Consider the following 56,090-nt stretch of genomic DNA (forward strand, 5'->3'; position numbering starts at 1 on the left):
ACTTTTGGCACGCTGTTGAGTTCTCAAGGAACGGACGCTTCCTTCGGACCGCCTTCCAGCGGACCCTCCGGGCTTCGTTCTTTCGTGTTTCCAGCCTAGCAGATGTTTTCCGCTCCGTTTACCGGGGCTTTTCACATCTGCAATCTGGCGTTAACCGCGGAGTCGCGGCGACTCGACCAACCATAGCGGGTGGCCGACCGGAGCGCGAATCGGGGCGCACCGGGAGTCCCCCGGACGGCGGCATGATTTGTTGCTCTCGCGAGCATATACAGCAATGGTCCCGTTTCGCCAAGATGCCTGTAGAGTGCGGCGCATCGGCCAAGAGGACTAGACCACTCGCGGGCCGGTGAGCCGCCGGCCGACTGGGCAGGCGCGGGCGGTTCTTCGCCCGGGAATGTCAGCAGATGTCCCTAGTTGACATCATTTAGGCTTCAGTTGATCGTCGTGCCGCTCCTCGCGGCCGCTCGCTGTACTGCGTACTTGGGAGGCACAACCATGACCACTGTGACGTCGCCGCTGACCGGCAAGATCGTGGGGCTCGCGGGCGTGCCCGACCCGGTGTTCTCGGGTGCGATGGTCGGCCCGGGCACCGCGATCGACCCGGTGCGTGAGCAGACCACGGCGCTCGCCCCGGTGGACGGTGTCGTCGTCTCCATGCACCCGCACGCGTTCGTCGTGGTGGACGCCGAGGGCCACGGTGTGCTGACCCACCTCGGGATCGACACCGTCCAGCTGAACGGCGAGGGCTTCGAGCTGCTCGTCGCCAAGGGCGACACGGTGACCCGCGGTCAGGCCGTCATCAAGTGGGACCCGGCCGCCGTCGAGGCCGCCGGCAAGTCGCCGATCTCGCCGATCGTGGCCCTGGAGGCCACCGCCGAGTCGCTCGGCGACCTGCGGGAGGACGGCGAGGCCAAGGCGGGCGACCAGCTGTTCAGCTGGAGCTGATCTCTTCCTTCCGACACCCGCCCCGAACGAGATGACGGGGCGGCCCCCACACAGCGGTTCCCGGCGGGGCCGCTCATCTCAGCGGAGACAGGTGACATGGAGAAGACGCTGCGCGGCGTGGGCGTGAGCCACGGGGTCGCGATCGGCCAGGTGCGGCACATGGGGACGGCGGTACTGGAGCCCCCGGCCACCCAGATCCCGACCGAGGACGCCCCGCGGGAGCAGGCCCGGGCCCAGGCCGCCGTCGAGGCGGTCGCCGCCGACCTCATCGCGCGCGGCAACCTCGCGGGGGGCGAGGCGCAGGCCGTACTGGAGGCCCAGGCGCTGATGGCGCAGGATCCTGAGCTGATGGCCGACGTGTCCCGCCGGATCGCCGTCGGCAGCAGCGCCGAGCGTGGCGTCTACGACGCGTTCGCGGCCTACCGGGCACTGCTCGCCTCCGCCGGGGAGTACCTGGCCGGGCGGGTCGCCGACCTGGACGACGTGCGCAACCGGATCGTGGCCCGGCTGCTCGGTGTGCCGATGCCGGGCGTGCCGGACAGCGACGAGCCGTACGTGCTGTTCGCGCGGGACCTGGCGCCGGCCGACACCGCGCTGCTCGACCCGACGCTGGTGCTCGGCTTCGTGACCGAGGAGGGCGGGCCGACCAGCCACAGCGCCATCCTGGCCCGGGCGATGGGTGTGCCGGCCGTCGTGGCACTGCCGGGTGCGATCGAGGTCGCCGAGGGCACCGTCGTCGCGGTGGACGGCAGCTCCGGCGACGTGCTGGTGGAGCCGTCCCGGGAGAAGCAGGACGAGCTGCGGGCGGTCGCCGCCGAGCGCAAGGCCGCGCTGGCCTCCTCCTCCGGCCCGGGGCAGACCTCGGACGGTCACCGGGTACCGCTGCTGGCGAACGTGGGCGGTCCGGCCGACGTGCCGGCCGCGCTGGAGAACGGCGCCGAGGGCGTCGGCCTGTTCCGCACCGAGTTCCTCTTCCTGGACGACTCGGCGAAGGCGCCCAGTGCCGAGAAGCAGGTCGAGGCGTACCGCAAGGTGCTGGAGGCCTTCCCCGAGGGCCGGGTCGTGGTCCGGGTGCTGGACGCCGGCGCCGACAAGCCGCTGGACTTCCTGACCCCCGCCGACGAGCCGAACCCGGCGCTGGGCGTGCGCGGGCTGCGCACCCTGCTCGAGCACCCCGACGTGCTGCGCACCCAGCTCGAGGCGCTGGCCAAGGCGGCCGAGGGGCTGCCGGTGCATCTTGAGGTGATGGCCCCGATGGTGGCCGACCGCAAGGACGCCAAGGACTTCGCGGCCGCGTGCCGGGAGGCCGGGCTGGACGCCAAGTTCGGTGCGATGGTGGAGATCCCGTCGGCCGCGCTGCGCGCCAGGGCGATCCTCCAGGAGGTCGAGTTCCTGTCGCTGGGGACCAACGACCTCGCCCAGTACACCTTCGCGGCCGACCGTCAGGTCGGTGCGCTGGCCCGGCTCCAGGACCCGTGGCAGCCGGCCCTGCTGGACCTGGTCGCCGCGGCGGCCGACGCGGCGCGGGTGAGCGGCAAGAGCTGCGGCGTCTGCGGCGAGGCGGCCTCCGACCCGCTGCTGGCCGTGGTGCTGACCGGTCTGGGCGTCACCAGCCTGTCGATGGGCGCGGCTTCGATCCCCTACGTGCGGACCACGCTCGCCAAGTACACGCTGGCGCAGTGCCGCCGGGCGGCCGAGGCGGCCCGGGCCGCGGACAGCGCCGAGGAGGCGCGGGCCGCGGCGCAGCAGGTGCTCTCCGGCGAGTGACGGCATAAGAGACGAGAAGGGGGCGCTCCCACCATCGCGGTGGGGGCGCCCCTTTCGTTCGCGCCGGGCCGGTCAGGCCTGGCGGTCGAGGCGGAGCCGCTCGAAGAAGCGCAGGTGCTCGAGGTGGTCGACGGAGCCGGGGTTGACGGCCTGCTCCAGCGGGGTGCCGGAGAGGATGCGCTTGACCGGGACCTCGATCCGCTTGCCGGTGAGGGTGTGCGGGAGGCCGCGGACGGCGATGACCTCGTCGGGCACGTGGCGCGGGGAGAGCTCGGTGCGCAGCGAGGTGCGGATGCGCCCGATCACGTCGTCGGTCAGCTCCGCGCCGGGGGCGAGGACGACGAACAGCGGCATCCAGTAGCCGCCGTCGGGCTCCTCCAGGCCGATGACCAGGGACTCGGCGATCTCGGGGAGGCGCTCGACGACCTCGTAGATGTCCGAGGAGCCCATCCGGACGCCCTGGCGGTTGAGGGTGGAGTCGGAGCGGCCGTGGATGACGACGGTGCCGCGGGAGGTGACGGTGATCCAGTCGCCGTGGCGCCAGATGCCGGGGTAGGTGTCGAAGTAGCTGTCGTGGTAGCGGGTGCCCTCGGGGTCGTTCCAGAAGCCGGTGGGCATCGACGGGATGGGCTTGGTGACGACGAGTTCGCCGACGGCGTCGGTGTGGGGGTGGCCCTGGGCGTCCCAGGACTCGACGGCCGCGCCGAGGCAGGGGGCCTGGATCTCGCCGAGGTGCACGGGGAGGGTGGGGACACCGCCGACGAAGCAGGAGCAGACGTCGGTGCCGCCGCTGACGGAGGCGAGCCAGACGTCCTGCTTGACCTCGTCGTAGATCCAGCGGAAGCCGTCGGGCGGGAGCGGGGAGCCGGTGGTGCCGATGCAGCGGACGGCGGAGAGGTCGAGGTCGCGGCCGGGGTGGAGTTCGGCCTTGCGGCTGGCGATCACGTAGGCGGCGGAGGTGCCGAGGACGGTGGCGCCGGTGCGGGCGGCGACCGACCAGAGGGCGCCGGTGTCGGGGTGTCCGGGGCTGCCGTCGTAGGTGACGATCGTGGACCCGACGAGGAGGCCGGCCAGCAGGAAGTTCCACATCATCCAGCCGGTGGAGGTGTACCAGAGGAAGCGGTCCCGCGGGCCGAGGTCGAGGTGGAGGCCGGCCTGCTTGAGGTGTTCGAGCAGGATGCCGCCCTGGCTCTGGACGATGGCCTTGGGCAGGCCGGTGGTGCCGGAGGAGTAGAGCACCCAGAGCGGGTGGTCGAAGGGGACGGCCTCGAAGACCGGCTCCACGTCGTCGGCGACCAGGTCGTCCCAGTTCAGGGCGCCCTCGGGGGCGGGGGCGCCGAGCAGCGGGACGTGGACGACGGTGTGCAGGCTGGGCAGTTCGCGGCGCAGTTCGGCGACGACCTCGGTGCGGTCGTGGTCCTTGCCGCCGTAGTGGTAGCCGTCGATGGCGAACAGGACGGCGGGCTCGATCTGCTGGAGGCGGTCGAGGACGCTGCGGGCGCCGAAGTCGGGGGCGCAGCTGGTCCAGACCGCGCCGACGGCAGCGGTGGCGAGGAGGGCGACGGCGGCCTGCGGGACGTTGGGCAGATAGGCGCTGACCCGGTCGCCGGGGCCGATGCCGCGGGCGCGCAGGGCCGCGGCCAGCGAGCCGACCTGGCGGCGGAGTTCGGACCAGGTGAGGACGGCCGGCTGCTCGGTGATCTCGTCGAGGTGGAGGATCGCGGGGTGGTCGGCGTTGGCGGGGTTCTCCGCCGCGCGCAGGGCGTGCTCGGCGTAGTTGAGGCGGGCGCCGGGGAACCAGCGGGCGCCGGGCATGGTGGCGTCGGCGAGGACGGCTTCGGGGGCCTGCCGGAAGCGGACGTCGAACCACTGGGTGATCGCGGTCCAGAACCGGTCGAGGTCCTCGGTGGACCAGGCGTGCAGGGCGGCGTAGCGCTCGGCGGCCTGCTGGTCGTCGGTGGCCGGGGCGAGGGGGGCGGCCGGGGCGCCGTGGTGTTCGGCGGCCCAGGCCTGGAAGGCCACCAGGGTGGTGTCGGCGGCGCGAGCGGGGGTGGGGCGCCAGAGCGGCTGGTCCTGTGGTGGGGTGCTCACGGTGGTGGTCTCCCGGCCGGTGGTGGGGACGGGAGGGCTCGTGGCAGACCCGTCCGGTTGGGCTGTCGGTGCAGACCATGCCACGTGATCGCCCGCCGCGCCAGGGTCGGCCGATGGGTGGACGGGAGGTCGGCGGGAGGTCAGCGCCGGGTGAACTCGCCGCCGAACCAGCGGCGCAGGACGCCGTTGTGGAAGTCCCAGACGAGTGGGGTCTCGGCGGTGGCGAGCAGCCAGCCGTCGGTCTCGTCGGTGGGGCGCGAGGGCGGGAGGTCGGCGAGCGGTCTGGTCGGGAGCAGTCCGCAGAGCATCACGAAGCGGCCGTTGGGGTCGGAGGCGGTGTGGATCAGGGTGATCTCGGCCGCGTCGGCGGTGATGCCGGTCTCCTCGTGCAGTTCGCGCACGCAGGCCTGCTGCCAGCTCTCGCCGTAGTCCATGTAGCCGCCGGGGAAGGCGAGTTCGCCGTAGCCGGGCTCGATGGTGCGGCGGATGACGACCAGGGCGGGGTCGGCGTCGGGGCGGGTGACGGGGAGGACGGTGACCGCGACGGGCAGCGGGTTGCGGTAGCTGATCTCGGCGCAGCCGGGGCAGGTGCGCGGCCAGGCGAGGGTGCCGGGCGGGTAGGGCGTGCCGCAGAAGTGGCAGTGCGAGAACGGCCGGTGGGCGCTCTGGATCGCTTCGTCAGTCGTCATGGCCGGATGGTAGCCCGGCCGTCGACGGTGGTGCCCCGGGCCGGGGAGGCTCAGGGCGCCCCGGTGTCCTCGGTGCTCTCCTCCCGGGCGGGGCGGAGCAGCGCGGGGTGCAGCAGCCGGGCGTCGCCGGCGTGGTACGTGCGGGCACGGGGGCCGCCGCGGGCGCCGCCGCGCTCGGTGGTGGTGCCGGTGCTCTCGACGAAGCCGGGCACCGACAGCACCTTGCGGTGGAAGTTGCCGGGGTGGAGCTTCTCGTCCCAGACCGCCTCGTAGACGGCGCGGAGGTCGGGGATGGTGAAGTCGTACGGCAGGAAGGCGGTGGCCAGCGGGCTGTACTCGAGTTTGGCGCGCACCCGGTCGAGGCCGTCGGCGAGGATGCGGGCGTGGTCGAAGGCCAGCGTGAGCGGGCCGGGGCCGGTGCGCCCGTCGACGCCACCCCCGTGGGTGTCGGCGGGCACACCGGCGGCTCGGGACCGGCCACGGGGCCGGAGGTCCAGGTCGGAGACGGGGTGCCAGGCGGCGGCCGCGGCGTCCGTCCCGGCCTGGGGGTCGGGCAGGTCGGGGGCGAAGGCGAGGTAGGCGACGGAGACGACGTGCATCCGAGGGTCCCGCTCGGGGGCGCCGTAGCTGCCGAGCTGTTCGAGGTGGAGCCGGCAGAGCGTCTCGGTCGCGGAGGCGCCCCGCAGGCCCGTCTCCTCCGCGAGCTCGCGGGCCGCGGCCTCGTCCAGGCTCTCCTCGCCGGCCCGCAGGAAGCCGCCGGGCAGCGCCCAGCAGCCCTGGTGGGGCGGGGCGCCGCGCTCGACGAGCAGCACGTGCAGGCTGCCGTGGCGCAACGTCAGGGCGACCACGTCCACGGTGACGGCGACCGGGGCGTAGGCGCGCGGATCGTACGCGGCGAGCCACTCCTGTTCGGCTCGGGGCCCGGTGGAGGGCGGTTGGTCGTCCACTGCCATCGCCGGGCTCCCTTCCGTGCGTTCCGGTGCCGCCGGCCTGGCCGCCGGTGCTGTTCTTCTCGGGCTGAGCACAACGTAACGAGCGCTTTCCCCGGCGGCAAACGGTTTTCCTCCACGGCCGGGGCACTCGGCCGGAGTGCCCCGGCCTAGGCTGTGACCAGGAACTCTGCCAGAGGAGACCGACATGCCCATTCTCCCCCCGCCCGACTTCGTCGCCGCGCTGGCCGCCGGTCCGCTGGTGCTCGACGGAGGGATGTCGAACCAGTTGGCGGCGGACGGGCACGACCTCTCGGACGAGCTGTGGTCCGCGCGGCTGCTGGCGGACGACCCGCAGGCGGTGCTGGCGGCGCACCGGGCGTACTTCGCGGCGGGCGCGGACGTCGCGATATCCGCGAGCTACCAGGCGAGTTTCGAGGGCTTCGCGCGCCGCGGGGTCGGCCGGGCGCAGGCCGCCCGGCTGCTGGCGAGCAGTGTGGAGCTGGCCCGGGAGGCGGCGCGCCCGGAGCCGGGCGGGCGGCGGCGCTGGGTGGCGGCCTCGGTGGGCCCGTACGGGGCGGTGCTGGCGGACGGCTCGGAGTACCGGGGCCGGTACGGGCTGAGCGTCGCGGAGCTGGCGGACTTCCACCGGCCGCGGCTGGAGGTGCTGGCGGCGGCCCGGCCTGACGTGCTGGCGCTGGAGACGGTGCCGGACGTGGACGAGGCGCGGGCGCTGCTGGGGCTGGTGCGCGGGCTGGGGGTGCCGGCCTGGCTGTCGTACAGCATCGAGGGTGACCGGACCAGGGCCGGGCAGCCGCTGGCGGAGGCCTTCGCGGTGGCCGCCGGGGTGGACGAGGTGGTCGCGGTGGGCGTCAACTGCTGCACGCCGCGGGACGCGGACCGGGCGGTGGCGGTGGCCGCCGAGGTGACCGGGAAGCCGGTGGTGGTCTACCCGAACAGCGGGGAGCGCTGGGACGCCGCCCGCCGGGGCTGGCGCGGCGAGCCGACCTTCCGCTCGGCCCGGGTGGATGGCTGGCTCGCGGACGGCGCGCGGCTGGTGGGCGGCTGCTGCCGGGTCGGGACGGACGGGATCGCCGCGCTGGCGGCGGAGGTGACGGTGCAGCGGACGCAGCGGGCGGGAGCGTCGGACTGACGGTGCGGACGGGGTGCCGGCGCGGCGGGCGGGAGCGCACGCGACGGCCCGGACCGCGGGTCGACGCCGCTGGTCGACAGGGGTCGGGGGCGGTTACCCGGGGGGAAGGTGCACGGAGCCTCGGCGGCCTGGCAGACTCGTCCCGTCACCCCTGCGGTCGACAATGTCGACCGCCTGTCAGCGCGGAGGTTCCCATGCCCGGCCCGATCCAGTCGCTTTCCCGGGCCGCCGCGATCCTGCGGCTGCTGGCCGGCGGCGAGCGCCGGCTGGGCCTGTCCGAGGTCGCGACGGCGCTGGACCTGGCCAAGGGCACCGCGCACGGCATCCTGCGCACGCTGCAGCAGGAGGGGTTCGTCGAGCAGGACCCGGAGAGCGGCAAGTACCAGCTGGGCGCCGAACTGCTGCGGCTGGGGCAGAGCTACCTGGACGTGCACGAGCTGCGGGCGCGGGCGCTGGTGTGGGCAGACGACCTGGCCCGGGCGGCCGGGGAGACGGTCTACCTGGGGGTGCTGCACCAGCAGGGCGTGCTGATCGTGCACCACGTGTTCCGGCCGGACGACACCCGGCAGGTGCTGGAGGTGGGCTCGATGCAGCCGCTGCACAGCACCGCGCTGGGCAAGGTGCTGGTGGCCTACGACCCGGTCGCGCGTGGGGAGTTGGGCGACGGACCGTACGAGTCGTACACCATGCGGACGCTGACCGGGGCGGCCGACGTGGACGCCGAGTGCGCGCTGATCCGGGAGCGCGGCTGGGCGGACTCGATCGAGGAGACCTGGGAGGGCGTGGCCTCGATCGGCGCGCTGATCCAGGACCGGCGGCGCAACCCGGTGGGCGCGGTGTGCATCAGCGGGGCGGTGGAGCGGGTCTGCGAGGACGGCTTCGTGAAGCCCTCGCTGGTGGCCTCGGTGCGCAGCGCGGCGCGGGCGATCTCCCGCGACCTGGGCGCCGGACGGTTCTGAGCGCACCCCCACGGACCCACCCTCCGAGCGCACCCCCGGGTACGTCTCGGAGCACACCTCGGAGTACGTCTCCGAACACACCCACGGACGGCTCGCCCAGAGCCGCCGATTCGTCACGCCGAGGCGCGGACGGCCGGTAGGCCTGTCCGCGCCTCGGGCGTTTTGTCCGGTTTCGGGACGCTCCCCTCGGTAGCCTCGACGGACCCGTCGAGGCGCGGGTCACAGCTGCGTAACCCCGCCTTGACGTGGGGGCGACCTGGGGAGGAAGCTTCCGCATGACGGTCGACATTGTCGAACGATGGCCGGAGAGATCACTCCCACAGTGAGCTCACCCGCACAGCGATCGACCGACCGCCTGCCCCCACCACCCTCCGGGCCATATGGACAAGGGAGTCTTTGTGTCCGCGTTCTCCAACGGCGACGTCTTCGTCGGCGAAACCCTCGGCACCGCCGCCCTGATACTTCTCGGCGGTGGCGTCTGCGCCGCCGTGACCCTCAAGAAGTCGAAGGCCGTCAACGCCGGTTGGCTGGCGATCACCTTCGGCTGGGGATTCGCGGTCCTCATCGCCGCCTACATGTCGGCTCCGAAGTCCGGCGCCCACCTCAACCCGGCCGTCACCATCGCCCTCGCGGTCAAGAGCGGCGACTGGAGCCAGGTGCCGCTCTACCTCGGCTCCCAGCTGCTCGGCGCGATCATCGGCGCCGTGCTGGTCTGGGCCACCTACCTGGGCCAGTTCAACGCGAACGAGGAGCCCACCCTCGGCATCTTCTCGACCGGCCCCGAGATCCGGAACCCGATCCAGAACGTGATCACCGAGGTCATCGGCACCTTCGTGCTCTGCTTCGCGATCCTCACCATCGGCACCAACTCCGGACTCTCCCAGTCCGGCACCGGCACCCTGATGGTCGCCTTCACCGTCGTCGGCATCGGCCTCTCGCTGGGCGGCCCGACCGGCTACGCGATCAACCCGGCCCGTGACCTCGGCCCGCGCATCGCCCACGCCCTGCTGCCGATCCCGAACAAGGGCGGCTCCGACTGGTCGTACGCCTGGATCCCGGTCGTCGGCCCGATCCTGGGCGGCCTGGCGGCCGGCGGCGTCTACAACGCCATCTTCTAGAGACCCCTCTCGAAATGAGCGGTGTCGACCCCGCCGCACACGGGGACTGACCGAGCAGGCTCGTCAGGCCCACCCACCCCGTATCCCCCGAACCAGAGCCGAGGACCCTCCCCATGACCTCCACCGGTAACTACATCGCCGCGATCGACCAGGGCACCACCTCCAGCCGCTGCATCATCTTCGGCGCCGACGGCCGCATCGTCGCCGTCGACCAGCAGGAGCACCGGCAGATCTTCCCCCAGCCCGGCTACGTCGAGCACGACGCCGCCGAGATCTGGACCCGGGTGCAGTCGGTCGTCCGCGGCGCGCTGGAGAAGGCCGGCCTGACCAAGGACGACATCCGCGCGATCGGCATCACCAACCAGCGCGAGACCACCGTCCTGTGGGACAAGAACACCGGCGAGCCGGTGCACAACGCGCTGGTGTGGCAGGACACCCGCACCGAGGGGCTCTGCCGCGAGCTGGGCCGCAACGTCGGCCAGGACCGCTTCCGCCGCGAGACCGGCCTCCCCCTGGCCAGCTACTTCGCCGGCCCGAAGATCCGCTGGCTGCTGGACAACGTCGAGGGCCTGCGCGAGCGCGCCGAGGCCGGCGACATCCTCTTCGGCACCATGGACACCTGGGTGATCTGGAACCTCACCGGCGGTGTCAACGGCGGCAAGCACGTCACGGACGTCACCAACGCCAGCCGCACCATGCTGATGAACCTGCACACCCTGCAGTGGGACGACAAGATCGCCGAGTCGATGGACGTCCCGATGTCCGTCCTGCCGGAGATCCGCTCCTCCGCCGAGGTGTACGGCGAGGCCGTCGGCGACCTGGCCGGCGTCCCCGTCGCCTCCGCGCTCGGCGACCAGCAGGCCGCGCTGTTCGGCCAGACCTGCTTCGACGAGGGCGAGGCCAAGTCCACCTACGGCACCGGCACCTTCCTGCTGCTGAACACCGGCGAGAAGGTCGTCAACTCGTACCACGGCCTGCTGACCACCGTCGGCTACCGGATCGGCGACCAGGCCCCGGTGTACGCCCTGGAAGGCTCGATCGCCGTCACCGGCTCGCTCGTCCAGTGGCTGCGCGACCAGCTCGGCATCATCTCCACCGCCGCCGAGATCGAGACCCTCGCCAACACCGTCGAGGACAACGGCGGCGCCTACTTCGTCCCGGCCTTCTCCGGCCTGTTCGCCCCGTACTGGCGCTCCGACGCCCGCGGTGTGATCGCCGGCCTGACCCGGTACGTCACCAAGGGCCACCTGGCCCGGGCCGTCCTGGAGGCCACCGCCTGGCAGACCCGCGAGGTCGTCGACGCCATGCAGAAGGACTCCGGGGTCGAGCTCACCGCCCTCAAGGTCGACGGCGGCATGACCAGCAACAACCTGCTCATGCAGAACATCGCCGACGTCCTGGACGCCCCGGTCGAGCGCCCGTACGTGGCCGAGACCACCGCCCTCGGCGCCGCCTACGCGGCCGGTCTCGCCGTCGGCTTCTGGAACGACCTCGACACCCTGCGGGCCAACTGGCACCGCGCCGCCGAGTGGACCCCGCGCATGGACGAGGCCACCCGGGAGCGCGAGTACAAGAAGTGGCTCAAGGCCGTGGAGCGCACCATGGACTGGGTGGAGGAGGAAGAGAACAACTGACCGACGAGCCGGTCGGGGCTCCGCGCCCCGGCCGGCCGCCCGCTGTTCCGACAACGGGCGTCACTGGTTTCACGGCCCGCCGCACCGGGCCGACCGGCCTCTCCCGCAGGGGCCGCACCGCACACGAGAGGAGTAACGGCGCCGCCCGACCCGCGCGCCGTACACAACCACCATGGCAACCATCCCGACCCTGGGCGCCGAGCGCACCGCCGGCCGCACCGCTTCCCGCGCCGAGACCCGCGAGCTGCTCGGCAAGGCCACCTACGACCTGCTGGTGATCGGGGGCGGCATCCTCGGCACGGCCGTCGCCTGGACCGCGTCCCAGGCCGGCCTGAAGGTCGCCATGGTCGACGCCGGCGACTTCGCCGGCGCCACCTCCAGCGCCTCCTCCAAGCTCGTCCACGGCGGTCTGCGCTACCTGCAGACCGGCGCGGTCAAGCTGGTCGCGGAGAACCACAAGGAGCGCCGCGCGCTCTCCACCGACGTGGCCCCGCACCTGGTCAACCCGCTGACCTTCTTCGTGCCGGTCTACAAGGGCGGCCCGCACGGCGCCGCCAAGCTCGGCGCCGGCGTCTTCCTCTACTCGGCGCTGTCCGCCTTCCGCGACGGCATGGGCCGGGTCTCCACCGCCGCGCACGCCGCCCAGCAGGTGCCCGCGCTGCGCACCGAGGGCCTGCGCTCGGTGGCCGTCTACGGCGACCACCAGATGAACGACTCGCGCGTCGCCGTGATGACCGTGCGCGCCGCGGTCGACGCCGGCGCCGTGGTGCTCAACCACGCCGAGGTCACCGGTCTGCGCTTCACCGGCGGCCGGGTCACCGGCGCCGAGCTGCGCGACCGCCTGGACGGCAGCGAGTTCGGCATCGACGCCCGCCTGGTGCTGAACGCCACCGGCCCGTGGGTCGACCACCTGCGCAAGATGGAGGACGCCGGCGCCGCGCCGTCGATCCGCCTCTCCAAGGGCGCCCACGTGGTCGTCAAGCGCCGCTCGCCGTGGCGCGCCGCGCTGACCATCCCGATCGACAAGTACCGCGTCTCCTTCGCCATCCCGTGGGAGGACCACGTCCTGCTCGGCACCACCGACGAGGAGTACACCGGCGACCCGAAGGACGTCCGGGCCACCGACGCGGACATCGACCAGATCATGGGCGAGGCCGCGCACGCCATCCGCGACGAGCACCTCGACCGCGACCTGATCACCTACTCCTTCGCCGGCCTGCGCGTGCTGCCGGGCGGCCCGGGCGACACCGCCGCCGCCAAGCGCGAGACGGTCGTCACCGAGGGCCGCGGCGGCATGCTGTCGGTCTCCGGCGGCAAGTGGACCACCTACCGGCACATCGGCCGCGCGGTGCTGGAGAAGCTGGCCCACGTGCCCGGCACCAGCCTCGGCGAGGACATGTCCCCGATCGCCCCGACCGTCCCGCTGCCGGGCGTCGGCGCGCCGAACGCGGTGGCGCACCGCCTGCTGATCGACCGCGAGCCCGGCTCGCGGATGGAGCCGCTGGTGGCCAAGCACCTGGCCAGCCACTACGGCACCCTGTCCTTCGACATCGCCCGCATGATCGACGAGAACCCGGAGCTCGGCCGCCCGATCCACGAGGACGGCCCGGACGTCTGGGCGCAGGTCGCGTACGCGGCGGACAACGAGTGGGCGTACACCGCGGACGACGTGCTGCGCCGCCGCACCACGATGACGGTGCGCGGGCTGGACACGCCGGAGATCAAGGCCGAGGTCGAGGCCTTCCTCGCGAAGCGTGGGAACAAGTAGGCACAGCCTCGCGAAGCGCGGGAACAGGTAAGCGCAGCCTCGCGAAGCGCGGGAACAGGTAGGCACATCGCTTTCGACGGGCGGGCGTTCGGGGTTTCCCCGGGCGCCCGCCCGCCGTTTCGCCGTACCCTCCGGCCGTCAGACCGGGACGCCGGCCTTGACCACCCGCTTCGGGTGCAGGTCGGGGCGGGTGAGCACGGTGAGGTCGGCGATCGGGTCGCCGTCGAGTACGAGCAGGTCGGCGTGGGCGCCCGGGGCGAGGGTGCCGATCTCCCCCGCCATGCCGAGCAGCCGGGCCGCCGTGGTGGTCGCCGAGCGCAGCACGTCCGCGACCGGCTGGACCTGGGCGCGCAGGGTGAACTCCTCCAGCTGGGCCGGGAGCATCGGGCCGAGCAAGTCGCTGCCGTAGACCAGGTCGACGCCCGCGCGGTGGGCGCGCTCCAGCGCCTCCAGGCCCCGGTCGCGGACCTCGGCGAGCTTGCCCAGGGAGGCGGCCGGCAGGCCGGAGGCGGCGCCGAGCCTGGCGGTCTGCTCGTAGGCGACCAGGGTCGGCACCAGGAAGGCCTCCTTCTCCAGCAGCAGGGCGACGGTGGTGTCGTCCAGCAGGTTGCCGTGCTCGACGCAGCGCACACCGGCCCGCAGGGCGCGGTCGATCGCCCGCGGGTGGTAGGCGTGCACGGTGACGTAGCGGTTGTGGTTGTCGGCCTCCTCGACGGCCGCGCGGATCTCCTCCTCGCTGTACTGGACGGCGGCGATCTCGTCGTGCGGGGAGGCGACGCCACCGGAGAGCAGCACCTTGAGGTGGCGGGCGCCCTTGCGGAACTCGTCCCGGGCGGCGGCCCGCACCGCGTCCACGCCGTCGGCGATCCGGCCGAAGTGCGGGCGGGCCTCGCAGCAGGGCAGGGCGTCGTCGCCGAGCGGGCGCAGGTCGCCGTGGCCGCCGGTCTGGGAGAGCGCCTTGCCGCCGTGCAGCAGCCGCGGACCGGGCACCAGGCCCTCGGCCAGCGCGCGGGCCATCCCGTGGTCGGCGCCGCCGACGTCGCGGACGGTGGTGAAGCCGCGGCGCAGCATGCGCTCGGCCTCGGCGAGGGCCCGCACGGTGGCGTAGCCCGGGGTCCAGTCGGCCAGGTCACGCAGGTCGAGCGAGGTGACCAGCAGGTGGACGTGGGCGTCGATCAGGCCGGGCAGGACGGTGCCGCCGGCGGCGTCGAGGACCCGGACGCCCTCGGTGGCGGTGGGCGGGCGGCCGGTCCCGGTGGCGGCGATCCGGCCGTCGGCGGCCTCCAGCCAGCCGAGGTCGGTACGGGTTCCGTCCTCGGGGTGGAGGAGGTGGGCGTTGGTGATCAGCAGTCGATTCACGATGGTGGCCCTCGTTTCAGTACGGCACGTATTGAATACGACCCGTACTGAATACACCATGTATCGTTCTGCTGTGAACCCGCCCCCCGCCGAAACCGCTCCCCGACCACCCCGACGCCGCGTCCACACCCGGGCCCGGCTGCTCGCCGCGGCCGGCGAACTGTTCCTCTCCGTCGGCTTCGCCCGGACGAGCATCGAGGACATCTGCGCCGCCGCCGGCTACACCCGCGGCGCCTTCTACTCGAACTTCGGCAGCAAGGAGGAGCTGCTGCTGGCCCTCTTCGACGACCAGGCCGCGCGGCGGATGGCCGAGCTGGCGGAACTGGCCGCCGCCTGCGAGGGGCTGGCGCCCCGGGAGCGGGCGGAGCGGCTGGTCGAGGCGCTGCTGCGGGTCGATCCCGCGGACACCGGGTGGATCCTGCTGTTCCTGGAGTTCCGGCTGGTCGCGGCCCGCACGGAGGCGCTGGCCGAGCAGGTCGCCGCGCACGACCGGGCGGTCGCGCGGGCGCTGGCCGAGGTGCTGGAGCGGGCCCTGCCGGCGCTGGTGCCCCCGGGGGCGAGCGCCACGCAGGCCGCGTCGGTGATCCTGGCCGCGCGGGAGGGGCTGCTGGCCCGGACGGCGGCGGGCGGTGCGGTCGCGGAGGACCTGCTGGCGGCGACGGCGGCGGTGCTGTCGGGGCTGCTGGACTGACCACTCGGCGACTCGACGACTTCACGACTTCGCGGCTTTACGGCTTCGCGACTTCACGGCCTGGTGGAAACGCCGAGGGGCGGCACCCGTACGTCACGGGTGCCGCCCCTCGGCGCGCTGCGGTCGAGGCCGCTAGATGATCAGGCTGAGCGGCATGATCAGGGCGATGGCGACCACCGAGATCACCGTCTCCATCACCGACCAGGACTTCAGCGTCTGCCCGACGCTCATCCCGAAGTACTCCTTCACCAGCCAGAAGCCGGCGTCGTTGACGTGCGAGAAGAACAGCGAGCCGGCACCGATCGCGAGCACCAGCAGGGCCGCGTGGGTCGAGGACATGTTCGCGGCGAGCGGGGAGACGATGCCGGCCGCGGTGATGGTGGCGACCGTCGCCGAGCCGGTGGCCAGGCGGATCAGCACCGCGATCAGCCAGCCCAGCAGCAGCGCCGAGATGTGCCACTTGCCGGACCACTCGCTCACCGCGTTGCCGACGCCGACGTCGATCAGGGTCTGCTTGAAGCCGCCGCCCGCGCCGACGATGAACACGATGCCGGCGATCGGGCCGAGCGACTTGCCGACGGTGTCGGAGATCCGGGCCTTGTCGAAGCCGGCCGCCTTGCCGAGGGTCACCATGCCGAGCAGGGTCGCGGCGAGCAGCGCGATCAGCGGGGAGCCTATGAAGTCGAACACCCGCTGGACCAGGGCCTTCGGGTCGTCGATCACCACGTCGGCCAGCGCCTTGCCGAGCATCAGCACGACGGGCAGCAGGATGGTGGCCAGCACCGCGGCGAACGACGGGGTGCGGTCGCGCTTGGCCGTCTCCTCGGGGGCGGTGGCGGCCGGGATCTCCAGCGGGCCGACCCAGCGCTCGGCCAGCCGCGCGAACAGCGGACCGGCGATGATCAGGGTCGGGACGGCGATCAGCAGGCCGAGCGCCAGGGTGATGCCGAGGTCGGCCTTCAGGGCGTCGACGGCGACCAGCGGGCCCGGGTGCGGCGGCACCAGGCCGTGCAGCACCGAGAGGCCGGCCAGGGCGGGGATGCCGATCCGCATCAGCGGCACGTTGCCGCGGCGCGCGACCAGCAGCACGATCGGGATCAGCAGGACGACGCCGACCTCGAAGAACAGCGGCAGGCCGAGCACGGCCGCGATCAGCGCCATCGCCCAGGGCAGCGCCTTGTTGCCGGTGCGGGAGAGCACGGTGTCCGCGATGATGTTGGCGCCACCGGAGTCGGCGAGCAGCTTGCCGAGCATCGCGCCGAGGCCGATCAGCAGGCCGACGCTGGCGACGGTGGAGCCGAAGCCCGTCGAGAAGCTGCTGAGCAGCTTGTCGAAGGGGGCACCCGCGACGGCGGCCAGCAGACCGGAGCCGAGCGTGAGGGCGAGGAACGGGTGCAGCTTCAGCTTGGTGATCAGTACGACGATCGCACCGATGCTGAGCAGCACCGCGATCAGCAGCTGGGAGTCGCTGCTGGTGTGCGGCAGGGCCGGTGGGGCGGCCGCCAGCAGGGTGGGGGCAATACTCACGCGAGGTCTCCATTGACGGGCCGCAGCAGCGCCACGGCCATCTCGACGAGTTCTTCGGGGGACGGGCCGACGTCCAGGACGCCGCCGCGCTCGTCCGCCGCCAGGGGTTCCAGGGCGGCGTACTGCGAGTCGAGCAGCGAGGACGGCATGAAGTGGCCGGTGCGGTGGCTGAGCCGGTCCTCGACCAGCTCGTGACCACCGCTGAGGTGCAGGAAGAAGGCGCCCGGGCAGGCCGCGCGCAGGGTGTCGCGATAGCGGTGCTTCAGCGCCGAGCAGGTCACCACACCGCCGGTGCCGGCCTCGGTCCGCTCCTTGAGCCAGGCGCCGATGGCGCGCAGCCAGGGGGCGCGGTCCTGGTCGTCCAGCGGGATGCCGGCCGACATCTTGGCGATGTTGGCCGCGGGGTGGAAGTCGTCCGCCTCGGCGAAGGGGAGGGCGAGGCGGTCCGCCAGCAGGCGGGCCAGGGTGGTCTTGCCGACGCCCGAGACGCCCATCACCACCACGGTGAGAGGGGTCTTCGGAAGGTCGTGGTTCTCGACGCTGAGACCCATGGGGTGGTGCTCCTTCGTTGCCTGGCCGCCACTATCGCCTCAAAGATATGACGTATTCAAGTGACAGAAACCAAATCGTCATACTTTTGCGGTGTGGTCTGGATCGCAGGGCGCCGTGGGCGCGCACACGGCGAGGTGAGCGCGCGCAGGGCGGCGTGAAAGCGCCCGGGGCGGGCGTCTACGCTGGGCGGATGGAGATCCAGGGGCTGCCCGGGCGGCTGCTTGACGAGCTCGGACCGGCGATCGCGTCGGGGGAGATCCCCGAGGGAGCGGTGCTGCGCGGCGAGGAGCTGGAGGACCGGTTCGGGGTGTCCCGGACGGTGGTCCGCGAGGCCGTGCGGGTCCTGGAGGGGATGCGGATGGTCGCCTCCCGGCGCCGGGTCGGGATCACCGTGCAGCCGAAGTCGCTCTGGGACGTCTTCGACCCGATGGTGATCCGCTGGCGCCTGGCCGGCTCGGACCGCCCCGCCCAGCTGCGCTCGCTCGGCTCGCTGCGGATGGCCGTCGAACCGGCCGCGGCCGCGCTCGCCGCCACCCACGCGAGCGACGACGACCGGCGCGAACTCAGTTCACTGGCCGTGGATCTGACGGTCACCGCACGGGCCGCCGACCTGACCGCCTTCCTCGGGCACGACATCGCCTTCCACTCCCTGGTGCTGCGCGCCTCCGGCAACGAGATGTTCGCCCACCTCGGGGACACCGTCGCGGCTGTGCTCACCGGCCGGACCGAGTACCATCTGATGCCCCATCAGCCGGAGCCGTACGCGATCCGGCTGCACCGCGAGGTCGCGGAGGCGATCTGCGCCCAGGACGCCGCCCACGCCGAGCGGGCGATGCGGACGATCGTCACCGGCGCGCTGGAGGAGCTCAACCTCCAGCTGGACTGAGCCGGGGGCGCGGGGCCGCCGGGATGACACGATTTGGCGGCAGTTCGGCGGTTTCGGACGCATAGTCCTGGTTCGGCGGGGCAGAGTGTGCCGAGGGGGCACGTTTCGTGTGCGCCCGTTCCGTATCCGTCACCGAACACCGAACGCGCGCCACGCGCCTGGGGGTCGCTCGATGTCCGTGCCACGCCGCCGCCGTCGCCGTCGCCTGCCCGACGAGGTGCGCGCCGCCGCAGTCCGGGCGGTGCTCTGCCTCTCCTTCACCCTGGTGGGCGTCGTGGTGGCCACGCTGGCCTCGTACGCGGGCAGTTGGCTGCTGACGCCGGCGCTGCTGGCGATGGGGCTCGGGGTGTTCGGCACCATGTGGTGCCTGCTGGAGATCCTGATCTCCCGCCAGATCGCGGCCCAGCGGATGCGCGCACCGGGCTCCGCGTACCCGATGGCGGGCAGCCGGCCGCCGTCCGGACTGCCGGCCCCGCGGCCGGTCCCCCGGGGCGACTCCTCCTCGGTCTACCGGCAGCCGTACGAGTCGCCGCAGCCGTACGGGCCCGGGCAGCAGCGGCCGCAGCAGGCGCCGTACCAACAGCCGTACCAACAGCCGTACCAACAGCCGCACCAACCGCAGCCGTACCAACCGCCGCGCCAGTCACCGCAACAGCCGCCGCGCCAGGCCAGGGTGCGGACCAACCACCCGTAGCGTCGGGCGAACCGGTCAGCGCCGGACCGGCAGCGCCCGGTAGTGGGTGGTGGTTGCCGGGGCAGGTGAGCACCGGGTGCCGGGAGGCGAGCACCTCGACGGCCTCCCGGCACTCCCCCGGGAGGCCGTGGTCGGCGAGGTCGCCGGTGACCAGCACCGCGTCCAGCGGGCCGGGCAGGGCGTCGAGGTACGCCATCACCTGCTCGGCCCGCCGCCTGGCACGCTTGCCGCCGTCCCGGCCGTGGACCTGGCCGGTGGGGGCACCTCCCGGCCGAAGGCCGGGGGAGGATGTCACTGAGGTGCGCGATCGTCAGCATGCCCGTCACGCTGGTCAGTTCACCGCCGTACGGGAACCGCCCGCCCCCGCACGGCGATCGCCCGCCCGTACGGGATCCGTCACGGCTGGGCGGGAACCTCCGCGGGGCGCTTGAACATCCGGGTGGCGGTGATCTCGCCGTGGATGGCCGGGCCGTCCGGGTCCGGTGCGGCCGGCAGGCCCGGGCGCAGGTGCTCCTCCACCGAGATGTACTTGAGGCCGGCGCGCAGGTCGGCGTCGTTGCGCAGGCGGATCACCAGCGGGAACTCGGCGAGCGCGGTGGTGTCGAACAGGCCGGTGGTGTAGATGAGCTGGACGCCGAGCGCGTCCGCCACGGCCCGCTGGAGCTCCAGCAGGTAGGTGGCGTTGGCGCGGCCGATCGGGTTGTCCAGGAACAGCGTGCCGGCGTGCCGCAGCTGGGACTGGCCGCGGTCGTTGGCGCGCAGCGCGGCCATCGTGCAGTAGAGCGCGATGGCCGCGGTGAGCAGCTGGCCGCCGGAGAAGACGTCGGACATCTGGCCGACGCCGACCCGCTCGGCGCGCAGCACCGCGTCGGGCTTGAGGATCTCGACGCTGACACCCTTGGGCCCGATCGCCGCGGCGACCCCGCGCAGCAGCAGGGACATGCCGTCGCGGCGCAGGTCGCTGTTCTTCTTGACGGCGGCCCGGGTGGCCTCGTCGATGACCTCGCCCAGGCGCTCGACCAGGGTGGCGTGGTCCGGGTCCTCGAAGCGGATCCGGAGGAACTCCTGGCCGGACCACTCCCCCAGGCCCTCGGGCAGCCGGGACAGCCGCTGGGCGGCGCGCAGGGTGGTGAGCGAGGACTCGACCAGGCCGCGCAGCCGGTCCACGATCGAGCCGCGGTTCTTCTCCAGCTGGGCGAGCTCGTCGGTGAGCACCCGCAGCCGGGGCGCGAAGGCGGCGGCCCAGGCGGCGGCGTGCTCGGGCAGCGCGGAGGCGGGCAGTTCGCGGATCTGCTGGCGGGCGGGGGTGCGGACGGCCTCGTAGCGGGCCGCGTTGGCGTGCCGGACCAGGGCGTCGGAGGCGTCGCGGACGGCGAGTTCGGCGGAGGACAGCTCGCCGGCGGCGGTGCGCAGGGAGCGGCGGGCCTCGGTGGCGCCGTTGCGGGCCTCGGCCAGCGAGCCCAGGTACGGCTCGACCGGGTCGTCCGGGTCCTCCTGGTGGTCGCGCAGGCCGTCGCGCAGCTGGCCGGCCAGCTCGTCGAAGTCGGCGGCGGCGGCCTGGGCGGTGTCGAAGGTGCGCTGGAGGTCGGCGTGGGCGGTGCGGGCGGCGTCCAGGGCCTCGCGGCGCTCGGCGAGGCGGCTGGTGGCGGTGCGCAGCAGGGCCTGGGCGTGCTCCGGGTCGGTGGGGACGAGGTCCTCGGGCAGCTCAGTGTGCGCCTCGCCGTCGGCGGGGGCGGAGCGCTCGGCCTCGCCGCGCAGGCGGCCGAGCTGCTCGCTGGCGGTGGCGGAGCGGGCCTCGATGGTGGCGACCAGTTCCTCGGCGCGGGCGGCGGCGGCCTGGCGGGCCGGGCCGTCGGCGCCGTCGGGGCTGCCGAGGAGTTCCTCGGCGCGGGTGCGCACCTTGTTGGTGAGGCGGTCGAGTTCGGCCGCGGCGGCGGCCTCGTCGCCCTCGGCGCGGGCCTGTTCGGCGCGCAGGTCGGCGCCGACGCCGACCTTCTCGTACAGCTGGGAGGCGGCGCGGTAGGCCTCGCGCAGGGCGGGAAGCGCGACGGGGGTGGTCTCGGCGGGCTCGTCGGCCTGCTCGGCGGCGGGGATCTCGGCGCGTTCGGCGCGCAGCGCGCGGGCCGTGCGGCGGGCGTCGTCGGCGGCGCGCTGGGCGGCGCGGCGGTCCTCGTCGCAGGTGCGGGCGCGTTCGGCGCACAGCGCCTGGCGGCGGTCGCACTCGGTGGCGTCCTCGGCGAGTTCGCGCTGGCGGCGGGCCCAGTTGCCGCGCTCGCGCAGCCGGAACGCGAGGCCGGAGAGGGCGTCGGCGCGGCGGCGGGCGCGCTGGGCGGCCTCGCGGTGCTCCTCGTGGGCGGAGGCGGCCGCGGCGTGGTCGGTCTCGGCCTCGTCGTGGTCGGCGCGCAGGGTGGCCAGGGCGGCGGCGGCCTGCTCGGCGTGCTCGCGGGCGGCCTCGGCGGCGGCGGCGAGTTCGGCGAGGGTGCCGGGCGGGCAGCTGGCGTGCCAGGAGGCGAGGCGGGCGGCGAGGGCTCGGTCGGCGCCGAGGCGGCCGGCCAGTTCGCGGATGTGCTCCTCGCGGGCGCTCGCCCGGGCGCGCAGTTCGCGGCGCTCGCCGTCGGCGGCGGACTCGTCGTGCATGGCCGGGTTCGGAGGCACCAGGAAGAACGCGGGCTGGTCGGTGATCGGGGCGATCAGCGAGGCGGCGGCGCCGACGGCCACGGTGGAGCGCGGCAGCAGGGCGGCGGCCTGCAGGGCCTCGCGGGCGCGCTCCAGCGAGGACGGGTCGGTGACGACGACGCCGTCGACCAGTTCCGGGCGGGCGGCGAGGATCGCCTCGTGGTCGGCCGGGTCGACGGACTGGGCGAGGTAGCGCCAGCCGGGCAGGGCCGGGATGCCGTGCTCGGCGAGGTACTCGACGGTGGCGAGCACGTCCGGGCCGGGCGGCAGCAGGCCGCCGTCGCCGAGGGCGGCGAGGATGCGGGAGTCGTCGGCGGCGGCCGTACGGAGGTCGAACAGGGTGCGTTCGGCGGTGGCGATGGACTCGTCGAGCAGTTCGCGCAGGTACTCGGCGTTGCGGTCGAGCAGGGCGGGGGTGAGGAAGCCGGCGTCCTCCTCGGCGCCCTCCTGGTAGGGGGTGAGGGAGAGCAGGTCGGCGAGGCGCTCCTCGGTGGCGAGCAGGGCGGCGGTGCGCTGCTCGGCGGCGAGGGCGCGGGCGGCGTCCTTGCGGGCGTCGCCGGCCCGCTCGGCGGCGAGTTCGGCGCGCGAGGTGGCGGCCGCGGCCTCGCGCAGCCGGGCGGCGGCGGCCTCGGCGGCGGTGCGGGCCTGGGCGAGTCCGGCGGCGGCGGCCTTCTCGACGTCGGCGGCGTGCAGCGCGGCGCGGGCCGGGTCCACGTCGCCGTCGGCGTCGATGAAGCCGGCCGAGACGGCGGCCTCGGTCTCCTGCTCGACCTCGGCGAGGCGCTGGCGCAGGTGCTCGGCCTCGCTGCGGGCCTTCTGGGCGGCGGTGGCGGCCTCGGTGGCGTCGGACTGCGCCTTGCCGCCCTCCTCCTGGAGTTCGCCGGCGCGTTCCTCCTCGGTGTCGGCGCGGGACTCGGCGGCCGCGGCGGCGGTCTCCAGGGCGCGGGCCAGGGCGGTGGCGGCGCGGGCCCGGGCGGCGAGCGCGGGGGCGGCGTCCAGCTCGGCCTCGCGGATGGCGGCGGCGACCCGGGCGACCCGGTCGGCGGCGGTGCGCTGGCGCAGCACCGCCTCGGCGGCCTGCCAGGCGGAGTGCAGGGTGCGGGCGTCGATGAGTTCGCGGCGCAGCGCGGCGGCCTCGGCGGTGGCCGCGGTGAGGCTCAACGTGGCGTGCCGGTGGGTGAGTTCGTCGGTGATCAGGCTGTGCCGGGTGCGGTCGGCCTCGGCCGCGGTGACGGCGCTCACGGCGGCGGCGACCTCGATGGCGAGGTCCTGGGCGCGGTCGCGTTCGGCGGTGGCGCGGGAGGCGAGGGCGTGGGCGAGGCGGCGGGTGCGGCGCTCGGCGGTGCGGTGGGCCTCGCGGACGGTCTCGCGGGCGGTGGTGGCCTCGGCGATGCGCTCCAGCAGGTCCAACGACCCTGCGGTGAAGTCGCGTTCGGCGGTGAGTTCGGCGCGGCGGCCGAGCTTGGCGGCGAAGCCGTGCACGAGGTCGGCGAGGCCGTCGGTGTCCCGGGTGTCGGTGACGGCGCGCAGCAGGAGGTCGGTGAAGTCGCTGTCGTGCTTGACCGCGAAGAGGCCGGCCGCCTCGCCCTCGTCGGCGTTCATCTCGCGCTGGTAGCGGAAGAGTTCGGGGTCGAGGCCGAGTTCGCCGAGGTGCTCGGTCCAGCGGTCGTGGCCGTCCTCGAAGACCAGGTCGAGGTGGGGGTGGGCCTTGCCTGCCTCGGTGAGGGCGTCGCGGAAGCCCTTCATGGTGCGGCGGCGGCCGCGGGCCTTCTGGTCGCCGGCCAGGCTGACCCGTTCGGCGACCGGCAGCGCGTCGAGGGTGAGGCCGGGGCCGGGGCGGAAGGAGTACCAGGTCTCGGCGAACTTGCGCGGGTCGGAGGAGACCTGGCGGCCGCGCCACTCGCTGACCTTGCCGACCACGATCAGCTCGCCGGTGACGGTGTGCTGCCACTCCAGGGCGACGTGGCCGCAGTCGTCGGCGAGCAGGAACTTGCGCAGCACGCCGGAGCTGGCGCCGCCGAGGGTGTTGCGGTGGCCGGGGAGCATGACCGAGAAGATCAGCTTGAGCAGGACGGACTTGCCGCCGCCGTTCTCCAGGAAGAGCACACCGGCCGGGGCGGGGCGGCGGACCGGGCCGTCGATGTCCTCGCCGAACAGGCCGATCTGCTGCGGGGCCGGGTCGGCGACCGGCTCGCCGACGCCGCGCAGGTCGAGCACCGTGTCGGCGTAGCGGGCGCCGGCCGGTCCGATCGAGTACAGGCGGACCCGGTTGAGCTCGTACATGTGCGGCGGTTCTCCGTGGCTTGCGTGGCGTGAGGGATGGGCGGCGGGCCGGATCGGGGCGGGTGGGCCGCGGCCGGCGCGGTGGGCTCGGAGCGGGTGGACTCGGAGCGCCGGGGCTCAGAGCGCGTGGAACGGCAGCCCCGCGTCGGCGACCAGTTCGTCGCCGGTGTCCGGCGGCAGCAGGCTGGCGGTGCCGTCGGAGACCGCGACGATGCCGAGGTCGAGCAGTTCGGCCATGGCCGCGCTGCCCGCCAGGTCGCGCACCTGGAGCTGATAGCGGGCGGTGGTGCGGTAGGTGCCGCCGGAGTCGTCGGACACCTTCTGGAGGAAGCCGGAGTCGACCAGGAACAGCACGGCCTTGGCGACGATCCCGATGGTGGAGCCGGAGAGCCGGCGGGCGTCCTTGGTGGCGCCGGTGGCGGTGCGCCGGGCCCACACCCGCCAGGCGGCCTCCAGGCCGGGGGCGTCGGAGGCCGGGTCGGTGTTGGCGCCCTCGGCGTCGGCCTGTTCCTCGAGGCGGCGGCAGGCCTGGCGGACGAAGGAGTCGACGCCGTTGACGGTGATCCGGCCGAGGTAGCCGTCGTCGGCGAGGTCCTCGGGGCGGGGGAAGGCCATCGCGGCGACGGCCAGGTGGGCGAGGCCGTGCAGGAAGCGGTCGGTGGACTCGGAGGCGGCGCGGCGCGAGTAGTCGCCCAGCCGGACGGCGAACAGCGAGTCCTCGGCGGCGGCCACGGCCATGCCGGCCCGCGGGGAGACCTCCAGGACGACCAGGCCCATGCCGGTGGCGATGGCGTCGGCGAGCCGGGCGAACGGCGGGTCCTCGCGGTGGCGGCGGACCAGTTCGGCGTACTCGGCGTCCCGGGCGGGCAGCAGCTTGGCCTGGAGGCCGAAGGAGACCAGCCGGGCGGCGTCCGCGACGTCGGCCGGGGTGATCGGCGCGGGGGCCGCGGGTTCGCTCTCGGTCGCCCAGGACGTGTCGTGGTGGGTCGTCACGGGCGGTGCTCCTCGGGGGTGGCGCGGTGGTTACGGTTCGTCAAGGTCGGTTCCGGCGGGGTCGTTGCGGCGAGGTCGTTGCGGCGGGGTCGGCTGCCGGCGGGGCCGGTTCCGGCGGGGTGCGGCCCGGCCGGTCAGCCGGCGTCCTTGCGGTCGGCGGCCATGCCGACCGCGTCGAGCAGGGCGCTGCCGACGATCAGGTCGGCGCCGCCGAACTCCGGGTCGCGCAGCGGGGTGCCGTCGTCCACGGCGAACAGCAGCCGCTCCTCGCCCTGGCGGTAGGCGGTGCCGACCGGCGGGCTGGCCGCGTGCACGGCGAGCAGGGCGACCAGGTAGGGCAGGTCCGGGTCCTGCTTGCGGGCGTCGGCGAGCAGGCCGGAGAGCCGGCGGGGGGCGTCCGGGGGCAGGTCGAGCAGGACCATCGCGGACTCCAGCTGGGCCTCGGAGAACCGGCTGTCGTCCGGGGTGGCGACCAAGTCGGGGTCGGGCAGCTCGGCGCCGAGGTGCTCGCGCTCGACCGGCGGGGTGAGCAGCAGGTCGACAAGGTCGGCGACCCGGACCGAGACCGGGGTGCGCAGGCCGGCGCCGCGGGCGAAGAACGCGCCGGTGGGGCGGACGGCCTGCTCTATCGGCAGCCGCAGCACGGGGGCGAGCAGCTGCCCGTAGAGGTCGATGCCGCTGCGGGCGCCGGGGGTGGCGAAGGCCTGCCGGTCCTGCTCGGCGCGGAACAGCGGGCCGGCCTCCAGCAGGCGGGTCTGGAGCTGGGTGTGGCGGCGGATGCAGTCCTTGACGATGTCGACCAGTTCGGCGGCGCGGCGCTTGTGTTCCGGGTCCTCGGCCTCGTCGCGGGCCTTGCGGATGTTGGTGAGAATCGCGTTCTCGTGCCGGTAGCGGTCCGCGATGTGGTCCAGCGCCTCCTCGATGAGGTCGGGGATGGCGCGCATCCAGTCGACGGCGCGGACGTTGCGGCGGGTGGCGTCCAGGGCGCGGCGCAGCGTCTCGGCGTACTGGACGGTGCGGTAGCGGGCCTGCTCGGCGGCGAGCTGGGCGTCGGCCAGGCGGCCGCGGCGGATCAGCACCTCCAGCTTGACCTCGGCGGCGATCTGGGCCGAGGTGACGTCGGTGTCGAGCGCGCCGACCAGGACGTTGACCGCCTCGTCGGTGGTGCGCAGGTAGACGCCGCCGTCGGGGCCGGGGACCTCCTCGATCAGCTTGAAGTCGTAGTCGCGGCGGATGTACTCGCCGTCCGCGCCGAAGGTGCCGTAGACGGCGCGGAAGCCGCGGTCCACGCTGCCGACGTTGATCATCGACTCCAGCACCCAGCGGGCGACCCGCTCGTGCTCGGTGGCGGGGCGGTCGACGGCCTGGGCGGCGACCCTGGGCAGCAGCCGGGCGAGCACTATCTCGCGGTCGGCCCCGGTGTCGAAGTCCATGTTCAGGGTGACCAGGTCGATCGCGGCGAGGCCGACCTCGGCCATCGCGTAGCCGCCGTACTCGCCGGCCAGGTTGACCTTGCGGTTGTCCAGGTCGTGCAGCGGGGCGGTGCAGGCCAGCGCCTTGAGCCGGCGGGCCAGGCCCTCGTCGGCGGCGGGGCCCGGCGCGGGGCGCGCGGCGGCGGCCGGGCCGGCGGGCGGGCGGAGGCCGGGCTCGATGGGCGGGTCTGCGATGGCGGTCACGGGGGACAAGATTAGAGGTTCGCACCGACATCGACCGAAACGGACCTTGCGGGCGGGCGGAGCAGCAGGTGGGCGGCGGTGCGGGTGACCGATTCGGAACGTCGTTTCGACGGAATTCCGCCATTCCCGAACTCGTATTCGAGAAAACCGTGAGGGCGGCGCGTTGGTTCGGTGATGATCGACCTATGATCACCCGACTGGCCAAAGCGAGCCTCGCCGCCGCGCTGTCCGTGACCACCCTCGCCACCGGCGCCGTCCTCGCCACCGGTGCGACCGCGACCGCCGCCCCGGCCGACACCCCGTCGGCCTCCGCCCAGCACGTGACCGTGTCGCAGGGCGGGAACTACCCCGGCGGCTTCTTCACCACCGGCAACATGTGGGTGAGCTGGACCACGTCCGGCACCGCGGACCTGACCGGGCCGACGCACATCACCCTCGACCTGCCGCCGGGTGTCACCACCGACGGCGCGATGTTCTTCCCCACGCCGCCGGACTACACCTTCACCACGGCCCTCTCCCCCGACCACCGCCACCTGGAGGCCGTGTTCACCGCCACCCGGGCGCCCGGCAGCTACAACTTCATGAAGCTCAACCTGGCCACCACGCCCGGCGTGCCGATCGCCGGCGCGATCACCGCGACGGTCGCCAACCCGAACGACAGCGACCCGACCGGGCACATCTCCGGCTACGACCTCGTCAGCAAGAGCCACCTGCCGGCGACCGTCCAGGCCGCCCCGGCCGTCACCGGCCTCGACACCGCCACCGGCCCGGCCGCGGGCGGCACCGCGGTGACCGTCAGCGGCAGCAACCTGGCCAACGGCATGGTGCTGGTCGGCGGCCTCCCGGCGCCCGGCCGCTGCACCGACACCGCCTGCACGGTGACCACGCCCGCGGGCTCGGGCAGCGCCCCGGTCAGTGTGGTGACGCCCGGCGGCACGGCCGCGGCGCCGGTCACCTTCGACTACACCGGCACCCCGCCGACCCCGGCCGCGCCGACGATCGGCAGCCTGTCCCCCGCCTCCGGCCCGGCCGCCGGGGGCACCCGGGTGGTCGTGTCCGGCAGCAACCTGACGTACGGGACGGTGGCCTTCGGCGGGGTTCCCGCCACCCACGTCTCCTGCGGCGCGTCCGCCTGCACGGCCACGGCCCCGGCGGGCGCCCAGCCCGGGCCGGTGGGCATCACCGTCACCACGCCGGGCGGGACCAGCGCGCCGGCGACGTACACCTACACGGCGTAGCGGCCGTCCGCACGCCGCGTGCGGCGTGCCACCCCCACCGGTGCCCGGGTTCCGCGGAACCCGGGCACCGGTGCGTTCCGGCCGCCGTCCTTCCCCTGGAAGGCATGTTGAACATGTTCAAAAGATGGGTCTAGAGTCGGTTCCGCGCAGGCGGCACAAGGCTCCGCCTGTACTTCGGCATGCTCGGCATGCTCGGCATGGAGGTGTACGAGATGGACGGCGACCCGGCGGTCATCCTCCGCAAGGTCCGACGGTGGCTCTGGTTCTTCCTGGTCTGCCTGGTGCTCAGCGGTCTCACCGCGTTCCCGCTGGAGACCGAGACCCGCTGGCTGGTCGACTTCGCCTCCGGCCCGGCCGCCCCGCTGAGCGACCGCGTCCCGGCCGCCACGGCCTGGCTGGAGCGGGTCCACACCGGCGTCGCCGAGACCAACGGGCGCTACCCCTTCCTCGCCTACGGCACCGACTGGCTGGCCTTCGCCCACCTGGTGATCGCCGCCGCCTTCTGGGGACCGCTCAAGGACCCGGTCCGCAACATCTGGGTGATCCGCTGGGCCGTGCTCGCCTGCGGGGCCGTCATCCCGCTGGCGCTGATCTGCGGTCCGCTGCGCGGGATTCCGGTGGCATGGCGATTCATCGACATGTCGTTCGGAGTCTTCGGCGTCATACCGCTGCTGATCGTGCTGCGGGCGCTGCGGCCGCTGGAGCGCGCCTCCCGGGAACCGGCGCCCGCGCTCTGACGCGCGCCGGCCCCCGGCCGCGCACCACCCCTCGCAGCGCCGCCCGGGGGCGTGCACTCCCGGGCACACGCCGCGGCGCCCGCGGGGCTCCGGGTCACGGGCAACGGCCTTCATCCGCAGGCCCTACCATCTGGCTCAACAGCTGCTGGGAGGCGGACGGGCGTGGCCGATGCGGTGATCGATCTCAATGCGGACCTCGGCGAGGGGTTCGGACGCTGGACCCTGACCGACGACGAGGCCCTGCTGTCCGTGGTGACCAGCGCCAACGTCGCCTGCGGGTTCCACGCCGGGGACCCGTCGACGATGCGGCGGGTCTGCGCGCTCGCGGCCGAGCGCGGCGTCCGGATCGGCGCCCAGGTCTCCTACCGCGACCTGGCCGGCTTCGGCCGCCGCGCCATGGACGTGCCTCCGGAGGAGCTCGCCGACGAGATCGCGTACCAGATCGGCGCCCTCCAGGTGTTCGCCCGCGCGGCCGGCTCCAAGGTCTCCTACGTCAAGCCGCACGGCGCCCTCTACAACCGGGTGGTCGGCGACTCCGAGCAGGCCGAGGCCGTGGTGGCCGGCGTGCTGCGGGCGGGCGCGGTCTGCGACGGACCGCTGCCCGTACTGGGCCTGCCGGACTCGCTGCTGCTGGAGGTGGCCGAAGGCGTCGGCCTCCCGGTGGTCGCCGAGGCCTTCGCCGACCGCGCGTACACCCGCACCGGCGCCCTCGTACCACGCCGTGAGCCGGACGCGGTGGTGCACGACCCCGAGTCGGTCATCACCCGCGCCGTCGGCATCGCCCGGGACGGCATGGTGGAGGCCTCCGGCGGCGAGCGGATCCCCGTCGAGGCCCGCTCGCTCTGCGTCCACGGCGACACCCCCGGGGCCGCCCAGCTCGCCTGGCGGATCCGCGGCGCCCTGGCCTCCGCCGGGGTCCGGGTGGAGGCCTTCACGTGACGGTCCGGGCGGTGCACCGGGTCGGCGAGCGGGCCCTGCTGGTCGAACTGCCCGGGACGCCCGAGGTGGCGGCGCTGTACGGCTGGCTGAGCGAGCGCCGGGAGGCGGGGGCGCTCGGCACGGTGGAGGAGCTGGTACCGGCCGCGCGCACCCTGCTGCTGGACGGCGTCGCGGACGTCGACGCGGTGGCGGCGCTGCTGCGCAGCGCCCGTCCGACGGCGGCCGGGGCGGTGCCCGGGCCGCTGGTGGAGGTCCCGACCGTGTACGACGGCGCCGACCTGACCGAGGTCGCCGCGCTGTGGGAGGTGTCCGAGGAGGCCGCCGTCCGGATCCACACCGAACCCGAGTACGTCGTCGCGTTCTGCGGCTTCGCCCCGGGCTTCGGGTACCTCACCGGCCTCCCCGCGCGGTACGAGGTGCCGCGCCGGGCCACCCCGCGCAGCTCCGTCCCGGCCGGCTCCGTCGCCCTGGCCGGCCCGTACACCGGCGTCTACCCGCACCCCTCCCCCGGCGGCTGGCAGCTGATCGGCCGCACGGCGCTCACCCTCTGGGACGCCGACCGGGAGCCGCCGGCCCCGCTGGCCCCGGGCACCAGGGTCCGCTTCACGGTGGAACGGGCGTAGGACGTGTCCAAACAGTTCCCGCCGGGCGTGCGACGCCACTGGTCGGAGAGACCCCGAGGGGAGCCGGAGTTGAACGAGCTGGTGGTGGAACGGCCCGGGCCGCTGACCACGGTCCAGGACCTCGGGCGGCACGGGGTCGCCCACCTCGGGGTGCCGAGGGCCGGGGCGCTGGACGAACCGGCGCTGCGGGCGGCCAACCGACTGGTGGGCAACGACGCCGGGGCGGCCGGGCTGGAGACCACGCTCGGCGGGGTCGCGCTGCGGGCCGTCGGGACGGTGCTGGTCGCCGTCACCGGCGCGCCCTCGCCCGTACGGGTGGACGGGCGGCCCGCCGCATGGGGCGCACCGGTCGTGGTGCCGGCCGGGTCCGTGCTGGAGGTGGGGGCGGCGACGGCCGGGGTGCGCGGCTACCTGGCGGTGGCGGGCGGGATCGCCGTGCCGCCGGTGCTCGGCAGCCGCTCGGCGGACCTGCTCTCCGGGCTCGGGCCGGCCCCGCTCGCCGCCGGGGACCGGCTGCCGGTCGGCACCCCGCCGCCGTACCGGGCCCGGCCCGAGCTGGTGCCGCTGCCCGCTCCCCCGGCCGAGCTGGTGCTGCGGCTGCGGCTCGGACCGCGCACGGACTGGTTCACCCCGGAGGCGGTGGCCCGCCTCGGCCGCGACCGGTACCTGGTCTCGCCGACCGGCAACCGGGTCGGGCTGCGCACCGTGGGCCCGCCGGTCGCCCGCGCCCGGAACGGTGAACTGCCCAGCGAGGGCATGGTGTTGGGCGCGGTGCAGATACCGCCCGACGGGCAGCCGGTGGTATTCCTGGCCGACCACCCGACCACCGGCGGCTACCCGGTGGTCGGCGTCGTGCCGACCGTCGACCTCGCGGCCGCCGCACAGGCCCGGCCGGGGACGCCGGTGCGCTTCGTGCCCCTGCGGGAGCGCTGAGCGGGAACGCCGAACGGCGCGCAGGCTCCGCGCTCAGCGCCCCGACAGCACCTCGGCGACGACCCGTTGGTCCGGGTCCAGTCGTGCCGCGCCCTCCTCGACCGCCCAGACCGCGTTCTGCATCACCCGGGCGAGCGTCCAGGCCGCCGCCACGCCGCGGTCCAGCTCCAGCACCTCCGTGAGCAGGTCGAAGCGCCGCCGCAGCGCCCGGGCCGGGTCCCCGGTGGCCACCAGGTCCGCCCAGCGGTTGCGCAGCGCCGGGAGCAGCTCGAAGCCCGGGTGGCCGGCCAGCGGCTTGGGGTCGATGGCCAGCCAGGGCGCCCGGCCGCTGCCCGGGAGCGGGGCCAGCACATTGCCGTAGTGCAGGTCCCAGTGCAGCAGCCGGTCGCCGGGGTCGGCGCGGACCTCGCACAGGGCGGCCGCGCAGTCGGCGAGCAGGCGCCGCTCCGCCGGGTCGGCGAGGGCGGCGACGGCCGCCGGGGCGCGGTCCAGCAGGTCACTCGCCGTACCCGCCAAGGTCCGCAGCCCGGACGGTGCCTGATGACCCGTCAACTCCCTGAGCAGTTCGGCGATCACGGCCAGCGCCGCGAGGTCGTCGGGCAGGGCGAGCAGCGAGCGCGCCGGGTCCAGCCGCTCCAACAACAGGGAGCCGGTGGCCGGTTCGTGGTCGAGCAGCCGGACGGCGCCGCGGCCGTCCCAGGTCCGCAGCGCGAGCGGTTCGCCCACCGTCTCCTCGTCGACGGGCTGGAGCTTGAGCACGGCCGGCGACCCGTCGGCGCGAAGGACCGGAAGCACCAGCCCGACCACGCCGTGCGCGACCGGCCCGTCCGGGCGCAGCTCCCAGCGGTCGAGCAACTCCTCGGCCAGGGCGGGCAGTCGGACCACCCAGGCACGTCCCTCGGCGCCGAGGAACTCCTCCAGGGACGCGGCCAGCGCGGGCGGGACCTCGACGGGCATCGGGGCGGGCTCCTCTCGGGCGGTCCGCCCCAGCCTACGGCGGGCGGGCGGCGGGCGGCCTGCGTCGCTCATGTTCAGCCCTCCCGCGCCCGCCCTGCGCTCAGCCCTGCCCGAGCGCGGCGGCCGCGGCAGCCGCGAAGCCATCCGGATTGTCGAGCATGATGTTGTGCCCGCAGTCCGGCACCGCGACCACCCGTACGCCCGCCGCGCGCAGGGCGTCGGCACCCGCCGGCTCGCCGTCCGCCGCCGGATGCAGGAAGGTGCGCGGGAGGTCGAGCCCGAGCAGCAGCTCGCGCATGGTCGGCACGGTCGCCCGCGCGAGGTAGCGGGCGCTGCGGTGGAGCGCCTCCGGTCCGGCCAGCCGCATGGTGGACCACCAGAACGGGCCGACCCGCTCGGCGACTTCGTCCCGGCCTCCGGCCAGGAACTCCTCCTCGGCGTAGGCCGCGATGCCGCTGCTGCCGGGGTGGCTCCGGTCGGGGTCGATCCGGTCCAGGTTGGCGTCCACCAGCAGCAGCCGCTCGACCAGCCGCGGGTGCCGCTGGGCGAGGACGATCGCCACCGCCCCGCCCATGCTGTGGCCGACCGCCTCGACCCGGTCCGCCCCGGCGGCCGCCATCGCCGCCGCGACCGCGTCCGCGTGCTCCTCCAGCGTGTAGCCGAAGTCCGTCGGCCGGTCGCTGAGGCCGAAGCCGAGCAGGTCCAGCAGCAGGGAGCGCCGGCCGGCGAGCAGCGGGTGGGTGGCCGCGGCCGCGAAGTAGGCCGGCGAACTGGCGCCGAGCCCGTGCAGGTAGAGCCGGGCCGGTTCGGCACCGGGCAGCTCGACCCAGCGGATCCGGTCGCCGTTCGGGGTGACGGGGGTCTCGCGCATGCTCGCTCGCTCCTGTTCCAGAGGGGTGCCGGTCCCTGCGGAGTCCGGCGGACGACCAGGACGATACATCGAAGTCGAGGTATCGCGATAGCGAGATATCCATGCTTCGAGGGAGGGATCTGAGAGAGTGTCCCCATGCTGAAGCTCGCGATCCTCGGGTTCCTGTACGACCGCCCCCTGCACGGCTACGAGCTGCGCCGCCACCTCGCCGCGCTCACCGGCCATGTCCGCCCGATCAGCGACGGCACGCTCTACCCCGCGATCAAGCGCCTGGAGGCCGACGGCCTGCTGGTTCGCGAGACCGAGCCGGGCAGCGCCGCCGCGCCCCGGCACACCCTGCACCTCACCGAGGCCGGCCGCGCCGCACTGCTCGACCGGCTCCGCGAACCCGAGGCGCTCGACGTCAGCGACGAGAACCGCTGGTTCACCCTGCTCGCCTTCCTGCGGCACCTCGCCGACCCCGCCGCCCAGGCCGCCGTGCTCCGCCGCCGGCTGGCCTTCCTCGCCGAGCCGGCCAGCTTCTTCTACGAGGGCGACCGCCCCGTCGGCGCCGAGGAGTTCACCGACCCGTTCCGGCGCGGGCTGCTGCTGGTCGCCCGCGCCACCACCGAGGCCGAACTCGCCTGGCTGCACGCGACCCTGGCCGAGCTGGAGGGCGACGGGCGGCCGGACGCACCGTAGACCGGCCCCCGAACACACCGCGACCCGAACGCGGCCGACGCGCCGGCCGAACGGGCCGCGTCCACAACGCGCCGCAGCCCGCACCGACCGTCGAACGGTCGGCACGGGCCGCAGGCGAGAGTCTCCGGCACCCCGGAGCGGGATCAGTGCCCGTGGTAGGCGTGCACCACGGCGTGGCCGCGCCCCCGGCCGATCATCCACCTGTTGACCGGAACGGTCAGCACGAAGGCCAGGGCCAGCGAGCCGGCCAGCGCCACCCAGAACAGCAGGTCACCGAGGCCGGCGTCCATCGCCCCCGGGACGGTGACCATCACGGTGTTGTCGATCAGCTCCATCACCAGGATCGACACGGTGTCGGCGGCCAGCGCGACCTTGACCGCGGCACCGACCTCAAGACCGGCCTTCAGCACGCCACGCATGGTCAGCGCATAGCCGAAGACGAACGCCAGCAGGATCGAGAGCACCACGGTCGCCCCGTTGTGGAGGCCGAAGGCGGTGCCGAGCACCATGCCGAGGATCTCGCCGATGGCGCAGCCGGTGAGGCAGTGCAGGGTCGCCTGCGCGGCCGTCCGCCAGCCGGCTCCGCCACCGGCGTGGGCCCGGTGGTGGCCCGCGTGGTCGTGCCCGTCGTGGTCGTGGTGCTCGTGGTGCCCGTGCTGCGCGGGGTGCGCCATGTCGTCCTCCACTTGCTCCGGCGCCCTGTCGGGCGCCCGCTTCTCTCGCTCCGCCGACGCCGAACATATACCCCCATGGGGTATACAGCAACCCCTTCCCGACGCCCTCTTCCCCCCGCACACCCGTCCGTGTTCCGATGAACGGCATGGCATCTGAGCGACGCGAGGGTTACGACGGAACGGGCGCGGGCCCGATCACCCCGGACGGCTGCGCCGTCGAGGTCTGGAGCCGCCTGCCCGTGGGCGACGCCCCGGACGTGATCGAGGCGGCCGTGCCGCCCGGCGCGCGCATCCTCGAACTCGGCTGCGGCGTCGGCCGGATGACGCACCCGCTGGCCGACCGCGGCTTCACCGTGACCGCCGTGGACGAGTCCGCCGACATGCTGGCCCGGGTCCGCGCCGACGTCCGCACGGTGCGCAGCCCGATCGAGGGGCTGGACCTCGGCGAGCACTTCGACGTCGTCATGCTCGCCTCCTTCCTGGTGCACGCCGGTGACGTGACGGTCCGCCGGGGCCTGCTGGAGACCTGCCGACGGCACGTCACCGAGGACGGCTGCGTGCTGGTGCAGCGCGAGGGCGAGGACTGGCACCTGAACGTGCCGCGGGAGAACTCGATCGGCCCGGACGCCCGGGCCCGGCTGGTCTCGGCCACGCCGGTCGGAGACGGCGTCAACTCGGTCCGCTTCGAGTACGACTTCCCGGACGGAACCTGGTCGCAGACCTTCCTGTCCCGCCCGCTCAGCACCGAGGCCTTCGAAGGGGCGCTCGCGGAGGCCGGCCTGGTGGTCGAGCGCTACCTGACCGCGGACCGCACCTGGGTCCGGGCGCGGCCGGTGCTCTAGCGACCGGCGTTCCGGCGACCGGTACCCCCCGGCGCCCCTCCGACCCCGGCAGTGCACCTGTGCGCAAAGCCGGAACAAAGGGTGAACAAAGAACCGTTACCTTCACCCCGTACCATCAGCCGCGCGCCTGGCTCGCGCGCGGCCCGCGGGCCCGGCGGGTCATGGCGGTCCCGAACGCCCTTCCGACCCGCAAGGACCCGCCCATGCCGCCCCTGCCCCACGCCCGACCGATATCCCCGGCGGGTGCCCGGTGATCGAATGGTTCCACGGGGCCGTCCTCGGCCTGATCCAGGGGCTCACCGAGTTCCTGCCGGTCTCCTCCAGCGCCCACCTGCGGGTCTTCTCCGCCCTGTTCGGCTGGGACGACCCGGGGGCGGCGTTCACGGCCGTCACCCAGCTCGGCACCGAGACGGCGGTGCTGATCTACTTCCGCAAGGACATCGCCTCGATCATCAGGACCTGGGTGCTGTCCCTGTTCCGCCCGGCCCTGCGCTCGGACCCGGACGCGCGGATGGGCTGGTTCGTGATCATCGGCACCCTGCCGATCGGCATCCTGGGCAAGCTGTTCCAGGACACCATCGAGACCCACCTGCGCGACCTGCGGATCATCGGCACCACACTGATCGTCTTCGGCCTGATCCTGGCCTTCGCCGACCGCACCCGGGCCGTCCGCCACGCCCGCCCGATCACCGACCTGACGCTGCCGCACGCGGGCATCTACGGCCTCGCCCAGGCGCTGGCGCTGATCCCGGGCGTGTCCCGCTCCGGCGGCACGATCAGCGCGGGGCTGCTGCTCGGCTACAGCCGGGAGGCCGCGGCCCGCTACTCGTTCCTGCTCGCCATCCCGGCGGTGCTCGCCTCGGGCGCGCTGGAGCTGTTCAAGATCGGCGAGGGCCCGGCCCCGGCCTGGGGACCGACCATCCTGGCCACCCTGATCGCCTTCGTGGTCGGCTACGCGGCGATCGCCTGGTTCCTGAAGTACATCTCGAACAACAGCTTCATGCCGTTCGTGGTCTACCGGGTGCTGCTCGGCATTCTGATCATCGGGCTGGTCTTCGGCGGCGTCCTGGCTCCGGACGCGGGCGCGGTGAAGTAGATCGAAGTAGAACCCGGTTCCAGAAACACGGACCCGCGGAAAGCGAGTGGGCCGGGACACCGACACGGTGTCCCGGCCCACCGAACGTTGAGGACCCGGCCTGTCGACGCGACGACAGGCCCTCTAACGCCCGAACTCCCGGGCGGCGGTCAGTCGGCCGCGTACGGCGGCGTGGACCTCGGCCTCCTCGGCCGGGTCGGCGGCGAGCCTGCGCAACCGCTCCAGCACACGCGCGTCGCCCGTGGTGGCGACATGGCGCGCGGCGAGCTCACGCGTGGACTCCTCGCAGTCCCAGAGGCACTCGACGGCGGGCCCCTCGGGAAAGTGCACGTCGGTCGCGGCCAGCGCCTGGGCGGCGCGTCGGCGCAGTTCAGAGGAGGCGGCCTCCCCGTAGATGTGGCGCAGGACCGGTACGGCGTCGGCGGCGGCCAGCCGCCCCGCGCCGTCCACCAGCGACCCGAGCCCGGTACCGCTGACCCCGCGCACGGAGATCCAGCGGCGCAGCCCGGCCACCACCAGCGGCGCGTCGGCCGGTTCGCCGGCGTCGGCGAGCAACTGGACGGCGGCCTCGCCGAGCGCGCTGTCGGCGCCGCCGCTGGCCGGGTCGGCCCAGCGGCGGGCGTGTGCCAGCACCTCAGGGCCGCGCATCCGGCCGAGCAGTTCCAGGGCGGCCCGGACGATCCGGTCGTCCACGTCCGCGGCGGCGGCCTCGATCAGCTCGGCGGCGGCCGGGTCGCGTTGGTCGACCAGGTAGCGCAGGGCGGCCCGGCGGGCGCCCGGCAGGCCGTCGCGGGCCGCTTCCAGCAGCAGCGGGTGGTCCTCCGGCCGGACCACGGCGGTCAGGCAGCGGGCGGCCGCGGCGGCGCGGCGGTCCACCGCGTCGGGGCCGGACTCCGCGTCGGTGCCGCGGGCGGGCTCCGGGCGGGCGTCGGGCCGGCCCAGGAAGGCGCCCACGCCGAGGCCGCCGAGTTCGCCCTGGTCGGCCCAGGCCAGCACGTCGGCGGTGGACCACCCGGGGGTGACGCCGCTGCGGTTGACCTGGCGCTGCCACAGGTCGAAGGGTGACTGTTCGCTGGCCGCCGCCACTCTGGGGTGGTAGGCCGCCCACAGCCGCCAGGGCCGGGGCTCGTACGCGTTGCGGATGAACTCGCGCAGCTCGGCGTCGCCCTCGGGGCCCGGCGCGAAGCGGTCGAGCACGGCGGTGCCGAGCAGCAGCAGGCCGCGGTCGTCGTCGCGCAGGGCGAGTTCGTCCAGGGCCCAGGACCAGTTGGCGCCGGTGGCGGCGTACTCGCGCAGCATCAGCAGCGCGTCGCGCCGGCCGTACGCGGCGAGGTGGCCCAGGACGGAAAGGGCGAGGCCGGTGCGGCTCTCGTCGTCGGTGATCAGGTCCTCGGCGGAGTGGAGGTGGTCCTCGATGCCTTCGAGGGGGGCTTCCAGCTCCATGTAGATGCGCGCGTAGTAGAGGGACCGGCTCTCGACCTGCCAGTCGGCTCGCGGGTCCCTGGTGACGCACTCCTCCAGCGCGGCGATGGCCTCGGCACGATCGGCGGCCAGCGCGTGGAGCTGCCCGTCTCCGCGACCTCTCTGCAGGAGGCCTAGGAGGCTGGCACTGGGTGCTATCACTGGCTCGAACATGAGGTCAGCATCCGTTGCGGCGGTCGTAGTGGCAACGGGATTTCCGTCGCCGGGGTCTCTGGTCGGTACTGCGGTGGGCGCCCGGGCGCCGGAATCACCGAAGGTTACCGCCTCGGGACCTCTTCCGCACACAGGGCGACGGAGGCTCCGGCCACAGTGGCATATGCCAGAGGAACTTTGCCTGCGTTCTGTCCAAATCGCCCACACGGGTGACGACGCTGTGCGACAGTTTCCTCACTGTCCGAACGACCCGCCCGCCGCGGGCCGCACCCGAGCGATGGGTCCGCCATGACCATGCCCTTAGGCGCCACCCGCCCGCCGGGAGCCGCCGCGGTGGACGGCGCCCCGACGGGCGGGAGCGGCGCGCCGGTCGTCGGCCGCGGCACCGCGGCCGACGCGGGCGGCGGCGACGGCACGGGTGACACCGACAGCGGAACGGACGGCAGAGTGGACGGCACGGCACAGGAGCCGTCCGGCCCGTACCTCGGCGACGGCGGCGACCACCACGGGATCGACGACGGCCTGCTCGGCTCCGCCGAATGGGACCTGCTGACCGACGGGGTCCGCTGGAGCCAGGAGACGTACCTCCTCCTCGGCTGCGATCCGGCCCACGGCCCGCTCAGCCTCGACCGGCTGCCCGACCGCCTCCCCGAGGCGGACCGGCCGCTGCTGCGGCGGATGATGACCGACGCCCTGGTGCACGGCCGCCACGCCGCCGGCACCCTGCGGATCCGCCGCCCCGACGGGCGGCACGACGGCGTCGAGTGCGCGGGCGAGCCCGTCCTCGGCACGGACGGCACCGTCGTCGCGCTGTACATGCTGCTCCGCCCGGCCCCGCCGGCCTGAGCCGACGCCCCGTCCCGGGCAGCACCCCCGGGCACGCACCCCCCAGGCAGGCACCCCCGGAGCCACTCGCTCCCGGGCCCGCACGCCCGGGGCTCCCCCGTCGGCCCGTCAGGTCAGCCGCGGCCGGTTCTTGGCGTCCGCCGTCCGCAGCGCCCGGCCCAGTTCCTCCCGCAGCTCGTCCACCACCGGCAGCCCCCGGTACTGCGCGGTCAGCCGGTACATCTCGCGCAGCCGGTCCCAGGTCCGGTGCGAGGAGTTCTGGCCGATCAGGTTCATCACCATCTTGGCCTGGAACTGCGCCGCGTCCGGCTCGCCGGTGATCAGGTGCACCGAGGCCAGGGTGATCCGGTCGAACAGCGCCGACCGCAACTGCCCGGTGCCCTCCCGCAGCGTGATCACCCGCTCCGCGTGCCGACGGGCCTCGGGAGCCGCCCCCGGGTCGTGCTCGGAGAGCGTGCGCAGCACCAGGGCCTGCATGCCGCGCAGTTCCGCCTCGTCGAACACCTGCATCCACGAGGGCGGTGGCTCCGGCGCCTCCTCGCCGAACAGCTCCTCGGCCTCCCCGAGCAGCCGGTAGGTGTCCTGGGAGTGCCCGATCGAGGCGTGCGCCCACGCCTCGACGGTGTTGAGCATGGCGCGCGTTCCGGGCGCCGGCCGCCCACCGGTCGCCTTGGCCGCCGCCATCAGTTCGAGCGCGTCGTCGGCCCGGCCCAGGTGCACCATCTGCCGTGCGGCCCGGGAGATCGCCTCGCCGGCCCTCGGCCGGTCGCCGGCCTCCTTGGCCGCGTCGGCCGCGATCATGAAGTACTTCTGGGCGGTGGGCTCCAGGCCCACGTCGTGCGACATCCAGCCCGCCAGCACCGCCAGGTTGGCCGCGACCAGCCACAACCGCTGCTCCACGGCGGGTGCGTGCCGGTGTGTCAACAGGCCGCCGACCTCGTTCAGTTGACCGACCACCGCCTTGCGCTGCAAGCCGCCGCCGCGGGCCGCGTCCCAGGCCCGGAACACCTGTACCGAGTGCTCCAGCGACTCCACCTCGTCGAGCCCGACCGGGCCCGCGTCGTACACGTCCACCGCCGGGTGCACTCCGCTCCCGGTGACCACCTGTCGTGGCCCGGGGACGGAGGCCGCGTACGCGACCGCGTCCCCGGACAACCAGCCCTTCAGCGAGTCGGCGATGACCGCCCCGGCCGTGAGCGCCGCTCCGGCACCCACCAATCCACGTCGGTTCAGCATGAGGTCCATTCCCGTGAACTCGGTGAGGACCGCGGCTGTTCGATCCGGCGACCATGGCACTGCTGCGGACGCGTCCGCCCCGGACCTGGTGGGCCGGTGTCGTTCCAGACCGAGGTCCTCAGTGGTGACGACACGTCCGAGCCGCTCCGTGAACACGGCCGCCAGCACCCTCGGCACCGGATCGCGCGGGATCTCCCCCTGCTCGATCCAACGCCGTACCCTCGACGTGTCGGTGGACAGCTGCAGCTGCCCCATCGCGGCACCCCGACGGTTGACCAGCCGCGCCAGCTCGCCCTTCGACCATCCGGTCAGGACGAACAGATCGGCCAGTCGGGTGTTGGGTTCCCTACTCAACGAAGCCCCCAGGTTCCTCGGCTGATCCGAGGCTAGAGGCTCCGGCGAGCACCGGGCGAGCATTCGCCACCGTTCGCCAGGGCCCGCCAGACTACAAAGCCAGTGCCCGACGGGTGTGTTGTAGGGGTGCGCCACCTCGCCCCCCGGGTCGGGCGGCGTCCCACCAGCGTCGGGACTGTCCCCCGACGGTGGCACGGGGCGCTCCCGGTCCTCACCCGAGGGGGTGGCGCGGCCGGGTGGCGCGGGAGCGCCGGGCACGGCCACGGCAGTCCGGCCGACCGCATTCCCCAGGGTGCGGACGGCCGGAACAACACCGCCGAACAGGGGTTCCCACCCCGCGTCCGTGCCCGGCGCCCGCGCACCACCCACCGCACCGCACGACGTACGCGTGAAGCACCGCACCCCACGACGTACCGCACCACCCGCAGGGCCGCCGTCACGCCAGGAAGCACACGGCACCGGCCCTCCCCCGCCCCCGCGGGGCAGCACCCGCCGACGGACCGGAAGGGACCACCCTCAGCCCATGTACTCCTCAGCGACGACCCCCACGCCCACCGCGGCCCGCCCCGCGCTGCGCCCCCCCGCCGCAGCCGCCGGCCGCACCGGCCCCAGGGTGGTGCCCCCGGCGAGTCGCCCATCGGCTCCGCGCGGCACCGAGGGCCGGGCCACGGACACCCGGGTCGTCCCGACCGGCCGTACGGCGCTGGGCCCCGCCGGCCGCACCGCGCTGGGCCTGCGCGGCCCCGACACGGGCATGCCGGCCGGTGGCCGGATGCCGCTGGCCCGGCAGGCCGACGGCCAGGTGCTGCGGGCCCGACGGCCCATCCAGCCCGGCGGCCCGGAGCGGATCGACCCCTCGGCGCTCCAGACCCCGGCGGTCCGGGCGGCGCTCGCCAGTGTCGCGCGGATATGTCCCGCGTTCACCCCGCGCCAGGTCCTGCGCGAGGGCAGCCGCCACATCCTGGTGGCGGGCACCATCGGGCGGGCTCCGGTGGTCGCCAAGTGCCTGGCGCCGCAGGCGGTGCGGAGTGAGTACTTCGAGCAGTTGGTGGCCGACTTCCACCACGAGGTGGCGGTCTACCGGGCGTTCGTCCGGCACCGTCCGCCGGTGCGGCTACCCCGGCTGGTGGCGGCCGACCACGACCGGTGCGTGCTGGTCATGGAGCGCGTCCCGGGGCGCCCGGCGGCCCGCGAGCGCCACCCGGTCAACGCGCCCACCCCGGGCGAGGTGCGGGCACTGCTCACCGCGGTCCGCACGCTCAACCTGTGGCGGCCACCGACCGACGTCTTCCAGCCGCGCCTGGACTACCAGTTGGAGATCGCCCGCTACCACTCGGTGGGCCAGCTCACCGACCGGGACGCCGGCGACCTGCGCGGCCTGCTGCACGGCCTCGGCAACACCCCGCTCCAGCTCTGCCACGGCGACGCCCTGCTCAGCAACATGCTGCTGGCGCCGTCAGGACCGGTGCTGGTCGACTGGGAGCAGGCCGGCTGGTACCTGCCCGGCTACGACCTGGCGGTGCTCTGGAGCGTCCTGTCCGGGGACACCGCGGCACGCCGCCAGATCAGCCAACTCGCCCAGAGCGGCGGCACGATGGCCCGGGACGCCTTCCTGGTGAACCTGGTGCTGGTGCTGATGCGGGAGATCCGGCTGTACGACGTGCCGGGCGCCGGCGAGGAGCAGCGGATCATGATCCGCCGGCTCTACGACGACGCGGCGCTCGCCCGCCGCGCCGTCCGCGCCGCGGTCGGGACCCGCTGAGCCACGGTCGAACCCCCGCTGAGCCACGGGGGTCCGACGACGGTCCCGCGGCTCAGGGTCTCACGGCCGGGCGCCCCGTTCCAGGGCGGCCCGGCCGGCGGCCTCCAGCACGGTCTCGTCCGGCGCCAGGTGCACCCGGCTGCTGAGCACGTCCCGCAGGTAGCGCTCCAGCGGGTGGCGCCGGCTCAGGCCGGGGCTGCCGGTGAGGGCGACGGCCTGCTGGACCACCGCCGTCGCGGCCCGGGTGGCCAGCAGGTGGGCCGGTCCGGTGCGGGCGACGGCCTCCGGCTCGCCCCGGTCCACCCGGGGGGCCAGGCCCTCGACCAGTTCCTCGGCACCGATCAGCTGGGCCTCGATCTCGCCGAGGGCGGTCCGGTAGCGGGGCAGGGTGCCGAGCGGCTCGGTCAGGTTGGCCGGGGTGCGCTGGCTGAGGAAGCGGATCAGCCAGGCCTCGGCGGCCCGGGCGACGCCGATCGCCACCGCGGAGAGGGCCAGGTCGTGCCAGGCGCGGGAGAGTTCGGCCTCGGAGGGCTCGGACGCTTCGGAGACTCGGGACGCTTCGGAGGCCCGGGACGATTCGACCCCGGCACCGGCTCCCTGACGGCCCGTCCGGCGACCGGCCGTCAGGCCGAGCGCGAGGTCGCCCGGCACCCGGACCTCGTCCAGCACGACGTCGTGACTGGCGCTGGCCCGCAGGCCGAGCTGGTCCCAGGTCGGGTCGATCTCCAGACCCTCGCTCTCGCCGCGGACCAGGAAGGTGCCGATCCTCGGCTCCTCGTCGTCGGTCCGTGCGGTGACCGCCATCCAGGCGAGCGCCTCGGCGCCGGCGCAGTAGGTCTTACGGCCCGTCAGCAGCCAGTCGTCACCGTCCCGGCGGGCGACCGTCGCGGGCAGTTCACCCACCCCGGTGCCGGGCTCGGCCCGCAGTGTGTTGACCAGGACCGGGCCGCGCCGGGACTCGGCGAGCAGCCGCCGGTAGCCGGCCGTCGGCCAGTCGGCGCGACGGGCCTGCTCGGCGTGCCGGAGCAGGGTGAAGGCGGTGACCACGGCCACCGAGGCGTCCCCGCGGCCGAGTTGGGAGAGCACCCGGACGGTGTCGGCGAGCGTTCCGCCCGGACCGCCGTACCGCGCGGAGACGGTGAGGGTGAGCAGTCCGGCCTCGTGGACCGCCTCGATCCCCTGGTACGGGAAGGTCGCGTCGCGGTCGTGCTCCTCGGCGCGGGCCGCCAGCAGGTCGACCACCCGGGGCAGCCCGGCGAGGGCGGTCCGGATCGCGGTGCGGTCGGGCGCGCGGTCGGCGGTGCCGGCGGACGCGGAACCGGCGGATGCGGAACGGGTGGGTGTGGAACCGGTGAATTCGAGATGGCCGGATTCGGACCGGTCGGAATCCGCCGACGGAGCGGCGGTCCGGGAGCGGCGCCCGGCGGAGGCCGTCGTGGCCGGAGCGCTCCCGGGCGAACGGTCGTCGGCGGAGCAGTCCTCGGTGGAGCGGCCGTCGGCGGACACGCGGTCCCCGGACGAACGATCGGCGGTCGAACGGTTGGCGGCGCGGGTCGTCATGGTGCTGTGCCTCCGGGCGGGCAGCGTGGGCTCGGCGAATGCGGGCGGCACGCCGTACGGGCGCGCGGTACCGATCGGCGGCCCCGGAGGCCGACTCACGGCCGCCCCTGGTCTCGGCGCCGACCGGACAACCCGGCCGACCACCCGCCGCCGGGGGAGGAATCCCCCTCAGCGGCCCGGACACGCCGCGCTGGCGGTCCGCCGCAGGTCCAGATGCCTGCGACGGGTCAGCAGCGGAAGACGGCACGGCATGTTCGCGACTGTACGAACCGTTGATCGATACCGTCAAGCGGCGTCCGGCCCCCGGGCGGAGACGGTCGGAGTCGGCTGGAGCCGGGCGGCTCCGCCGGGATCAGCCCTGCTGGAACATGTCCGCCGGGAGCGGCTTCAGCAGCTGATACAGGTCGTCCGAAATCGGTCGGTCCCAGGAGGCGATGGTGACCAGGACGCCGTCGCTGCGGCCGAACTGGGCGCAGAACACGCGTTCCTCGCTGACCTTGACCTTCTTCACGATCAGCAGGTCGTCCCCGAGCATGACCGGGAAGTCCTCGGCCGAGACGAACTCGACCGGCTCGTCGTTCTCCAGCGCCGCGAGCAGCTGACGCACCTCGAACGGCACGTCGTCGCCGGTCTCCCGGGCGGGCGAACCCTCGGGGAGGTTGCCGATGAACATCGCCGGGCCTCTGCCGCCGAACAGGTCGTAGCGCAGGAAAATCCCCTGGCAGGAGCCGTCCGGGCCGGTCATCATGGCCGCACCGAAGTCACCGGGCCAGTCGCCCGGGTCCATCGCGAGCACGTCGAAGTCCGGGCCGGCGGGCTGTCCGGAGCGACGGCGGAGAAAAGACATGGGAACATCGTACGTGCCCGGCACACCACGCTCGCGAGGTGGGTGGGGCACCGCCGAGGGGCGGCCGGGAGATCGACGCTCAGAGACCAATGTTGACTCTGAGCAACCGTCCGGGCTACGTTCGGTTCAGCACGACAGCCGTTCCGGGTTTCACCCTCCGGGGGGACGGCATGTCGCAACGCGGCCCTACACGCGTTTCCCTCACCGTGCACTTGTCGTGCAGAACTGCCGAGCACCCAGCTTCGTCGTCGCACACAGCACAAACACAAGCCAACAGTTCCATGCACCACAAGCCAGATCCGCGGGGCCCCGGCCCGTCGCTCCCGTGGATCTGCTCGGGACGCCGCCGCGTGGGGGCGTGCGGGTCCCGAGCACCGGTGCCGTTATCCGAGTCGCTCTCGGCTTCGGCGCCAAACCTCCCAGCGACTGCCGGCCTCATCGTGGGGCCGGGACCGGCCGACGCACCCCCGGTGCGCAGGGGATGACTGGGAGGATGGCCTGGCAACTGCCGGGCCGCACAGCAGGCGCCGTGTCTGGCCGCGTGGGGGCGGTGGGCACGGCGTCTGCCTGTGCTCTTACTCTGAGCTGCGTTTGTCTAACAGTCAACAGAAATTATGACGTGGCACGCTCAATGGATCATCACTTGTGATGTTCGGACCCGAAAGATCGCCTGCGGAGCGGACCCCCGTCGGTCGGGGGTCCGCTCCCGCCGTGAACGGCCCGGCGCGCCGCCTCAGGTGAGGTCGAACTCGCCGTCCCGGGCGCCGAGCACGAAGGCCCGCCACTCGCCCGGTGTGAAGACCAGGACCGGCCCGTTCTCCTGGCGGCCGTCCCGCATCCCGATGTACCCGTCCACGAAGGCGATCTGCACGTCCCCGACGCCCTGACTGCTGCACAGCCACTCCGCGCCGGTGAAGTCCACCTTGGGCTTCCCGTTCCGCGCCAGCTCCGGCTGCGCCACGCCGGCCTCCGTGTCCGTCCCGCTGTTGGATCCCACTTGACCGATCTCCTCCCGACGGCATTCCGGAGCCAGCCTAGCCACACCGCCCGGCCCCGGTCAGCGGGTTGACGAGGACTCCCCCGAGCGGGGACGGGCACGGCCGGAGGAGGGGTCGAGGCGTGTCCCGACCGGCGGGGGCGGCGGGCAGCTGCCAGAGTGCTGCCAGGGCGCTGCCCGACGGCCTTCCCGGCCCGGGGCCCCGGGGAACCCGGAGGCCGTCGGCGGCTCCACGGAGGCCGGGCCGCCGCCGTGCTGTCCCACCGAGCCGTCGGGCCCGAATACTGGATTCGAACGCTTTGTCTGATGGTCCGAGCTGTCTGACGGCCCGAACGTTCCACCCACCGATCCGCTCAAGGGAGCAGCCGATGAGCCGCCGGGACGGCACCCGCGCCGACGTCATCCCCATCTCCGACGCCCCCTCGGCCCATCCCCCGGCACCGCGTACGCCCCCCTCGCGCACCCCGCTGCCCCGGCCGACCCCCGCCCGGCCCGCCGCGCACGGACGGGTCGGGATCGTCCTGGTCTCGCACAGCCAGGAACTGGCCACCGCCGTACGCTCCCTCGCGCTGGTGTTGACCGGATCCGACTCCCCCGCGCCGATCGCGGCGACCGGCGGCGACCCGTCGGACGGGCCGGGCATCAGCGCGGTCCTGGTCGCCGCCGCGACCCGCCGGGTGGACCAGGGCCACGGCGTGGTGGTGCTCGCGGACCTGGGCCGGGCGGTCACCACCGTCCGCGCGCTGCTGTCCGAGGCGGACGAGCACGGGCTGCCGTTCCCGGTCCGGTTCGCCAACGCGCCGTTCGTCGAGGGCGCGGTGGCCGCCGCCGCGACCGCCACCGCGGGCGGGGACCTGGCCGCGGTGCTGGACGCGGCGGAGGAGGCCTACCGGCAGTACAAGGGCTGAACGGCGTGGGCGGGCTCGGGGGTGTGGGCGGGCTCGGCCGTGGGCGGGCAGGTGTGGCAGATGTGGCGCGGGGCGCGGGCTCAGGGGCGCTCCTTGCCCTCCCAGGTGAAGACCGCCGGGCCCTCGCACTCCAGCGCGTGGCGCAGCCGCTCGTGCTCGCTCTCGATCATCGGCGGCAGCTCGTCCAGCCCGAACCAGCCGACCTCCAGCGACTCGTCGTCGTTCACCCGCGCCTCACCGCCGACCGCGCGGCAGCGGAAGGTCAGCACCAGGTACTGCGTCACATCGCCGTTCGGGTACGTGACCTGCGGCGAGACCGTGACGGAGGCGAGCAGCTCGGGCACGACCACCACCCCGGTCTCCTCCTCGCACTCGCGCACCACGCCGTCGGCGGGCTGCTCGCCGGGGTCGAGGATGCCGCCGACCGGAGCCCATCGGCCGTCGTCGGCTCGGCGGGCGAGCAGCACCCGGTCACGGTCGTCCAGCACGACGGCGACGACGGCGCTCAGCCAGAGCGGACGGGTGCCCACGACTGCGCGGAGTTCGGCGAGGAAGGGGGGAATGGCCATGGGGCGCAGCCTAGCGGGGCGGTTCAGGGCCGACCCGGAGCGCCCGGTCGGTGTCGGGCCGCAGCAGGGCGAGCACGGTGAGCCCGAGGATGTGCAGGTCGAGCCCGAGCGAGCGGTGCTCCACGTACCAGAGGTCGAGCTCGGCCCACTCGGGGCGGCTGAGCGGACGGGGCGTCCGGCTGCGGCTCAGCGCGTGCAGCTGGGCCCAGCCGGTGAGGCCGGGCCGGACCGCGAGTCGGCCGCGCTCGCGGCGGGAGTAGCGCACCACCTGCTCGGGGCCGGCCGGCCGCGGCCCGATGACCCCCATCTCGCCGCGCGCCACGTTCCACAGCCGCGGCAGCTCGTCCAGGCCCGTGCGGCGCAGCAGGACGGCGAGCCGGTCGTCCCCGTCGGTCCGGAAGCGCAGGATCTGGAACTCGCGGCCGTGCCGGCCGGTCCTGGTCTGCCGCTGGAGGACCCGGCCGCCGGTGGTGCGGCGGAGCAGGACGGCGATCAGCAGGGCCAGCGGCAGCGCGACGATCGCGGCCAGGGCGATGACGGCGAGGTCGCCGACGCGTCTCATGAGGTGGCCACGGCACGGTCCGGTCTACCGCCCATCGCTCCCCCTCCGCGGCGCCTCGAGCCGGAAGAACGCATTCACAGTAGAGGCGGGACGTGGCCGCCGTTCCGGGAATGGGGAAAGAAGAGGGTCCACGATTGTCCGACTGGACGATATTCAGTCGGTCTGACCAATTTCGCTCGATCCGCCGTTTCGGAATGCCGAGGGCGATCGACGCTACGAGGTGGGGGCGACGGCCGGGGGAACTCGCCCACCGAACGGCCGGTACCCGGCCGGGGTGTTCTCAGAGCGCGGCGCGGCGCCGGTCACGCAACACGCCGAAGGCGATCCGGCCGAGCAGCAGGACTCCGGCGGCCAGGCAGCCGGCCACCGCCATCGCCCAGGCCGGCCCGTCACTGTCCGGCACGAACACGGCCACGACGATACCGAGCGCCAGGCAGGCCAGGCCCACCAGGGTCAACGGGAGCTGGTGGGTGACCAGGGCTCCGCCACTGCACGCGCGAGCCATCCGGGAGGCCCCGTGAAGGTGGAAGGGGTCACGGTCCGCATCTGCCATGAGCCCAAGGTACCCCGGGGCGGCGCGGGCGGCAGCCCGCAGGGAGTGATCATTCGAACGCGCTGTGCGACCGGAGGATTCGGGCAGGTCAGGGGCTCGCCGGGGCCACCGCGAAGTGTGTCCGAGACGTCTGCACGGGCATTCCAGCTCCACAATCAGTCCACGAAAAATCCTCGTCCCCCCGGCACAACCATCCGTCCGACGCAGCGGTCTCAATGGCATTGAGTGATCCAGGAGCCGTTCGGGGGACGGGTGTGAACCCCCCACCGAGAACAGGAAAGTCCAGGAGCGGAGCCGCCGCCCCTGGAGTCGGAGGCCGGGCTCCGTCCTCCGGCGGTACCGCCACGCCGCTCGGCGAACGAGGGGGAACCGTGCCGCAGTCCCAGTCCACTACATCGATCTCCACGGCCCGCGCCCGGCCGGCACCCGGCGTGCGCGCGCTGCCTCCACCCGTCGCCTGCACGGCGGACCGCCCGCACGGCGGGCATCCGCGCGGAGGGCATCCACACAGCGAGCGTCTTCACGGCGAGCATCGCCACGGCGCGCACCGGGACGGCGTGCACGGGGACGGCGTGCACGGGGACGGCACGCATCGGGACAGCGCGCGCCGGGACGGCGGGGGCCGCCACCGGACAGCCGTCGACACGGAACAGCAGGACGCTCGGGGCGAATGGCTGCGGTTCGCCCCCGTCCAGCCGCTGTTCCGGGCCCGGGCCGCCCAACGGCTGGCCGTACTCGCGTACCACGGGGTGACCGACCACCGCTCCTTCGGCGCCCAGCTCGACCGTCTCCAGCGGCTCGCCACACCCGTCTCGCTCGGCGCGGTCCTCCAGGCCGTGACCGAGCGGCGGCCCCTGCCTCCCCGGAGCGTCCTGGTCACCTTCGACGACGCCGACCGGAGCGTGCTCACCCACGCCCTGCCGGCCCTCGACGCCCGGGGGATTCCGGCCACCGCGTTCGTCATCTCGGAACTCATCGGCACCGAACGGCCGTTCTGGTGGCACGAGGCCGACTTCCTCGCCCGGCACGGGGGCCGGGCCCGCTCGCTCGACTGCGGACACCCCTCCCAGCTGCTCCCGCGACTCAAGGCCATGCCGGACCCGGACCGCCGGCGCAGCCTGCACGAGCTACGGGTCAGCGCCGACCGCCGGCCGCCCCGACAGGAACAGCTGACCCCGGCCGACCTGCTCGCCCTGCGGGACGGAGGCGTCGCGATCGGCAACCACACCCAGGGGCACCCCTGCCTCGGGCGCTGCGACGACGACACCGTGCGCACCGAGATCACCGGCGCCCACGAGGCCCTCACCCGCTGGCTGGGCGAACCGCCGATCGCCTTCGCCTACCCGGACGGCGGCCACGACGTCCGCGCTGAAACCGTCCTGCAGGAACTCGGCTACCGCCTCGGATTCCTCTCCGACCACCGACTGGGCCCCCGCCTCCCCTCACACCCCCTCCAGATCAGCCGCCTCCAGGTCGACTCCACCACCAGCACCCGCCGCTTCGACACGATCCTCTCCGGCCTGGAACCCGCCTACCGCCGCTGGCGTCGCCAAGCCGTCGCCTGACGACCCCACCCGCGCCGCACAGGAAGTCGACCCGGTCGACTTCCTGTGCGCACCACACGGGCTGATCCGCCGGCAAGTAGATCCCCTCCCCCCAGCACCAGGGGACTTCTCGAGCCCCCTCCTGCCACCAGGAATGCCGGAGCACCAACCACGCACGAAAAGTCGACACTGCCGCGATTGCCCATCCACCGGCCCCCGCACAAGAAGTCGGCCGGGTCGACTTCCTGCGCCCACCAATCACAACCCAGGCCTTTGGAGAAACCAGAGCGCCCCAGAAACCAGACCCACAGGCGGACACACGAGACGTCGGCCAGGTCGACTTCTCGCGCACGCCAGCACCGACGGCCCATGCGCGGCAGTCGTTCAATGCAGGGCGAGGTGGGGACCACACAGGTCGCACGGAAAGTCGGACAGGTCGACTTCCCGTGCAACACCAGCACAACTGGGCCCGCAAGCGGCGAATCTATGCGCGTAGAGACTTCCCCGAGAGGGCAGACGCCGCATGAGAAGTCGGCCAAGTCGACTTCCCGCGCGTGCCGCCACCGAGGGGCCGGGTGCGGTGGGCACTCGGCGTGGGAAGTCGGTCGGGCCGACTTCCCGTGCTGGTCGGCCTCTGTGGCGGGTCAGCCGATGAGGGTGGCGAGGGTGCTGCCCTGGGGGTAGAGGGCGGCGGCCGGGGGGAGGGTGGCGGGGGCGCCGGCGTGGAGGACGGTGAGGGTACCGGTGCCGGTTCGGGTGGGGTCGGCGACGCGGCGGAGGGCCTGGGCGGCGACGGCGTCGGCGGACCCGTACAGGGTGAGCGCCGGGGAGGCGGTCGGGGCCACGGCGGCGCGGATGCGGTCGTCGACGAGTTCGTAGTGGGTGCAGCCGAGCACGATCACGTCGGTACCGGCCGGCGTGCGGGAGGCGGCGTCGGCGATGGCGGCCGTGACGGCCTCGTCGTCGCCGTGCTCGACAGCGTCCGCGAGGCCCGGGCAGGCGACCTCGGTGATGTCCGCCGAACCGCCGAAGTCGCGGATCAGCCCGCGCTGGTAGGCGCTTCCGGTGGTGGCCGGGGTGGCCCAGATGGCGACCCGACCACCCCGCGCGGCGGCGGGCTTGATCGCCGGGACGGTGCCGATGACCGGCAGCCCGGGCTCCAGTTCGTCCCGCAGGGTGGCGAGCGCGTGGACGGACGCGGTGTTGCAGGCGATCACCAGCGCGTCGGGCTCGAGGGCGGCGGCGGCCCGGCAGCAGCCGAGGGCCAGCTCGGTGACCTCTTCCGGTGTACGAGGCCCCCACGGCATCGAGGCCGGGTTGGAAGAGAGCACCAGATCCACGTCCGGGCGCAGCTTCCGAAGGGCGGCGGCGGCGGCCAGCAGGCCGATTCCGGAGTCCATCAGTGCGATCTTCACGGGTCAAGACTTTAGTCGATCCGCCCGCCGGGCCCCGTTCTGCGGCAGACTGCCGGGGTGACCGTCCTGCTGTGGATCGCCGCGTTCTCCCTGCTGGTCTGGCTCTGGCTGGCGTGCTGCCACGGCTCGTTCTGGCGCACGGACGTTCGACTGCCGCCGCGCCGCCCGCCGGTCCGCTGGCCGCAGGCGGCGATCGTGGTGCCGGCCCGGGACGAGGCGTCGGTGCTCCCGGTGAGCCTGCCGACGCTGCTCGCGCAGAAGTACCCGGGGCGGGCCCGGGTGATCCTGGTCGACGACCACAGTTCGGACGGCACCGGCGCACTCGCGGCGGAGCTGCGGACGATCGACGGCCTGGAGCTGACCGTCACCTCCCCTCCCCCGCTGCCGCCGGGCTGGACCGGCAAGCTGTGGGCGCTGCGGCACGGCGTGGCCCTGGCCGGTCCGGACGTCGAGTACCTGCTGCTGACGGACGCCGACATCGCGCACGGCCCGGATTCGCTGGCCGAGCTGGTGGCCGCCGCCGAGAGCAACGGGCTGGACCTGGTGTCCCAGATGGCCCGGCTGCGGGTGGAGACCGGCTGGGAGCGGCTGATCGTGCCGGCCTTCGTGTACTTCTTCGCCCAGCTGTACCCGTTCCGCCGGAGCAACCGTCCGGGCGCCCGGACGGCGGCCGCGGCCGGCGGCTGCTCGCTGGTGCGGCGCGAGGCGCTGGAGCGGGCGGGCGGGGTGGCGGCGATCCGCGGTGCGGTGATCGACGACGTGTCGCTGGCCCGGGCGGTGAAGTCCACCGGCGGTCGGACCTGGCTCGGCCTGGCCGACGAGGTGGACAGCGTGCGCCCGTACCCGCGGCTGGAGCAGCTGTGGCGGATGGTGTCGCGCAGCGCGTACGCCCAGCTCAGGCACTCGCCGCTGCTGCTGCTCGGGACGGTGTCGGGGCTGGCCCTGGTGTACCTGGTGCCGCCGGTGGCGACGGTGGCCGGGCTGGTGGCGGGAGCACCCGCGGTGGCCGCGGCGGGCGGGGCGGCGTGGGCGCTGATGGCGGGCACGTACCTGCCGATGGTCCGGTACTACGGGCAGCCGGCCGCGGCCGTGCTGCTGCTGCCGTTCACCGCGGCGCTGTACCTGCTGATGACGGTGGACTCGGCGGTGCAGCACTGGCGCGGCCGCGGCGCGGCGTGGAAGGGCCGGACCTACTCCCGGGCCTGAGGAACCCCCGGGGGTCCTCCCGAGAACCCCCCCTACGGAACCCGCTGCGGGGCGGGCCGCCCCGATCCATACTGCTCGAATGGACCGTCAGCAGATCTCCCGCCTCGCCCACGCCCGTCACCCGATCGCGGCTCCGCTGGCGGACGAGTCGGTGGCCCGGCTGCTGGACCGCGCCATGGCCGGGACGGAGCAGGGCCTGGCGCTGGACCTCGGCTGCGGCGAGGGTGCCTGGCTGCTCCGGGCGCTGGCCGCCGGACCGGGCTGGCGGGCGGTGGGCGTGGACCTGGACGCGGCGGCACTGACCCGGGCCCGGGAGGTCGCCACCGCGCTCGGCGTGGTCCGCCGGATCGGCCTGCACCACCTGGACGCCCGGGAGTTCTCCTCGAAGGAGCGCTTCGACCTGGTGCTGTGCGTCGGCGCCACCCACGCGTTCGACGGTCTGCTGCCGACGCTCGCCGCGGCCCGCGAACTCCTGCCCCCGGGCGGGAGGTTGCTGGTCGGCGAGGGGTTCTGGCAGTGCGAACCGTCGCGGGCGGCACTGGACGGGCTGGGCGCGGAACGGGAGGACTTCGCGGATCTGGCGACGACCACCGACCGGGTGCTGGCCGACGGCTGGACGCCGCTGTTCGGGCACGTCAGCACCGAACAGGAGTGGGACGACTACGAGTTCTCCTGGACGGGCTCGCTGGCCGAGTGGGCCCTGGACCACCCGGACCACCCCGGCGCGGCGGCCGCCCGCGAGGCCGCGGACCGGCACCGCACCGGATGGCTCCACGGCTACCGGGGGACGCTCGGCTTCGTCACCTACCTGCTGCGCCGCGACCGAGGCGAGTGAACGCCCCACGGTGACCGGCCACTTCCGGCTCGGCGCGAGAAAGTCGATGCGAGGAAGTCGGCGCGAGGGAGTCGACGCGAGAGCTCAGTGGCGGTTCTTCGCCTGCTCCTTCTGCACCAGCTGGTCGAGCACCTCGGGCATCGCGGCGACGCCGCCGGCCTGGGTCGGCGAGGTGCGGTACTCGCCCTGGATGACGACCGTCGGCAACTCGGCGACGCCGTAACGGGTGAAGGCGGCGGCGGCCTCGTCGACCGACCCCGTCACCTCGGCGGAGCGGTACGCCCGGCCGAACGCCTCGGCGTCGACGCCCTGGGTCACGGCCCAGTCGGTGGCGGTGGCCTCGCTGGTGACGTCGCGCCCCTCGTTGTGCACGGCGCGGAAGGCGCCGGCCTGCAGGCGGTCGACCAGGCCGAGGCGCTCCAGCGTGAAGTACAGCCGGGCGTGGCCGCGTTGCACGGCCTCCTCCCGACTACCGGGCCAGATGGCCGGGATGCGGCGCAGCACGACATCGGCGCGGTGCTTCTCCGCCCAGGCCTGCAAGGGCTGTTCGAGCGCCTGGGAGTGGCCGCAGTCGTACCAGAAGAACTCGGCCGCCTCGGTCCGGGTGCTGTCGCGGACCGGTTGCGGGTGGTCGAGCCTGACGAACTTGGCTCCCTTGTGGGGGAATTGGTGGGTCATAGCGCCGGCCTGGACGGGGGACGCGGCGATCCCCACGGCGACGGCGAGCAGGACAGTGGACCGCAGCAGCGACTTCGAGTTCATCACACCGGGCAGTGTGCTGGCGGCGGTCCGTTACCGGCCGGTTCCCGCGGTACGGGCCGCGCCGGATTCGCCCGGACGGCGCACCCGCGCCAAGCCTGTTGACGGGGCGGACCACCTGACGGGGCAAGGTGGCGGCACTGGTCAGCGGGTGCCTTCCGGTCCCGCCGTCCACACCTCGGCGACCAGTTGCTGCCAGGCGTCCACGACGGCGCCCAGCTCGAAGTGTTCCAGCGCGTGCGCCCGGGCCGCCGCGCCGAGGCCCGCCCGGTTGACCGCCAGCACCTTGCCCAGTGCCTCGGCGAGGGCGAGCGGGTCCCCGGGGGCGACCAGCGCGCCGGTCGCCCCGTCCCGGACCACCTCGCGCACCCAGCCGACGTCGGTGGCCACGGCGGGTACCCCGGCCAGCGCCGCCTCGATCAGGGCACCGGGTACGCCCTCGCTGTCGCTGGTCAGCAGCAGCGCGTCGGCGGCCCGGTAGAGCGGGGCCGGGTCGGGAAGCGGGCCGAGGAAGTGGGCGCGCGCGGCGGCCGGGTGGCGGGCCAGCGTCTCGCGCAGCGGTCCGTCCCCGGCGACGGCCAGGCGGACGTCGGGCAGCCGGTCGAGCACGTCGAGGGCGAGGTCGAGTCGCTTCTCCGGGGCTATCGCCCCGATCCAGGCGACCAGCAGCACGTCGGCCGGCAGGCCCAGCGCGTGCCGCGCGGCACGCCGGTCGTCCCGGCCGTCGGCGGGCGGATAGCTCTCGGCGGCACGGGAGTTGGGGATCACGTGCACTTTGCCCTCGGGCAGCCGGAACTGCTCCTCCAGGACGACGCGCGCCTCGTCGGTCAGGGTGGTGACGGCGGCCGCGCGGTGCATCAGCGCGCCGCCGCGCACCCGGCGCAGCCGGTTGGCGGTCCAGTAGCGCGGGTGGCCGACCGAAACGTAGACGAAGGGCGTACGGGTTCCGGCCAGCGCGAGGGCGCAGGCGGCCAGGGTGTCCGAGCCGTGGGCGAGCACCACGTCGGCGGCGCGCGCGGCGGCGCGCAGCGCCCGCAGGGTGCTCGGGTGCAGCCGGCCGGGGCCCAGTACGGCGGCGGAGCGCAGCGCGGCGGCGGCGGAGCAGTCGGCGGCGGCCGAGTCCGCGGACCCAGGGGCCGGATCGGCGGACTCCGCGCCCTGGTCTGCGGAGTCCTGGCTCCCGGAGCCCCAGCCTGCGTGATCCCGGCGCCCGGAATCCCGACCTCCGGAATCCCGGCCCGCCCCGGCGGGGCAGACGTGGTTGGCCGGGTGCGGGGCGAGGGCGCACAGTTCGGAGGACTGCCCCCGACGACTCAGTTCCCGGTGGAGGTCACGGGCGAAGTTCTGTGCGCCGCCACGGCGTGAGTCGCTGATCAGATGCAGGACACGCGGACGGTTTCCGGCCGGATCGGCCGACGAGTGGTCGGGCATGGACCGACCTTGGCACAGTGCCCCGCCCGGTACATCCCCTTCGCGCAACCTGATGGTGGCCCATCCGCCCGCACTTGTACACCCGATGTGCGCCACAGGGCCGCCGTCGTGCGCCGGATGCGACCGCCGTGCGCCCCGTCTCGCCCCCTGCCGCGCTCCGTTTCACCCCGTCGCGCCGGGTCGGCGCCGTCCGGGATCGTCGTGTGCCGGTGTCAAATGCCGCGTCGCTCAGTCGACTTGGGTCGGCTGTTCGACGGGCCAAAGGCCCGTACGCGGAGCGCCCCCGCCCCGCCCGGCCCGTGACGGCGGGGCCCGGCGGCCGTTACCCGGTTCGGGTGAACGCGGTTGGACCTCGGCCCGGGCCGGTCGGCAGGATGTCCGGCCGGGGCGGCACCCGCCGTGCCGCCCCATCTCCCCCTGCCCCGTACTGATTTGGAGTCACCCGGTGTTCAAGGGATTCCGCAGCTTCCTGCTGCGCGGAAACGTGGTGGACCTCGCGGTCGGCATCGTGATCGGCGCGGCCTTCACCGCCGTCGTCACCGGCTTCGTCAGCGCCTTCCTCACCCCGCTGGTCGGCGTCGCGTCCGGTGCCGTCGGCGACTTCACCCAGAAGACCTTCGACGTGGCCGGCACCCGGTTCCCGTACGGCCTCTTCGTCAACGCGGTCATCGGCTTCGCCCTGACCGCCGCCGTCATCTACTTCGCCGTGGTGCTGCCGGTCGGCAAGCTCCAGGCCCGCTTCGAATCGGCCAGGCCCGCCCCGGCCGTGAAGGTGGACTGCCCGGAGTGCCTGAGCTCCATCCCGGCCGCCGCGACCCGGTGCTCCTTCTGCACCTCCGAGGTCGCCAAGCCGGTTCTGCCCGCACAGGCCCAGGCGCTGCAGACGCACTGACCACGGGAACCGGGCGGACGCCGGCCCGTCGCCCGGTCGGCACAGGACCCGCATCGGGCCGACTGCGCAGGTCGCGGGCCCGGATCGAACCCCCCGGAGAAACTGACGGGGACTTTATTCCCGAAACATTCACGAGCCCCCGTCGCCCCCACGGCGGGGGCTCGAATGCGCCCGCGCACGCCTGTCCGGAAAAAGTTT

Annotated in this window: 50 protein-coding genes; 25 read left to right on the plus strand and 25 right to left on the minus strand. The window is 74.2% G+C overall.

Annotated elements, in window-relative coordinates:
* The first annotated feature begins 495 nt into the window (after positions 1–495).
* Both ACGF13_RS37505 and ptsP read left to right on the plus strand, forming a co-directional pair.
* Positions 496–945: a PTS glucose transporter subunit IIA gene (locus tag ACGF13_RS37505; protein WP_392883871.1), complete on the plus strand. Its 450-nt coding sequence runs from the start codon at positions 496–498 to the stop codon at positions 943–945.
* Between the two features lie 96 nt (positions 946–1,041).
* The gene (gene ptsP / locus ACGF13_RS37510) at positions 1,042–2,712 is read left to right on the plus strand and encodes a phosphoenolpyruvate--protein phosphotransferase (protein ID WP_392883872.1); all 1,671 of its coding nucleotides are present in this window, start codon (positions 1,042–1,044) and stop codon (positions 2,710–2,712) included.
* 72 nt (positions 2,713–2,784) lie between these two features.
* Here ptsP and ACGF13_RS37515 read toward each other — a convergent pair whose 3' ends face one another.
* The 3 genes from ACGF13_RS37515 to ACGF13_RS37525 form a co-directional block, all read right to left on the minus strand.
* Positions 2,785–4,803, minus strand: coding sequence for an acetoacetate--CoA ligase (locus ACGF13_RS37515; RefSeq protein ID WP_392883873.1), 2,019 nt, complete (start codon positions 4,801–4,803; stop codon positions 2,785–2,787).
* Positions 4,804–4,943: 140 nt separating this feature from the next.
* Positions 4,944–5,492: an NUDIX domain-containing protein gene (locus ACGF13_RS37520; protein ID WP_392883875.1), complete on the minus strand. Its 549-nt coding sequence runs from the start codon at positions 5,490–5,492 to the stop codon at positions 4,944–4,946.
* 50 nt (positions 5,493–5,542) lie between these two features.
* Positions 5,543–6,445 (minus strand): NUDIX domain-containing protein, encoded by a 903-nt coding sequence (locus tag ACGF13_RS37525; protein ID WP_392883876.1) that lies wholly within the window; start codon positions 6,443–6,445, stop codon positions 5,543–5,545.
* A 184-nt stretch (positions 6,446–6,629) separates the two neighbouring features.
* Between ACGF13_RS37525 and mmuM the strand changes: the two genes are divergently transcribed.
* The 5 genes from mmuM to ACGF13_RS37550 all read left to right on the plus strand — a co-directional run bounded on the left by mmuM (position 6,630) and on the right by ACGF13_RS37550 (position 13,053).
* A complete protein-coding gene (gene mmuM, locus ACGF13_RS37530; protein ID WP_392883878.1) occupies positions 6,630–7,574 on the plus strand; it encodes a homocysteine S-methyltransferase in 945 nt (314 codons plus the stop codon).
* A gap of 194 nt (positions 7,575–7,768) precedes the next feature.
* On the plus strand, positions 7,769–8,533 hold the full coding sequence (locus ACGF13_RS37535; protein ID WP_392883879.1) for an IclR family transcriptional regulator: 765 nt from the start codon (positions 7,769–7,771) through the stop codon (positions 8,531–8,533).
* Positions 8,534–8,931: 398 nt separating this feature from the next.
* A complete protein-coding gene (locus tag ACGF13_RS37540) occupies positions 8,932–9,651 on the plus strand; it encodes an MIP/aquaporin family protein (RefSeq protein ID WP_392883881.1) in 720 nt (239 codons plus the stop codon).
* A gap of 113 nt (positions 9,652–9,764) precedes the next feature.
* Complete coding sequence (gene glpK / locus ACGF13_RS37545; RefSeq protein ID WP_392883883.1) at positions 9,765–11,285, plus strand: glycerol kinase GlpK; 1,521 nt, start codon at positions 9,765–9,767, stop codon at positions 11,283–11,285.
* Between the two features lie 172 nt (positions 11,286–11,457).
* Positions 11,458–13,053, plus strand: coding sequence for an FAD-dependent oxidoreductase (locus ACGF13_RS37550; RefSeq protein ID WP_392883885.1), 1,596 nt, complete (start codon positions 11,458–11,460; stop codon positions 13,051–13,053).
* A gap of 138 nt (positions 13,054–13,191) precedes the next feature.
* On the opposite strand, the gene ACGF13_RS37555 is transcribed toward ACGF13_RS37550, so the two are convergent.
* Positions 13,192–14,412 (minus strand): amidohydrolase family protein, encoded by a 1,221-nt coding sequence (locus tag ACGF13_RS37555; RefSeq protein WP_392883887.1) that lies wholly within the window; start codon positions 14,410–14,412, stop codon positions 13,192–13,194.
* A 73-nt stretch (positions 14,413–14,485) separates the two neighbouring features.
* Between ACGF13_RS37555 and ACGF13_RS37560 the strand changes: the two genes are divergently transcribed.
* Entirely contained in the window at positions 14,486–15,103 is a 618-nt protein-coding gene (locus ACGF13_RS37560; RefSeq protein WP_392883889.1) for a TetR/AcrR family transcriptional regulator, read from the plus strand.
* Positions 15,104–15,235: 132 nt separating this feature from the next.
* Here ACGF13_RS37560 and ACGF13_RS37565 read toward each other — a convergent pair whose 3' ends face one another.
* Positions 15,236–16,624 (minus strand): gluconate:H+ symporter, encoded by a 1,389-nt coding sequence (locus ACGF13_RS37565; protein ID WP_392883958.1) that lies wholly within the window; start codon positions 16,622–16,624, stop codon positions 15,236–15,238.
* 2 nt (positions 16,625–16,626) lie between these two features.
* Complete coding sequence (locus tag ACGF13_RS37570) at positions 16,627–17,181, minus strand: gluconokinase (protein ID WP_392883891.1); 555 nt, start codon at positions 17,179–17,181, stop codon at positions 16,627–16,629.
* Positions 17,182–17,372: 191 nt separating this feature from the next.
* Here ACGF13_RS37570 and ACGF13_RS37575 point away from each other — a divergent pair, with 191 nt between their 5' ends.
* Entirely contained in the window at positions 17,373–18,068 is a 696-nt protein-coding gene (locus ACGF13_RS37575) for a FadR/GntR family transcriptional regulator (protein ID WP_392883892.1), read from the plus strand.
* Between the two features lie 257 nt (positions 18,069–18,325).
* On the opposite strand, the gene ACGF13_RS37580 is transcribed toward ACGF13_RS37575, so the two are convergent.
* Complete coding sequence (locus ACGF13_RS37580; RefSeq protein ID WP_392883959.1) at positions 18,326–18,919, minus strand: hypothetical protein; 594 nt, start codon at positions 18,917–18,919, stop codon at positions 18,326–18,328.
* Between ACGF13_RS37580 and ACGF13_RS37585 the strand changes: the two genes are divergently transcribed.
* Positions 18,839–19,060 carry a hypothetical protein gene (locus tag ACGF13_RS37585; RefSeq protein WP_392883894.1) on the plus strand — a complete coding sequence of 74 codons (222 nt, stop codon included), beginning with the start codon at positions 18,839–18,841 and terminating at the stop codon, positions 19,058–19,060. The two genes, ACGF13_RS37580 and ACGF13_RS37585, sit on opposite strands and share 81 nt — an antisense overlap.
* Positions 19,061–19,158: 98 nt before the next feature.
* Here ACGF13_RS37585 and ACGF13_RS37590 read toward each other — a convergent pair whose 3' ends face one another.
* From ACGF13_RS37590 to ACGF13_RS37600, 3 genes are all read right to left on the minus strand, one after another.
* Positions 19,159–23,721 carry a hypothetical protein gene (locus ACGF13_RS37590; RefSeq protein ID WP_392883895.1) on the minus strand — a complete coding sequence of 1,521 codons (4,563 nt, stop codon included), beginning with the start codon at positions 23,719–23,721 and terminating at the stop codon, positions 19,159–19,161.
* Positions 23,722–23,838: 117 nt separating this feature from the next.
* Positions 23,839–24,714, minus strand: coding sequence for a hypothetical protein (locus ACGF13_RS37595; RefSeq protein ID WP_392883896.1), 876 nt, complete (start codon positions 24,712–24,714; stop codon positions 23,839–23,841).
* A gap of 134 nt (positions 24,715–24,848) precedes the next feature.
* Positions 24,849–26,366: a hypothetical protein gene (locus ACGF13_RS37600; RefSeq protein ID WP_392883961.1), complete on the minus strand. Its 1,518-nt coding sequence runs from the start codon at positions 26,364–26,366 to the stop codon at positions 24,849–24,851.
* 209 nt (positions 26,367–26,575) lie between these two features.
* Here ACGF13_RS37600 and ACGF13_RS37605 point away from each other — a divergent pair, with 209 nt between their 5' ends.
* The 5 genes from ACGF13_RS37605 (at position 26,576) to ACGF13_RS37625 (ending at position 30,860) form a co-directional block, all read left to right on the plus strand.
* The gene (locus ACGF13_RS37605; protein ID WP_392883897.1) at positions 26,576–27,628 is read left to right on the plus strand and encodes an IPT/TIG domain-containing protein; all 1,053 of its coding nucleotides are present in this window, start codon (positions 26,576–26,578) and stop codon (positions 27,626–27,628) included.
* Positions 27,629–27,807: 179 nt separating this feature from the next.
* A complete protein-coding gene (locus ACGF13_RS37610; RefSeq protein WP_392883899.1) occupies positions 27,808–28,365 on the plus strand; it encodes a hypothetical protein in 558 nt (185 codons plus the stop codon).
* 174 nt (positions 28,366–28,539) lie between these two features.
* Positions 28,540–29,304, plus strand: coding sequence for a LamB/YcsF family protein (locus tag ACGF13_RS37615; RefSeq protein ID WP_392883963.1), 765 nt, complete (start codon positions 28,540–28,542; stop codon positions 29,302–29,304).
* Positions 29,301–29,927: a 5-oxoprolinase subunit PxpB gene (pxpB, locus tag ACGF13_RS37620; RefSeq protein ID WP_392883900.1), complete on the plus strand. Its 627-nt coding sequence runs from the start codon at positions 29,301–29,303 to the stop codon at positions 29,925–29,927. The genes ACGF13_RS37615 and pxpB overlap by 4 nt, the downstream gene beginning before the upstream one ends.
* 69 nt (positions 29,928–29,996) lie before the next feature.
* On the plus strand, positions 29,997–30,860 hold the full coding sequence (locus tag ACGF13_RS37625; protein WP_392883902.1) for a biotin-dependent carboxyltransferase family protein: 864 nt from the start codon (positions 29,997–29,999) through the stop codon (positions 30,858–30,860).
* A 33-nt stretch (positions 30,861–30,893) separates the two neighbouring features.
* On the opposite strand, the gene ACGF13_RS37630 is transcribed toward ACGF13_RS37625, so the two are convergent.
* A complete protein-coding gene (locus ACGF13_RS37630; protein ID WP_392883903.1) occupies positions 30,894–31,817 on the minus strand; it encodes an aminoglycoside phosphotransferase family protein in 924 nt (307 codons plus the stop codon).
* Positions 31,818–31,917: 100 nt separating this feature from the next.
* Positions 31,918–32,688: an alpha/beta fold hydrolase gene (locus tag ACGF13_RS37635; RefSeq protein ID WP_392883905.1), complete on the minus strand. Its 771-nt coding sequence runs from the start codon at positions 32,686–32,688 to the stop codon at positions 31,918–31,920.
* A 135-nt stretch (positions 32,689–32,823) separates the two neighbouring features.
* Here ACGF13_RS37635 and ACGF13_RS37640 point away from each other — a divergent pair, with 135 nt between their 5' ends.
* Complete coding sequence (locus tag ACGF13_RS37640; RefSeq protein WP_392883906.1) at positions 32,824–33,369, plus strand: PadR family transcriptional regulator; 546 nt, start codon at positions 32,824–32,826, stop codon at positions 33,367–33,369.
* Between the two features lie 143 nt (positions 33,370–33,512).
* Here the strand turns inward: ACGF13_RS37640 and ACGF13_RS37645 are convergent, their stop codons facing one another.
* A complete protein-coding gene (locus ACGF13_RS37645; RefSeq protein WP_392883907.1) occupies positions 33,513–34,043 on the minus strand; it encodes a DUF4396 domain-containing protein in 531 nt (176 codons plus the stop codon).
* Between the two features lie 146 nt (positions 34,044–34,189).
* Between ACGF13_RS37645 and ACGF13_RS37650 the strand changes: the two genes are divergently transcribed.
* Together ACGF13_RS37650 and ACGF13_RS37655 are read left to right on the plus strand one after the other, a co-directional pair.
* A complete protein-coding gene (locus ACGF13_RS37650) occupies positions 34,190–34,885 on the plus strand; it encodes a class I SAM-dependent methyltransferase (RefSeq protein ID WP_392883908.1) in 696 nt (231 codons plus the stop codon).
* 253 nt (positions 34,886–35,138) lie between these two features.
* Complete coding sequence (locus tag ACGF13_RS37655) at positions 35,139–35,981, plus strand: undecaprenyl-diphosphate phosphatase (protein ID WP_392883964.1); 843 nt, start codon at positions 35,139–35,141, stop codon at positions 35,979–35,981.
* Positions 35,982–36,104: 123 nt separating this feature from the next.
* Here ACGF13_RS37655 and ACGF13_RS37660 read toward each other — a convergent pair whose 3' ends face one another.
* Positions 36,105–37,616: a HEAT repeat domain-containing protein gene (locus ACGF13_RS37660; protein ID WP_392883909.1), complete on the minus strand. Its 1,512-nt coding sequence runs from the start codon at positions 37,614–37,616 to the stop codon at positions 36,105–36,107.
* Positions 37,617–37,904: 288 nt separating this feature from the next.
* Here ACGF13_RS37660 and ACGF13_RS37665 point away from each other — a divergent pair, with 288 nt between their 5' ends.
* The gene (locus ACGF13_RS37665; RefSeq protein WP_392883911.1) at positions 37,905–38,462 is read left to right on the plus strand and encodes a PAS domain-containing protein; all 558 of its coding nucleotides are present in this window, start codon (positions 37,905–37,907) and stop codon (positions 38,460–38,462) included.
* A 108-nt stretch (positions 38,463–38,570) separates the two neighbouring features.
* Here the strand turns inward: ACGF13_RS37665 and ACGF13_RS37670 are convergent, their stop codons facing one another.
* A complete protein-coding gene (locus ACGF13_RS37670) occupies positions 38,571–40,052 on the minus strand; it encodes a hypothetical protein (protein ID WP_392883912.1) in 1,482 nt (493 codons plus the stop codon).
* 754 nt (positions 40,053–40,806) lie between these two features.
* Between ACGF13_RS37670 and ACGF13_RS37675 the strand changes: the two genes are divergently transcribed.
* Complete coding sequence (locus tag ACGF13_RS37675) at positions 40,807–41,814, plus strand: aminoglycoside phosphotransferase family protein (protein ID WP_392883965.1); 1,008 nt, start codon at positions 40,807–40,809, stop codon at positions 41,812–41,814.
* A gap of 60 nt (positions 41,815–41,874) precedes the next feature.
* On the opposite strand, the gene ACGF13_RS37680 is transcribed toward ACGF13_RS37675, so the two are convergent.
* From ACGF13_RS37680 to ACGF13_RS37695, 4 genes are all read right to left on the minus strand, one after another.
* Positions 41,875–43,374, minus strand: a complete 1,500-nt coding sequence (locus ACGF13_RS37680) for an acyl-CoA dehydrogenase family protein (RefSeq protein ID WP_392883914.1) — start codon at positions 43,372–43,374, stop codon at positions 41,875–41,877.
* A 168-nt stretch (positions 43,375–43,542) separates the two neighbouring features.
* Entirely contained in the window at positions 43,543–43,626 is an 84-nt protein-coding gene (locus tag ACGF13_RS37685; RefSeq protein ID WP_350526312.1) for a putative leader peptide, read from the minus strand.
* 100 nt (positions 43,627–43,726) lie between these two features.
* Positions 43,727–44,221 (minus strand): hypothetical protein, encoded by a 495-nt coding sequence (locus ACGF13_RS37690; RefSeq protein ID WP_030058989.1) that lies wholly within the window; start codon positions 44,219–44,221, stop codon positions 43,727–43,729.
* Between the two features lie 733 nt (positions 44,222–44,954).
* The gene (locus ACGF13_RS37695; RefSeq protein WP_392883967.1) at positions 44,955–45,182 is read right to left on the minus strand and encodes a DUF397 domain-containing protein; all 228 of its coding nucleotides are present in this window, start codon (positions 45,180–45,182) and stop codon (positions 44,955–44,957) included.
* Between the two features lie 404 nt (positions 45,183–45,586).
* Here ACGF13_RS37695 and ACGF13_RS37700 point away from each other — a divergent pair, with 404 nt between their 5' ends.
* The gene (locus ACGF13_RS37700) at positions 45,587–46,126 is read left to right on the plus strand and encodes a PTS-dependent dihydroxyacetone kinase phosphotransferase subunit DhaM (protein ID WP_392883915.1); all 540 of its coding nucleotides are present in this window, start codon (positions 45,587–45,589) and stop codon (positions 46,124–46,126) included.
* 80 nt (positions 46,127–46,206) lie between these two features.
* Here ACGF13_RS37700 and ACGF13_RS37705 read toward each other — a convergent pair whose 3' ends face one another.
* The 3 genes from ACGF13_RS37705 to ACGF13_RS37715 form a co-directional block, all read right to left on the minus strand.
* Complete coding sequence (locus ACGF13_RS37705) at positions 46,207–46,695, minus strand: NUDIX domain-containing protein (RefSeq protein WP_355260830.1); 489 nt, start codon at positions 46,693–46,695, stop codon at positions 46,207–46,209.
* A gap of 10 nt (positions 46,696–46,705) precedes the next feature.
* Positions 46,706–47,257, minus strand: coding sequence for a sugar transferase (locus ACGF13_RS37710; protein WP_392883917.1), 552 nt, complete (start codon positions 47,255–47,257; stop codon positions 46,706–46,708).
* Positions 47,258–47,537: 280 nt separating this feature from the next.
* Positions 47,538–47,810: a hypothetical protein gene (locus tag ACGF13_RS37715; protein WP_392883918.1), complete on the minus strand. Its 273-nt coding sequence runs from the start codon at positions 47,808–47,810 to the stop codon at positions 47,538–47,540.
* A gap of 557 nt (positions 47,811–48,367) precedes the next feature.
* Here ACGF13_RS37715 and ACGF13_RS37720 point away from each other — a divergent pair.
* Positions 48,368–49,375, plus strand: coding sequence for a polysaccharide deacetylase family protein (locus tag ACGF13_RS37720; protein ID WP_392883920.1), 1,008 nt, complete (start codon positions 48,368–48,370; stop codon positions 49,373–49,375).
* Between the two features lie 623 nt (positions 49,376–49,998).
* On the opposite strand, the gene ACGF13_RS37725 is transcribed toward ACGF13_RS37720, so the two are convergent.
* Positions 49,999–50,769 carry a glutamate racemase gene (locus tag ACGF13_RS37725; RefSeq protein ID WP_392883921.1) on the minus strand — a complete coding sequence of 257 codons (771 nt, stop codon included), beginning with the start codon at positions 50,767–50,769 and terminating at the stop codon, positions 49,999–50,001.
* Positions 50,770–50,826: 57 nt separating this feature from the next.
* Between ACGF13_RS37725 and ACGF13_RS37730 the strand changes: the two genes are divergently transcribed.
* Positions 50,827–51,975, plus strand: coding sequence for a glycosyltransferase (locus ACGF13_RS37730; RefSeq protein ID WP_392883922.1), 1,149 nt, complete (start codon positions 50,827–50,829; stop codon positions 51,973–51,975).
* A gap of 79 nt (positions 51,976–52,054) precedes the next feature.
* Complete coding sequence (locus tag ACGF13_RS37735) at positions 52,055–52,810, plus strand: SAM-dependent methyltransferase (protein WP_392883923.1); 756 nt, start codon at positions 52,055–52,057, stop codon at positions 52,808–52,810.
* Between the two features lie 84 nt (positions 52,811–52,894).
* On the opposite strand, the gene ACGF13_RS37740 is transcribed toward ACGF13_RS37735, so the two are convergent.
* Together ACGF13_RS37740 and ACGF13_RS37745 are read right to left on the minus strand one after the other, a co-directional pair.
* Positions 52,895–53,572 carry a thiol:disulfide interchange protein DsbA/DsbL gene (locus tag ACGF13_RS37740; RefSeq protein ID WP_392883969.1) on the minus strand — a complete coding sequence of 226 codons (678 nt, stop codon included), beginning with the start codon at positions 53,570–53,572 and terminating at the stop codon, positions 52,895–52,897.
* Positions 53,573–53,713: 141 nt separating this feature from the next.
* Positions 53,714–55,000, minus strand: a complete 1,287-nt coding sequence (locus ACGF13_RS37745; RefSeq protein WP_392883924.1) for a glycosyltransferase family 4 protein — start codon at positions 54,998–55,000, stop codon at positions 53,714–53,716.
* A gap of 445 nt (positions 55,001–55,445) precedes the next feature.
* Here ACGF13_RS37745 and mscL point away from each other — a divergent pair, with 445 nt between their 5' ends.
* Positions 55,446–55,892 (plus strand): large conductance mechanosensitive channel protein MscL, encoded by a 447-nt coding sequence (gene mscL, locus ACGF13_RS37750; RefSeq protein ID WP_392883926.1) that lies wholly within the window; start codon positions 55,446–55,448, stop codon positions 55,890–55,892.
* Positions 55,893–56,090: the final 198 nt, after the last annotated feature.

This window comes from Kitasatospora sp. NPDC048286, from assembly GCF_043201735.1.
Taxonomy (GTDB): Bacteria; Actinomycetota; Actinomycetes; order Streptomycetales; family Streptomycetaceae; genus Kitasatospora.

Coding starts and splice junctions, on each gene's coding strand:
- ACGF13_RS37710 (WP_392883917.1), bottom strand. CDS start 47,257: ATGAGACGCGTCGGCGACCTCGCCGTCATCGCCCTGGCCGCGATCGTC.
- ACGF13_RS37735 (WP_392883923.1), top strand. CDS start 52,055: ATGGACCGTCAGCAGATCTCCCGCCTCGCCCACGCCCGTCACCCGATC.
- ACGF13_RS37505 (WP_392883871.1), top strand. CDS start 496: ATGACCACTGTGACGTCGCCGCTGACCGGCAAGATCGTGGGGCTCGCG.
- ACGF13_RS37665 (WP_392883911.1), top strand. CDS start 37,905: ATGACCATGCCCTTAGGCGCCACCCGCCCGCCGGGAGCCGCCGCGGTG.
- ACGF13_RS37590 (WP_392883895.1), bottom strand. CDS start 23,721: ATGTACGAGCTCAACCGGGTCCGCCTGTACTCGATCGGACCGGCCGGC.
- ACGF13_RS37640 (WP_392883906.1), top strand. CDS start 32,824: ATGCTGAAGCTCGCGATCCTCGGGTTCCTGTACGACCGCCCCCTGCAC.
- glpK (WP_392883883.1), top strand. CDS start 9,765: ATGACCTCCACCGGTAACTACATCGCCGCGATCGACCAGGGCACCACC.
- ACGF13_RS37520 (WP_392883875.1), bottom strand. CDS start 5,492: ATGACGACTGACGAAGCGATCCAGAGCGCCCACCGGCCGTTCTCGCAC.
- ACGF13_RS37610 (WP_392883899.1), top strand. CDS start 27,808: ATGCTCGGCATGCTCGGCATGGAGGTGTACGAGATGGACGGCGACCCG.
- ACGF13_RS37660 (WP_392883909.1), bottom strand. CDS start 37,616: ATGTTCGAGCCAGTGATAGCACCCAGTGCCAGCCTCCTAGGCCTCCTG.
- ACGF13_RS37680 (WP_392883914.1), bottom strand. CDS start 43,374: ATGACGACCCGCGCCGCCAACCGTTCGACCGCCGATCGTTCGTCCGGG.
- ACGF13_RS37745 (WP_392883924.1), bottom strand. CDS start 55,000: ATGCCCGACCACTCGTCGGCCGATCCGGCCGGAAACCGTCCGCGTGTC.
- ACGF13_RS37645 (WP_392883907.1), bottom strand. CDS start 34,043: ATGGCGCACCCCGCGCAGCACGGGCACCACGAGCACCACGACCACGAC.
- ACGF13_RS37685 (WP_350526312.1), bottom strand. CDS start 43,626: ATGCCGTGCCGTCTTCCGCTGCTGACCCGTCGCAGGCATCTGGACCTG.
- ACGF13_RS37535 (WP_392883879.1), top strand. CDS start 7,769: ATGCCCGGCCCGATCCAGTCGCTTTCCCGGGCCGCCGCGATCCTGCGG.
- ACGF13_RS37700 (WP_392883915.1), top strand. CDS start 45,587: ATGAGCCGCCGGGACGGCACCCGCGCCGACGTCATCCCCATCTCCGAC.
- ACGF13_RS37715 (WP_392883918.1), bottom strand. CDS start 47,810: ATGGCAGATGCGGACCGTGACCCCTTCCACCTTCACGGGGCCTCCCGG.
- ACGF13_RS37575 (WP_392883892.1), top strand. CDS start 17,373: ATGGAGATCCAGGGGCTGCCCGGGCGGCTGCTTGACGAGCTCGGACCG.
- ACGF13_RS37525 (WP_392883876.1), bottom strand. CDS start 6,445: ATGGCAGTGGACGACCAACCGCCCTCCACCGGGCCCCGAGCCGAACAG.
- ACGF13_RS37550 (WP_392883885.1), top strand. CDS start 11,458: ATGGCAACCATCCCGACCCTGGGCGCCGAGCGCACCGCCGGCCGCACC.
- ACGF13_RS37650 (WP_392883908.1), top strand. CDS start 34,190: ATGGCATCTGAGCGACGCGAGGGTTACGACGGAACGGGCGCGGGCCCG.
- ACGF13_RS37570 (WP_392883891.1), bottom strand. CDS start 17,181: ATGGGTCTCAGCGTCGAGAACCACGACCTTCCGAAGACCCCTCTCACC.
- mmuM (WP_392883878.1), top strand. CDS start 6,630: ATGCCCATTCTCCCCCCGCCCGACTTCGTCGCCGCGCTGGCCGCCGGT.
- ptsP (WP_392883872.1), top strand. CDS start 1,042: ATGGAGAAGACGCTGCGCGGCGTGGGCGTGAGCCACGGGGTCGCGATC.
- ACGF13_RS37605 (WP_392883897.1), top strand. CDS start 26,576: ATGATCACCCGACTGGCCAAAGCGAGCCTCGCCGCCGCGCTGTCCGTG.
- ACGF13_RS37740 (WP_392883969.1), bottom strand. CDS start 53,572: ATGAACTCGAAGTCGCTGCTGCGGTCCACTGTCCTGCTCGCCGTCGCC.
- ACGF13_RS37635 (WP_392883905.1), bottom strand. CDS start 32,688: ATGCGCGAGACCCCCGTCACCCCGAACGGCGACCGGATCCGCTGGGTC.
- ACGF13_RS37675 (WP_392883965.1), top strand. CDS start 40,807: ATGCCGGCCGGTGGCCGGATGCCGCTGGCCCGGCAGGCCGACGGCCAG.
- ACGF13_RS37705 (WP_355260830.1), bottom strand. CDS start 46,695: ATGGCCATTCCCCCCTTCCTCGCCGAACTCCGCGCAGTCGTGGGCACC.
- ACGF13_RS37690 (WP_030058989.1), bottom strand. CDS start 44,221: ATGTCTTTTCTCCGCCGTCGCTCCGGACAGCCCGCCGGCCCGGACTTC.
- ACGF13_RS37630 (WP_392883903.1), bottom strand. CDS start 31,817: ATGCCCGTCGAGGTCCCGCCCGCGCTGGCCGCGTCCCTGGAGGAGTTC.